This is a genomic window from Mycobacterium sp. SMC-17 (assembly GCF_045310915.1).
GTDB lineage: Bacteria > Actinomycetota > Actinomycetes > Mycobacteriales > Mycobacteriaceae > Mycobacterium.
In genome coordinates, this window is record NZ_JBJIAK010000037.1 from 1 (window position 1) to 56,403 (window position 56,403).

Consider the following 56,403-nt stretch of genomic DNA (forward strand, 5'->3'; position numbering starts at 1 on the left):
AGCGTTCACCATGACTCGTTGATCACAACGCGTGAACCACGCCAGATCCGAAGTCCACCACTCCCCGGGACGCTATCATCAGCGGGATCCGATTCGGCTGCCCGCGCGCGAAGTTCATCGGCTCGTGCGCGCGCTGCTGCGGCCAGCTCTTCTGCGGCGAGTGCTTCGGCCTCCGCCTGGTTGATCAGCCCCGGGTCGACAGGCTGTGCCCGGCCGTCTTCCGCGGCGGTGTCTGTGGCGTTCACCTGCGTCGCGGTATCAGCGCGGCTGAGTAACCGCATGATCCACCTCCGGTTCGCTGCTGATCGTGGGTACTAGTGCCCGTTGGTGCCATTCCCGTTCTGGCCATGATGTTTTCGACGCTAATCCGGTCGAGTTCCGAATGGTGAAGGGTTCCCGCCCAGCGGTTGACGGCCGCCTGGTGCTCGATGAGTCACCAATTTCGTAGTGAGCACAGCGCACCGCTGGCGCCGTTCGATCGGTTGACGACCTGCCCATCGACGGTGAGTGTGCAGCGCAGCGTCTGGCCGGGCTGTGATGGCTGACCGGCTGTGGTGACCGTGACCATCGCCCACTGGTCGGGGTCGTCCAGGGTGGCTTCGTGAACCCAGGGCTTTCCGGGTTCGAGATGTACGTCGTCTCTCGGGCTGAATTCATAAGGGTTGTGGCTGTATTCGGCCCACGTGGGCGGTTGGACATCGCGGTAGTAGATGCCCGCGTTGGTGGCCAGATCGGCCGTGACGGTGTACGTCACGCGGTGCGGCGTCGAGTCGCTGTCTGCGGAAGCGGAATGTGCTGTCGCGGTACCGAAGGCGATCACGAATACGGCGCCCGCCGCTGCTCGGCGTGGTGCTCGATCGATTCGCATCGCAGACTTCCTCCATGGCGGTAGATCCGTAGTCAACGGTGACACACCATCGACCCACGCAGGGTGCGATGACCGCCTGGCGGGATTTTGGCTGTCGCCCAATGCGGAAAGTTGGACAGTAGTAGCTGTACCGATTGTGCGGCAGCATCTTTCGATGAGCCGAAGTGGTCGGACTCGCGCCGTCTGGTGTCCACCGACGGGCGGCAAAGGGGTTCGCCGCAAAGGAGCAGGCCTTGCAGATATCAACGACATCGATCGCTGCGACGGCGGTGACTGTCGGGCTGTTGACGGGGTGGGATTGTGGCATCGCCGACGCCTCGAACGACTGGGGTCTCAATGGCACCTATGTCGCAACGTCCAATGGTGAGTGGGCCAAGACCAACGACATCTATCACGACGAGGCGAGTATCCGCAGCACCTGGACGATCAAGACCGAGTGCAGTTATCCGACCGAATGCGCAGGCACCGTCGCGAGCGACTGGGGATGGAACGCGCCGATCTACATGAAAAGCGGCGTCTGGTACGTCAAGAAGACGGTCGACAACTGGCAGCCATGTGCAGATGGCACTGCAGGGCCGGGACTTCAGGTTTTCAGGTTCTACCCGGCTACCTCAGATGGGGCCGGCGCGGACCCGACATCGTCGACACTGATGGGCGAGGACTCCACCACCGGAGTCAGCGGCTCGTGCGGAAGTAGCAGGGTCCTCTTCATCACGATGCCCTTCAAGCTGGTCAAGACCGCCTGACCCAGGTACCCACTGCGGGGCCGGCCCGCCCTGAGAACGTGCCGGCCCAACGTTGTTCAATCAGGCGGTGAACAGGTCCCGCCACGTCCGTTCTCCGCTCCGCGGAGCCAGATCCTTCTGGCGGTAGACCTTTCCATCCGGACCCGCGTAGCGTCCGGTGGCTGGGTCATACGTGGCGATGGCGACCGACGGGCCCTTCGAAGTCTCGGGAATGAAGGCGCTCGGAGCCACCGGCGTGGGCGCGGCACCATCCGGCGGCGGCGGGGGAGTGTCCGGTGCGGCCTCGCCGGCCGGCGGTTGACCCGTTGTCGGCCTCGGCGTTCCGTCGAGTGGTCCGTAGATCGTGCTGTCATGATCGACCCGAGAATCCGGCGGGATCCCCTGAGCGAGCAGGTTGGGGTCGATCGGATACGGGCCGAGAGCATGCTGGCGCATCGCCAGGGGCTGATAAGGCTTGTCGCTATCGCAGATTTCGACTGTGGGAGCGCGCTTTCCGGGGTTGCCCATACATGGGTAGTTCCGCGCCCCGCGTACACCGATCGGCGAATCCTGCGGCAGCTTGCAGTAGAGCCCGTCGGGGGTGTCGACATCACTGGTGTCTTCCGGTGAGCGCCAGGACGACGGCGGGAGGAAGCCGACGGTGCAGGCCGGCGGATCGCCGATGTTCAGGGTGAAATCGCCCAAAGCCATGCCCGTCGGATTGTTCTTGGGTGCACCGTAAGACTGGGTGGACGACACTGTCGGTGGCAGCAGCACCAACAGTTGTTCGAGCGACGGGTGGTAGGTCACAGCCACCTGCCCGAGGGTTGTCAGGTTGGACAAAAGCAGCGGCAGAGTGGGCTTTACCTGGTTGAACAGGCGGGAGCCCTCGTCCGCGGCGTCCGGCCCGTCTTTGAGAAGCGTCCTGACTTGGGGGTCGTTCTGGACGAGTTGCCGGCTGAGTCCCGCGACGCTGTGGGCCCAGGTCCGGATGGCATCGACGGATTGAGCTTGGCCGTCGAGCAAGGGCCTGCTGTCATCGATGAGCGCTCGAGACTGATCGCTGACGCTGTTGGCGTCGGCGATCAATTTCGACGAGGAATCCAACAGGGACCCGGCGTCGTAACCAGAGCCGTTGAACGCCTTGAATGTTTCGTCGAGCAGCGGGCTGATCTTGTCTTTCGGGATGCTGTCGATGAGCGCACTGGCTTGATCGAGCATCGGTCCGACAGCTTGGGGAATCGATGTTTTCGACGCCGGAATGACCGATCCGTCGTGCAGGTAGGGGCCGGCATCGTTATGGGGTTGCAGGTCGACATATTGCTCACCGACGGCGGACACGCTCAGTACCGCGGCGTGCAGGTCCGCGGGAATCTTCGACGCATTGTCGAGCGACAGGGTGGCGACGGCACCGTCACGGGTGGGCCGGACATCGGTCACCTTGCCGACCTGCACGCCGCGGTAGGTGACATTCGAGAACCGGTACAGGCCACCGGTGGCCGGCAGTTGCAGGCTGACCGTCATGCGCCCGAGCCCCAACAGGGTGGGTGCCTGCAGGTAGACGACCAGCATCACTGCCATACCGATGATCGAGGCGGCCGCGAAGAGGCCGAGCTGAATGCGTACGAAGCGGGTGAGCATCAGTTGCTGCCGCCGTTCGGATTTGTCGGGGCGGCGAGTGCCGGCGCCGGCAGCGTCGCAACAGCTTTCGGCGGCGCGGTCAGCAACGTGCCCAGCGGGTCCTTGGTGTAGTTGGCGTACCAGGGGTCGCCGGGAGCGGGAACCAAAGGGGCTCCTTCCTGTCCCCAGCGGGTGCCCAGCAGCAATCCTCGCTTGAGCCGGGGGATCGTGAAATCGAAGGTGATGAATTCGTTGAGGTAGTCACCGCGAATGCCGCGGTCGATGAAGTTCTGCGGGTAGGGAAACGTTGGCGCAAACGCCAGCACAGTGCCCAGATTCGGTCCGACGTCGGCCAGGGCGCGGAGGGTCGGTTCCAGGTTGCGCAGGTTGGTCACCAAGTCGTCTTGGGTGGCTTTGATCAGTTTGGTGGCTGTATTGCTGAACACGCCGAACTTCTCCAGAGCTGTTGTGATACGGGGCTGCTCTTTGATCAGCACATCCAGCGCGGGCGGGATTCGTTGCAGGGCTTGGGTGATCACATCGCTCTGGCCGGCCATGGTTCCTGCCAGGCGAGTGAGCGCGGTGATGGAGGCATTGATGTCGTCTCGCTGATCGGCGAAGATGCCGACCACATTGTTGAGGCGCGTGAGCAGGTCGCGGACCTGGTCCTGCCTGCCGTTCAATGCGTTGTTGGTCTCGGTGACCAGCTCACCGACCCGGCCGAGTCCGCCGCCGTTGACGAGGACCGATAGCGACGACAACGTCTGTTCCGTCGACGGGTATGTCGACGTCCGGTTCAGCGGCAGGGTGGTGCCTGGGGACAGTTGTCCGGAGGGCGCCTTCCCCGGCGGCGGATCCAGCGCCAGGTGCATGGACCCGAGCAGACTGGTCTGCCCAACGGTCGCTACCGCATTCGCGGGGACCACGGTGCCAGGTTTGACCGACACCTCGACGTCGGCGCGCATGTTGCGCACCGACATTTTCGATACGCTGCCCACGATGACGTCGCCGATCATGACCGGCGAATTCGCCTCCAGGGTACCGACATTGGCGAGTTCGACGTGATAGATCGCGGCGTTGGCCCCGCGTCCCACCGTGCCCGGCAACGGCAACGAGTTCAATCCGTGGAATGCACAACCGGTTACCGACAGCAGGGAGCAGGCCGATAGCGCCGTGAGGCGGGCCAGGGACCGTCGCTTCATCACGGGGTGCCTCCTGGGTTCGGCGCCGCGGGAGCGGCTTCTGCGGGAAGGAGCAGGTCCCGGACTGTGGGTGCTTGTGGCGATGACGCGGCGGCTGGTTGGGGGACCGGCGCGCCGGGGAACAATGCGGGCGCGGGATCGGCCGGTAATCCGTTGGGCGCGTATGCCCCTGGGGGGCCCGGCGGCGCGCCCCACCCGGCGGGAGGGGTGACGTCGTTGGTACCGGTGTAGGCCGACACCGCCGGGGGCTCGGTTGGGGACTCGGCGCGGGAACCGCTTCCGCCGGGGGCGAGTTTGGGGTCGGTGTAAACCAGATTCTCCGGACTCGGTGCCTTGCGGAGATAGACATTCGTCGGCAGTGGTAGGTAATTGAAGTTGATCAGCGACAGGGCTGGGCCGAGATACTGCGCGCACAACTTCGACGATTCGGCTGCCGTGGCATTCTTGACTGCCGCAATCGCTGAGCAGACCACCGACACGGGATCGGCGAAGTTCGACATCGCGAAAGCGCCGACGGCCGTACCACTGTCGGGGTTGTAGATGTTGTAGCCGTTGGCGATGGCGTTGGGCGCCACGTGCAGCACATTTTCCAGCTTGAGTTTGTTGTCGACGAGGTTCTGGGTGACGTTCGTCAACCGCTGCAACTGTTCGACGGTCTGATCGCGGGTACCCGCGACGAAGCGCCGCACCTCGCCGACGGCGGAAGCCAGGTTCGTCAGGGCGGCATCGAGATCGGACCGCGCGCCGTCGACGACGCTCGTGACACTCGCGAGGCGGTTCTGGAACTCGACGATCTGGGTGTTGCTGTCGCGCAGCGCGGTGACGAAGGTCTGCAGATTCTTGATGATCTCGACAATGTTGCCGCTGCCGTGCGCCAATATGCGTCCGATCCCCGAGAGTTGGCTGATCGCTTGGTGCAGTTTCTCGCCGTTGCCATCCATCGCGGTCGCGGCACTGTCGATGAAACGGCTCAGTGAGGTAGCGGCGGATCCGCTGACCGGACCCAAATCGGTGGCCAGCCGCATGAGCTGGTCTTTGACTTGGTCCCATTCCACCGGTACCGCGGTCCGCTCAACGCCGATCCGCGCACCATCGGCCATTGTCGGGCCGGCATCTTCGTACGCGGGCGCCAACTGCACGTAGCGGGCGGCCACCAGGTTCTGCGCCATGATGATGGCTTTCGCGTCTGCCCGGATCGGTACGCCATGATCGATCGAGAGCGTCAGCCGGGCTTGGCTGCCGGCAGGTTCGATGCTGGTGATCGTTCCCACTTTGACGCCGGCGACGCGGACTTCGTCGCCCGGGTAAATCGCGGTGGCGGAGGTGAAGTACGCGGTGATGGTGGTGGGACGGAAAACGGTCTGCCGCACGAGCAGCACGCCGCCGGCGAGCGCCAGCGCCACCAGTAGGGCCGCGGCGACACGTGTCAAGGGTTTGCGATGACGGGTGATCATCAGTGGCCTCCCGGAATACCGTTGTGGGGCCAGGGGAACTCGGCGCGTGGGCCGGCGTTGTCAGGCGGCTGGCCGGCGTTGGTGCCGCGACGGAATCCGAAGGCGTAGTCGAGGAACGGTTGAATGGTCTGTGAGGGGATGAGGTTGCCGACGAAGGCGTTGTAGTACCAGCCGTTGTTCACTGATTCGCCCTGCGTGACTTGATATTTGGCCAGTCCGGCGAGGGCCTTGGCGATGTTGTCGCGGTTCTTTTCAAGAATCGCGGTGACGGAGTTGACTTTCTGCAGCGTGGGCGCGAGAACCTTTTCGTTGTCGTGCACAAGTCCCGACAGCTGCTGAGAAAGCGCCGACGTGTTGGCCAGCAGATCGACGATCGCGTGCCGTCGCTGGTTGAGCACTCCGGTGAGCGCGTTGGCATCGAGCAGCAGGGTGTTCACCTGCGCGCTGCGCTGCGACAGAATGCCGGTTACGTCGGCCGCGTTCTTGAGCAGCGCGGCCAGGGATTCGTTGCGGCTGTTGAGCGTTCGTGACAGGCGCGTGAGCCCGTCGAACGTCGGTCCCAGTTGTGGGGCCATCCGGTCGATGGTTTCCGACAGCGTGTCCAGCGAGTGGGTGAGTGTTGCGGTGTCGGTCTCGGCGGTGTTGGAGGTGAAGTCGCTGACGGCGTCGGTCAGTGAGTACGGAGACCCGGTGCGGGCAAGGGGGATGGTGTCGGCGGCGTGCAGGCTGCCGGTTCCGGCGGGTTCCAGAGTCATCATCCGGGCGCCGAGGACGGTTGCTGTTCTGATGTGGGCGGTGGTCTGTGTGCCCAGCGTGACCGTGCCATCGAGAGTGAACGTCACCAGGGCGTTTCCGCGACTGAGGGTGACGGCGCTTACGGTGCCCTTGGTGACGCCGGAGACCTTGACGTCGTTTCCCGGCGACAGCCCACCGGCGTCGGCGAACACCGCGTGGTACCTGATCGACGTGGCCCACGACCACAGTTTCTGCGGTTGAAGGCCGACAGCGATGACGAGAATGACCAGCACCAAACCGATGAGTCCGGTGCGCATCAGTTGCGATCCGCGGTATTTCAGCATCAGGGCTCCCCGCAGCGTCCGGTGTTCTGCATGATCCAGGGGAAGTACGCGGTGCGGCCTTGCAGATCCGTCACGCGAACGTTCATGCCGCACAGGTACTGGTTGATGAAGCTGCCGTAGGCGCCGAGGCGAACCAATTTCCGGTAGTTGGCGGGCGCCTTCTGCAGCGCGAGATCCATGCGGGCCTTGTCTTTGTCGTTGTCCAGCAATGTGGCCATTCGATTGAGCTGGTTGACCGTTCCTGTGAGAGGCGGCCGGGCCTGTGTCATCAGTTCGGCCAGGGAACCTGTTCCGTTGTCCAGAGCGGTGATGGCATCGCCGATCGGGTCACGTTCCTGGGACAGGCCGGTGATCAGCTGTTGCAGGCGGGTTACGGCGCCGGAGAATTTGTCGCCGTCCTTGGCGACTGTCGCAACGACAGTGTTCAGATTGTCGATCAATTGTTGAACCGTCTGGCCGTTGTCGGCCAGTGCCGTCGTGAATGAAGTCGTTTGAGCCATCAGCGATTCCATGGTCCCGCCTTGGCCCTGCAGAATCTGGATCAGCGAATTGGTCAGCGCGTTGACGTTCTGGGCATTGAGCCCTTGGATGACGGGTTTGAGGCCGCCCAGGAGCAGGTCGAGGTCCAACGCGGGCTCCGTGCGGTCGGCCGAAATCTGCGTGCCGGCCTGTTGGATTTTGGTCGACCCCGGGTTGTCCACGAGCTCCAGGTACCGGTTGCCCACCAGATCGAGGTAACGCACAACGACTTTGGTGCCGGTGGTCAGCACGACGTCGCGGTCGGCGTCGAAACCTACGACCACAGTGTTGTCAGGTCGCAACGCGATGCTGTCGACCGTGCCGACCCGGATGCCCGCGACTCGCACGGAGTCACCGGTTTTCAGGCTGGAGGCGTCGGTGAACACTGCCGAGTAGGTGTTTGTCGAGCCGGTTCGGTATTGCCCGAGGATTGCGAAAAGCGCTGCGGTCACCAGGAGCATCGTGATGCCGAAGGCGCCGAACTTCAGAGCGGTCGAGTTGTGACGCGTCATCCGGGTTGCCCTGTCTGAGCAGTGTTGCGCGGTGGTCCGTCGAGCGGGCCGAACAGAGCTTGCTTGAGGGCATCAGAGTTCAACAGGATCCCTTGATTTCCGTACTGTGCGGGGTTGGCGTCGATGTCGGTGACCACGAACGGTGGCCGCTCCCCGAAGCCCACGTTGGGCAGGCCCATGCATTGCGGACCGCCCGACGCGGCGACCTTCGGCAGGTTGCCCGGATAGCGGTAGCGTTCGGTGCCCAGCAGGAACGAGTCCAGCAGCATGATCCCGGGCAACGGTTGCGGCGGTCCCATCGCGAGCGGCTCCATGCCCTTGAGCGCGCAGGTGAGTGCTTGGTTGTACTGATTGGTCAGGTTGGTCGTGGGTACCAATAGGTGCATGGCGTCGACGACCGCGTTGCTGTTGGTACCGACTACGTCATTGCCGATGTCTGCCAATCCGATGGCGCTCAGCAGTACCGAGTCGAGGTCCTGCTGGCGCTCGACGATGGTGTCGCTGAGCTGAGATGCGTTGCGTGCGGCGTCCATCAGATCGGGGCCGGCGTCGGCATAGGCACTGAGTACCTTTGGAGCAGTGGCGATTTCCTGGCTCATTGCCGGAAGGCTCGGATCGATCTTGGCGAGCATGGCGTCGAAATCGACCAGGGTCTGACCGAGTTTGTCGCCGCGGCCGCCCAGCGCTTGGGCCATGGCGCCGAGTGCTTCGTTGAGTTTCTCGGGTTGGACCTGGGACAGCACATCCACCAAGTGCTCGAAGACCGTGTTGATCTCGACGGTGACGTGGCCGGCGTCGAGAACCTGTCCCGCGTGCAGCGACTGGGCAGATGGTTCGGCCGGCGGCACGAGATCGACGTACTTGGCGCCGAACACCGTGCTGGACACGATCTGCACCCGGGTATTCGCCGGAATCAGTTGGAGGTAGTCCGGATTCATCGCCAGACGAATCGCGGCGCTGCCGTCCGGCCGATTCTCGATGGCGGCCACCTTGCCTACCTGCGCGCCATGGAGTTTCACCTTGGCATCGGGATTCATGATCAGACCCACGCGTGGTGAGAGCACTGTGACGGATGCCGTGGACGTTGCACCGCCGCGGAACAACACAACGGCACCGACGACGAGGGCAGCGGCCAGCCCCATTGCAGCACAGCCGGTGAGCAAACGTACTGAGTCACGTGACATTCGATGCCTACTTAGCCAGAGAGATTGAAGTTGCCGTTGGGCCCGTAGATGGCCAGTGAGATGAGCAGCGTGATGGAGACGACGACGATCAGCGAAGTGCGGACGGCATTGCCGACTGCCACACCCACCCCGGCCGGGCCGCCGCTGGCGAAGAAGCCGTAGTAGGTGTGCAACAGCAGGATTGCGAGCGCCATCAAGACCGCTTCCAGGAACGACCAGAGCAGGTCGATCGGGTTGAGGAACGTGTCGAAGTAGTGGTTGTACAGGCCGCCGGACTGTCCGAGTAGCACCACGGTGGTGAATTGGCTTGCGACGAAGGACAGGATCACCGCGATGGCGTACAGCGGTGTGATCGCGAGCATTCCCGCAGCGATACGGGTGCTGACAAGGTACTCGACAGATCGGATGCCCATGGACTCGAGTGCGTCGATCTCTTCGTTGATCCGCATCGCGCCCAACTGGGCGGTGACGCCGGCGCCGAAGGTGGCCGCCAGGCCGATCCCCGCGACGATGGGTGCCGAGATTCGGACGTTGATGAACGCCGCCAGGAATCCGGTCAGCGCTTCGATGCCGATGTTGCCCAGCGAGCTGTACCCCTGGATCGCCAGGACGCCGCCCGTGGCGAGAGTGAGAAATCCGACAATGACGACGGTGCCGCCGATCATCGCCAACGTGCCTGCGCCCATGCTGATTTCAGCCATGAGCCGGATCACTTCGCGTCGGTAGTGCGCGGCGGCGTAGGGCACCGCGGCAATCGCACGACCGTAGAACAAGATGTGATCGCCGATGCCGGAGGTGATCTTCACGGGCGTCTGAACGGCGCGTGTCAGCCGCGGGTACGTGGACCGAAGCGGCGCTGTGCTGCGGGTCATCGTGTGGTCATCTGGATGCCGATGGCGGTGACCACCACATTGACCACGAACAGCGACATGAACGCGTACACGACGGTCTCGTTGACGGCGTTGCCCACCGCTTTGGCGCCACCACCGGAGATGGTGAGTCCGCGGTAACAGGCCACTACGCCGGCGATGAGGCCGAACAGCGTCGCCTTGATGCAGGAGATGACGACTTCGGGAACACCGGTGAGCAGAGTGATGCCGGCGGCGAAGGCACCGGGGTTGACGTCCTGCACGAATACCGAGAACAGGTATCCGCCGAGGATGCCGATGATGACCACAAGACTGTTGAGGAGCAGTGCGACGAGTCCCGAGGCCAGCATGCGCGGGGTCACCAGCCGCTGCACGGGATTGATCCCGAGCACTTCCATGGCGTCGATCTCTTCCCGGATGGTGCGCGATCCGAGATCGGCGCACATGGCGGTCGCGCCGGCGCCGGCCACGATCAGGACCGTCACCATGGGACCGACCTGTGTGACAGCGCCGAACGCGGCACCGGCTCCGGAGAGATCGGCGGCACCCAGTTCGCGGAGCAAGATGTTCAGAGTGAACGACACCAATACGGTGAACGGGATTGCGACGAGAAGTGTGGGTGCCAGCGACACGCGCGCGACAAACCATGACTGGTCGAGGAATTCGCGCCACTGGACCGGCCTCTGGAACGCGAATTTGGCGGCGTCGGCCGTCATGGCGAACAACCCGCCGACCGCTTGCAACGGACCGGCGAACGATCGCTGCGGCATGACGTACTCCGTTTCTCTACCGGGACCTGCGGGTCAATGTGACCCGGGACACGTCCCACCGAGGAAGATTGGCAGCCGCGCTTCGGGCCCCGCCATCGCGATTCCCTCCTACCGGGATTTCGGGAATGGGCTGCTGCGTTCGGAGTGGATCAACTCTCGGCCCAGAGGTCGGCGGTGTGAGCTGCCGAATTCCCGCTCAGCGGATGCGGCCGTCGGTACGCCACAAGGGGCCAGGCACATTGGGAGTGGCGACTCCCTCGGTGGAGTCGGCGGCAAATCGATTGCGAGACAGCGAGTGCCGCGCTAGTTACGTCGACCGATGACCAACGCGGCGACGCCGGCAAGCGTGAGGATCGTGAGAGCCGTGATGTCGAATGCCGGCCGGCCACCGAGATCCCGGTCGATCACGTGCGAGACGACGTGGAGCGCTTCGAACGCGATGAAGCCGCCGAGCGCCACCTCCACGGGTGACCGCTGCGCCGCGGCCAGCAGCATCGCGACTCCGACACCGATCTGCAGGACGCCGGCGTCATGCAGAAGGTGGCGGTTGTAGGGCTCGAACGGTGCGAGCACCTCGAAGAACGACATCGGTGCGACGAACGCCCAGATGCCGAGGATCAGCGTTATCAGGCCGAGGATCGCGCAGGTCACCAGCACGATCCGCAACGGTGTTCGCGTCGTCATTGCTCGAGATTAGGCGCGCAATGGCCCAGTGTCAGGCGCCACTTTGGCGGTGGTACCGGGTACCACTTACGTCGCGCGAGCAACTGCGGCCGCAATGCTCCGCACGCCGGTGTCGATCTGCGACTCCGTCAGGTTGGCGTAGCCGAGAATCAATCCCGGTGGCGCACAGTCGGGTTCGGTATAGCACCAGGACAGCGGATCGATACGTACCCGCCGGCTCGCGGCCTCGCGGACGATGTCGTCGACGTCGCAGTCGGTGGGCAGGCGCACTGTGAGATGGACGCCGGCGGCGGCGCCGAGCACCTTCGCCTCGGGGAGGTACCGACCGAGCGCTGCCAGTAGTGCGTTGCGTCGGGCAAGATAGCGCCGGCGCATGAGCCGCAGGTGCCGGTCGTAGTCGCCGGAACGGAGCAGTGTTGCGAACGCGAGTTGATCCATGACCGAACTACCGGTGTCGGCAAGACTTTTCGCCGACACCACAGGACCGACAAGGTCCGGCGGTAGGACCATCCAACCGAGCCGCAAGCCGGGGGCCAGTGTTTTGCTCACCGAGCCGAGGTAGACGACGCGGTCGGGGGCCAGGGCATGCAGCGCACCGACGGGTGCGCGGTCGTAACGGTATTCGGCGTCGTAGTCGTCCTCGATGACAATATTGCCCGCGCGGGCCCATTCGAGCAGCGCTGTGCGACGGGCGGGTGACAGGACGACACCGGTCGGAGACTGGTGGGCCGGGGTTGTCAGCACCGCCGATGCCGCGGTGTTGGCGAGCGCGGCGACGTCGAGTCCGTCGTCGTCGACCGGAACGGGCAACGGCTCGATGCCGTGGTGACGGAAAACCATGCGGTGCAACCAGAATCCGGGATTCTCCATCGCAACCGCGCGATCTCCCACCACATGCGCGAGTAATGCGACGGCCTGCGTCGCTCCCGAACACAACACGACACGCTGCGGATCGGCCCGTACCCCGCGGGTGCGTCGTAGGTAGTCCGACACCGCGGTGCGGGCGTCGGGTAGGCCCTTCGATGAAACGTATCCGAGCGACTGAGATTCGATGGACGACAGCCCCTGACGCAGCGCGCGCAACCAACTGTGCCGGGGGAAGCTCGACAGGTCGGGCACTCCGGGTGCGAAGTCTATGTCGAATGTTCGACGGTCCGGGCGTGACGGTTGCGATTCCCCAGTGGCCGTGTCGACTGCGGCAACCGTTGTGCCAGAACCTTGTTGACTCTGCAGGAACCCCTCTGCGACGAGTTGGCTGTACGCGTCGACGACGAGGCGTCGCGACACCTGGAGGTCTGCGGCGAGCACGCGACTGGAAGGCAGACGGGTTTTCGGCGTGAGCCGTCCCGTCCGGATCGCGTCCCGCAGGCCATCGGCCAGCTGGCGATGCAGCGCGCCGGCACCACTGGTCCGGTCCAGCTCGATGAGCAGCTCCGGACCTGAAGTGGTACCCGATTCAATCGAAATATTGGTTCCTAACCTGCGTCCAATAGCGACCTAGCATGAGGCTATACCGCAGGCGCCGTCCGGTGGCGAGGGAATCGAGGAGAAAGCATCGTGAGAATCCTGAAGCGCATCTGGGTACACCTCGTGGTCCTGGCCAAGTCCCGCCAAAACCGTTGGGACCTCCCGGGTTGGCTGATCCGGCGCCCGCTCATCGCAGCAGCGAACGGGCTCTACGAAATGGCGCTGTTGTTCAGCGGCCGGGCGCCGACCGAACTGAAGCTGCTCGCGGGAATCAAAGCCGCGATGTTGACGCACTGTGAATTCTGCATCGACATCTCCGATACCCTCGGCCGGAGTGAGGGGTTCTCGGAGCAGAAACTGATCGCCTTGGTGAACTACCGGGACAGTGATGAGTTCACTCACCTCGAAAAGCTGTGCATTCAATTCGCCGAAGAGATGTCCCGTACGCCCGCGATCATCTCCGAAGGCTTGCGTGAGGAGCTGCTCACGCACCTCAGTAAGGCTCAGTTGATGGAAATCGCTGCCGAAATCGCCTGGGAGAACCAGCGTGGTCGGCTCAACCAGGGTCTGGGCATTCGGCCGATGGACACGGCGGGTGGAACGGTGTGCCTGATCCCGCAGCCCGAGGCGCGAACTGGCACAAACGATTCCGTCGCGTGATGCGCTGGCTGCCAAACGGGCGGGGCTGAGCCCATCACACTCTGGCCCAGGTGATTTCGCGTCGTGACAGTCGAGCGCGACTCGGGGAAGGGCCGGTCTTTTCGTCCGACGGCCGCCCAGCCCGCCCTAGGGCAGTCATCGACGTCACCTCCCATGCGGCCGGGACGCCGAACTCGCGCGCGACACCGTCACGATCGAACGCGCGGAACTGATGTGCACCGAGTCCCATGACCAGCCCTTGAATCGTCATGTGGGCCACCGCCTGTCCGAGGTCGTATCGCGCGAATTCGGAGAACTCCCAGTCCGTGTCTTCGACGAGGACGTGAGCCAGGTTCACGATCAGCAGTGCGGCATCGGGCGCCCAGCGCGCTGAGCTGGGTGCCAGGTGATTCACGATCCGAGAGTGGACGGGGTCGTCACGGCGCCCCACGATGAACATCCACGGCTGGGAGTTCCCCGCCGATGGTGTGAGACGGGCGGCGTCGAGCAGAACGTCGACCTCCGCGTCACTCAGGGTCGCGTCCCGGTCGAACGACACCGGGCTGAACCGCTCCACCAATAGGGGATGAACTCCGTCGGCCGCGCCATTCTCACACTCGGTCACACCAGCATCATGAGCGGAAACACCTTGTTTCACAACCAATGTGGGCGTGTCTCAAACTATTGGTGCCCGCCCGAGCCGTTGGGCGAGATTTCGTCCTGGTATTCCTTGAGGGCGGTGAGTGCTTTGTGCTCGGCGGCGTGTTCGGCGTCGGCGAGGGCGGCTTGTTCGACGGCGGAGTCGGCGAACAGGAAGCTGCCGGTGCCGGGGGATCCGGCGGAGCCGAGCTTGTTCATGCGCTTGGGCAGTGCGGCACCCTGGTATTCCAGCGGGATGGGGTGGCCGTGGTCGTCGACCGGTCCCAGGGGCTGGTGCAGTTCGACGTAGGCGCCGTGCGGCAGTCGCTTGATGATGCCGGTCTCGATGCCGTGCTCGAGGACGGCGCGGTCGCTGCGTTGCAGGCCGACGCACCAGCGGTAGGTCAGGTAGTAGACCACTGCTGGCAGGACGACCATGCCGATGCGGCCGATCCAGGTGGTGGCGTTCAGGGAGATGTCGAACTTGAGCGCGATGATGTCGTTCATCGCGGCCAGGGTCAGCACCATGTAGAACGCGATGGCCATGGCACCGATGGCGGTGCGGACCGGCACGTCACGCGGACGCTGCAGCAGGTTGTGGTTGGCACGATCACCCGTAACCCTGGCCTCGATAAAGGGATACGCGATGAGCAACGTGAAGACCAGACCCATGATCAACGCCACCGCGACCACAGCGGGGATGGTGTGGCCGAAGGGGTAGAACTCCCAGGCCGGCCAGATGCGCGCCAGGCCTTCGGTCCACATCATGTAGAAGTCGGGCTGGCTACCGGCGGACACCTGCGAGGGCTTGTAGGGGCCCAGTTCCCAGATCGGGTTGATCTGCAGCAGACCACCCATGATTCCGAGGACTCCGGTGACCATGGCGAAGAACGCGCCGGATTTGAAGGCGAAGACCGGCATGACGCGCACGCCGACGACGTTCTTCTCGGTGCGGCCGGGGCCGGGGAACTGGGTGTGCTTGCCGAACCACAACAAGATCAGGTGCGTGGCCACAAGGCCCAAAATGATTGCGGGAATGATCAATACGTGGAGCGCGTACATCCGCGGGATGATGGTCTGGCCGGGGAAGTCCCCGCCGAAGAGGGCCCAGTGCATCCAGGTGCCGATGACCGGAATGCCCAGGGTGATCGAGGACAGGGCGGCGCGCAGACCGATACCCGAGAGCAGGTCGTCAGGCAGCGAGTAGCCGAAGTAGCCCTCGAACATGGCCAGGATCAGCAGCAGCGCCCCCGTCACCCAGCTGGCTTCCCGTGGCCGACGGAACGCACCGGTGAAGAACACCCGCGCCATGTGCACCATGATCGACGCGGCGAACATCAGCGCGGCCCAGTGGTGAATCTGACGCACCAGAAGGCCGCCGCGGACCTCGAAGCTGATGTCGAGTGCGGACTCGTAGGCGCGCGACATCTGCACACCGCGCAGCGGCTGGTAGACGCCGTTGTACGTGACTTCAGCCATCGACGGGTCGAAGAACAGCGTCAGGTACACGCCGGTGAGCAGCAGGACCACAAAGCTGTACATGGCGATCTCACCGAGCAGGAAGGACCAGTGCGTCGGGAAGACCTTGTTCAGTTGCCGACGCACCGCCGCGGACGGGTGATACCGCGAGTCGATCGCATTCCCCTGGGCGGCGGCGCGATTCGACGCTGGCATGTGTCGTGGAGTTCGCGTGACCGTACCGGCCTTCATGTCCTGCCTCCTTTGATGAACGCCTTACCTCTGAGATGCATCTGGAGCCCGTTTTGTGACAGGTCCACAATGTGACGTGCATCACAAAGTTGGAGGCGCTACTTCTCGGCGAGCTGCTTGAAGTTGAGTAGCTGCCGTCGGGCCATCACTAGATCCCCCACACTGAGTAGGGGAGCGGCGAGCCGCCACGACTGTGGCGCAGTCACTTTCAGTACCAACCGAGTTCTGTGGTCATCGAGCGGGGTGAGCCGATAGGACATGTGAGCGCCCATGATCTGCGCCGTCAACTGCGCTTGGTGGTCCACCGAGAGCACCTTGCCCAGTGGCCGGCCGGCGCTGGCGGTGAACGGATCGCCGGGCCGGGGGTCGTTCAGGTTGTGCAGCTTGCGTGGTGACTCACGGCCCAGATTGTCGATCCAGTCGTAGGAGTACGGTGCCAGGCGCACTTGAACAAGCCACGGCCACAACCGATCTGGTGTGGTGTTGACAGTGACTCCGCGCCACGCCTCGAGCGATGGGCTGGCGACGTAGCTGTCGCAGTCGTAGCGCGCCATGGTCTCGGCGTCGGTGACGCCCCAGCGGTCACCGATCATCGGGTGACCACCTTGTTCATCAGGTATGGAGCAGCCGTGCGGTGGATGGGGCCGATGGCCCGCCAGATCACCGTCGCAGGCCGCTGCTGTTTGTAGTGCAGTGCGGTGATGAGTTGGCCCGTCGAGGCATCGACTCGTCGGAGGATCAGAGTTCCGTCCATCAGCGGCGATTCGGCCTCCAGGCGAACCGCATCGGGAGTCGACGCCGCGATACGCCAGCCGAGGACATGCTGCGATGAGTCCGTCGGCCCGAGCCGGAATCGCAGTAACGCCTTGTGCGCGAACCGGATTCCCTCGCGGATGGCTGGACCGGATTGCTCGAGAGCCTGCCGTGCCAGCGTTTCGGGCGTACGCGCGTCAGATTCGGCGACGGTGACTTCGAAGATGTCGAGGTAGTCAGCCTGCCGGAGGCTTGGGGGCAGAGCCACGCTTGCCAGGCTCACCTGGCGCGCATGCCCAACTGCCAACTCCGTCGCCATGACTACGAGGCTAGGTACTCATTGGCCGCTTGTCAGGGGCCAGTTTCGTGGCGGAACCGGGTACCACTCGGGCGGGCGCCGCGCGCTGATGACAAGTTCAACGAGCGTCGGGACGGCGAGACGGCAGCGATCGCCGCGTATGGTCCGGTGTGTAGACGCTTTGAGTCGGCAACGTCTTGAGGCACTGCAGAATTCGGAACGCGATGTACCAGGACCTTGGTGGCAGTTCTGTGGTTTTGGGACGGCGATGATCGCGTTGCCGGCTGTTGACGATCAAAACCGCGTCGTCCATCGCTCCTTTACGCAAGGTGTAGAACGACTTTCGGCAATTGTCGCACTCGTCGCAGAATGCCGAGCTCCCCACGGGACGCATCAGGTCACCCGATGGGCTTCACCACGATCAGCCGCACTGTCACCGGTGTCCTGATGTAGGCCCAAAAAGTCCTTGCGGTTCGAACATACGTTCGATACAATTGGGCATGGGAATCACACCGGATCTCAACGCTCTTCTCGAGCGCCTCCGCGACGTGGCCGTCCCCGACGACATGTCCCGGGACGACGCAGTGGCGGCCATGACGTGCGTGATGAAACTGCGCAATATGGCCGATCATCTGGCAGCGATGCTGACCGGGGTGTTGGACCGCTGCGGGGTGGCGGCCGCGCAGGGCCGGACGCCGCGGGAGTTGTTGATGGCGTTGGGGTGTGCGCCATCGGTGGCCGAGCGCTTTATCCGGGTATCGGCAGCCTTGTCGGCGTTGCCCACGCTCGCGGCGCATGCCGCTGATGGGGCGATCTCCGGGGAGCATGTCGATGCGATCGTCAAAGGCATCAACCACATCCGAGCCCGCGCACCCGGTGAGGTAGACGAGGAGACCCGGTTCGGGCAGGTGACCGATCTGTTGGGGCAGTTCTTCTCCGGCGCCACCCCCGCAGACATCGGGGCCCGCGCCCGCCGGTTGGGCAACCGGCATGCGGCCGCCGAAGGTGGCCTGCCGGCGGCCGAGGACCGGTCGGTCAACACCGCCGACCACCGCGTCACCAGCGACGGGCGGGTCCAGATCCGGGCGGACCTGGACGCCGAAGTCGGGGCCAAGTACATCGCGGCGATCGAACAAGGATCGGCGCCGCGGCCCGAACCCGACGGCAGCCCCGACACCCGCACGGCGGGCCGGCGGCGGGCCGACGCGCTGGAAGCGGTGCTGGACATCGCCGCCCGCGGCGGCGACACCGCTTACGCGCCGCGCACGCAGCTACTGGTGACCGTGCCCGCCGACGCCCCGGACCTGGCGGCGTTGGAATTCATCGGGTCGATCAGCACCATGACCCTGGAACGAATCTGCTGCGACACCACCGTCACCACCATGATCGTCGACGGCGAACACGTACCCCTCGATATGGGGCGGGAGAAACGTTTGTTCCCGGCGCACCTGCGCAAAGCGCTGTATTTGCGGGATCAGTGCTGCATCAAATGCGGCGCCCCACCCGGACGCACCCACGCCCACCACATCATCCACTGGACCCACCACGGTCAGACATCACTAGCCAACGGGTGCCTGCTGTGCCCGGCCTGCCACGCCAACGTCCACCACGACGGCTGGGACGTCGTCATGGGACTGGACAAACACCCCTGGCTCATCCCACCCGCGGCCGTCGACCCACACCGAAAACCCATCCCCGCCCACAACCGCCGCACCATGCGCCTCGACACAGCCGCCTAACACCTAAAGCATTGCGCACCTTGACAACTCAACAGTGTTCGGGGCCGGGTGTCGGCCCGCAGCCGGCCGCGGCGGCCCGGCCGTTGGTCAGCCACTCACCGCAGGAACTGACCCGCGTGGTTGGCCAGGTCGAGCACCGGCTGCGGGACGGCGCCCAGCGCCAGCGTCACAAAGGCGGTGAGCCCGATCATCGCGGTGCTCAGACTGCCCGACTGAACTTGCGGGCCGTCCTCGACCGCATCAGTGAAGAACATCAGGACGATCACGCGGACGTAGAAGTACGCGGCGACGGCGCTGACGATCACACCGATGACGACAAGCGATGCGGCACCACCTTCGGCTGCGGCTTTGAAGACGGCGAACTTGCTGACGAATCCACTGGTCAGGGGAATGCCGGCGAAAGCAAGCAAGAACAACGCGAACACGACACCGAAGAATGGATGCCGGCGTCCGAGTCCGGCCCACCGCCGCAGGTCATCTTCCTCGTCCCCGTCGGCGCGGCGCACCACACTCACGACCGCGAATGCGCCGAGCGTGCTGAAACCGTAGGCGAACAGGTAGAACAACGACGCCGACAGTCCGTTGTCGTTGAGCGCGATCACGCCGGTGAGGATGAAGCCGGTATGTGCCACCGAGGAGTACGCCAGCATGCGCTTGACGTAGTTCTGCGCGATGGCGATCACCGTGCCCACCGCCATGGACAGCACCGCGATGATCGACAGCACCGGCCGCCAATCATTGGCCAGCGCCGGCAGCGCCACGTAGCAGACCCGCAGCAGCGCGCCGAAGGCGGCGATCTTGGTGGCCGACGCCATGAAGGCCGTGACTGGTGTGGGTGCCCCTTGATAGACGTCGGGCACCCACGAATGGAACGGCACCGCACCGACTTTGAACAACAGGCCCACGCACAGGAGCGCGATGCCGATGAGCCCGAGGGAGGCCGGGCCGCGGCCGGCAGCGACGCCCGAGAGGCTCAGGCTGCCGGAGTAGCCGTAGAGCATCGCGACACCGAAGAGGAAGAACGCCGACGAAAATGCCCCCAGCAGAAAGTACTTCAGTGACGCTTCCTGCGACAGCAGCCGATTCCGGCGGGCCAGACCGCACATCAGGTACAGCGGCAGGGACAGCACCTCGAGCGCGACGAACATCGTCAGCAGATCATCGGACGCGCCGAACAGCATCATGCCGCCGAGCGCGAACATCGCCAGCGGGAACACCTCGGTCTGGGCGACACCGGTCTTGAGGGCGATCTGCTCGGCGGCGCTACCGGGCACTGTCGCGGCCTGCGGGGTGAACGCGGCCAGCCCACTGCCGTCCGAAACCCGTTGTGCCATCAGCAAGGTGGCCAACAGGCTGACCCCCAGCAGAGTGCCCTGCAGGAAGAGCGCCGGGCGGTCGATGGCGATGGCCCCGAGGACTGCAGGCCGGCCGATCGCCGAACCCAGGTGCAGCGCTTGGGAAACCACGGCCACCAGGGCCACCGCCTGGCCACCGATACTCAACACCACTTGGGCGCGGTACCGCGCCGGGCGCGGTGCGAAGGCTTCCACGAGCACACCTGCCAGCGCGATGCCGAACACGATCAGCATCGGCGACAGCAGGCCGTACTCGACGGACGGCGCGGGGATGGGCGTCACCGGGCGACCCCCTGGGCGGTACTCGACGAGGTATGTCCGACAGCCGGATTGATGACGTCCAACGCGGGCTTGGGGTAGACGCCGAGCACCAGCAGCAGGGCGACCAACGGCACGACCACGGCCAGTTCCCGCGGTACGAGGTCGCGCAGCTTGTCATTGCCGTCGGCGACGGGGCCCGTCATCATCCGCTGATACATCCACAGGATGTAGAGCGCGGAGAGCACCAGGGCCGTGGCCGCGACGGCGGTGACGGCCGGGTAGTGGATGAATGTGCCGACCAGAACCAGGAATTCGCTGATGAACGGTGCCAGGCCGGGCAGCGACAGCGTCGCGAGTCCGGCGATCAGGAACGTGCCGGCCAGTATCGGTGCGACGGTCTGCACACCGCCGTAGTCGGCGATGGCGCGAGACCCGCGGCGGGACACCAGGAATCCGGCGATCAGGAACAGCGCGGCGGTCGAGATGCCGTGGTTGACCATGTACAGCGCGGCGCCGGACTGCGCCTGCTCGGTCATCGCGAAGATGCCCAGAATGATGAAGCCGAAGTGCGAGATCGAGGTGTACGAGATCAGGCGCATGACGTCCGTCTGTCCGATGGCGACGATGGCCCCGTAGACGATGCCGATAACGGCCAGCGCAATGATCAAGGGCCGGAATGTCGCTGCGGACGACGGGAACAGCTGCAGGCAGTACCGGAGCATGCCGAATGTGCCCACCTTGTCGACGACAGCCATCATCAGGACAGCCGTGGCCGGCGTGGCGTGCACCGCCGCGTCGGGCAGCCAACGGTGCAGGGGCCACAGAGGTGCCTTGACTGCGAACGCGAACATGAACCCACCGAACAGCGCATTGGCTATCCCCGGGCTGATGTTGAGGGTGCCGTAGCGCACAGCGTCCGCGACGGCACGGAAGTCGAAGGAGCCGTGGTTGAAAGCGGGACTGTTGGCGGTGGCAACGTACAGTCCGATGACCGCGGCCAGCATGATCAGGCCGCCGAACAGGTTGTACAGCAGGAACTTCACCGCTGCTTTGGACGCGGCGGGCCGGTCCGCGCCGAAACCGCCGATGAGGAAGTACATCGGGATCAGCATGGCTTCGAAGAACACGTAGAACAGCAGGATGTCCAGTGACACCAGGGAGATCAGCACCATCGATTCGACGGCGAGGATCAGCGCGAAGTAGGCGTGGGTCGACTTGGCCTGCGCGCCGGCATCATTCGAGTCGCCGTCATTCCAGCCGGCGATGATCAGCAGCGGTACCAGGACAGCGGTCAGTGCGACCAAGACCAGGGCCACGCCGTCGACCCCGAGGATGTAGCCGGTGCCGAACGACGGTATCCACGGGTGGTTCTCGACGAACTGGTAGCGCGCCCCGGCCGGGTCGAAGCGCAGCGCCAGCACCAGCGCGATGACGAGCACCACCAGCGACACCGCCAGGGCCCCCCAGCGGGCGAAAGCCCGTGCGCCGGCGGGCAACAGGATCACTGCCGCACCGCCTGCCATCGGGACGGCCCACAACGCTGTCAGCCACCACATTCCGGTCACCACACCCTCACCGTGAGAATGGCGGCCGCAATCAATGCCGCTCCGGCCAACATGGACAGCGCATACGACCGGGCAAACCCGTTCTGCCAGCGTCGAAGATCCTGCGACCCGGTGCGGACCAGCGCGGCGAGCTCACGGGTGACGCCGTCGACCGCGACGTCATCGAAGTCGACAAGGTTCTCGGTGAGCCGCCGGCCCGGCACCATCAGCGCCCGCTCGTTGAACGCATCGCCGTACAGATCGTTGCGCGCGGCGACCGTCAACCCGGAGACGTTGACCGGGGCGCTGATCGGGACGGGTTGGCGCGCATACATCCGGTAGGCGATCGCGACGCCGACGCCGACCACCGCGAGCGTGACGACCGTGAGCAGCCAAGCGGGCACCGTATGCTCGGGCTCGTGGAAGCCGACGACCGGTTCGAGCCAGTGCTCCAACTTCCCACCGACGGCCAGCAGCGCGCCCGCGCCGATCGACCCGGCGGCCAACACCACCATCGGCCAGCCCATGACCGACGGCGACTCGTGGGGATGCGCCTCGGCGCGCCAGCGCTTTTCGCCGAAGAACGTCATCAGCATGACGCGGGTCATGTAGAACGCCGTGATGCCCGCACCCAGCAGGGCGGCGCCGCCGAACAGCAGCCCCTTGGCGCCGCCGGCCGCGAACGCGGTCTCGATGATGGGGTCTTTCGAGAAGAACCCGGACAGCGGCGGGATACCGATGATCGCGAGGTAACCCATGCCGAACGTGGCGAACGTGACGGGCATCGCGGTGCGCAGCCCGCCGTAGCGGCGCATGTCGGTCTCGTCGTCCATGGCGTGCATCACCGAACCGGCACCGAGGAACAGTCCGGCCTTGAAGAAACCGTGCGCCAGCAGATGCAGGATCGCGAGCGCGTAGCCGGCGGGTCCGAGACCCGCGGCCAGCATCATGTAGCCGATCTGGCTCATGGTCGACGCCGCGAGGGCCTTCTTGATGTCGTCTTTGGCGCAGCCGATCACCGCGCCGAACAACAGCGTGACGGCGCCGACGACGGCGACCGCCAACCGGGCGTCGGCGGACTGGTTGAAGATCGGAGCCGACCGCACCACCAGGTACACGCCGGCCGTGACCATGGTGGCCGCGTGGATCAGCGCCGACACGGGGGTCGGGCCCTCCATCGCATCGCCGAGCCACGACTGCAGCGGTACCTGAGCGGACTTGCCGCAGGCCGCCAGCAGCAACAGCAGACCGATGAGGGTGACGGTGGTCGCGGCGAGATGTGGCGCCTGCGCGAAAACACCCGTGTACGAGAGGGTTCCGGTGTGCGCGAACATCGCCGCCAGGGCCAGCGCCAGCCCGATGTCACCGACCCGGTTGACGACGAACGCCTTCTTGGCGGCCGCCGCCGCCGACGGTTTGTGCGACCAGAACCCGATCAGCAGGTACGACGCCAGGCCGACGCCTTCCCACCCCACGTACAGACCGAGATAGTTGTCGGCCAGCACCAGCAGCAGCATGGCCGCGACGAACAGGTTGAGATAGGCGAAAAAGCGCCGCCGGGCCGGGTCGTGCGCCATGTAGCCGATCGAATAGATGTGGATCAGCGCGCCGACTCCGGTGATGAGCAGGACGAAGCACACTGACAGCTGGTCCAGACGCAAGCCGAAATCGACCTGCAGTTGGGCCACCGGAACCCAGGAGAACAGCGTCTCGTGCACCAACCGGACGTCGTTGTCGCGACCGGACATTGCCGCGAACTGGGTGGCGCCGACGAGGAAGGCGCCGACCACCGTGGCGCAGCCGAGCAGATGCCCCCACGCGTCGGTGGCCTTGCCGCCGAGCAGCAGTATCGCCGCGCCGGCCAGCGGCAGCGCGATCAGCAACCACACCGATGTCGTCATGGTCACTGCTTCAGCAGGTTCGCGGCGTCGACCGACGCCGATCGCCGGGTCCGGAATATGGTCATGATGATCGCCAGTCCCACCACCACCTCACATGCCGCCACGACCATGGTGAAGAACGCCACCACCTGACCGTCGAGCTCGCCGTGCATCCGGGAGAACGTGACGAACGCCAGATTGGCTGCGTTGAGCATCAATTCGACGCACATGAACATGACGATGGCGTTGCGGCGCACCAGCACACCGGCCGCGCCGATGGTGAACAGCAGCGCCGAGAGATACAGGTAATTGGTGGGATTCATGAGGCGTTCCCATCGTCGAGGGACACACTGCGCCGCGGCAGGATGGCGCTGACGGACATGTCGGCGTCCGAGCCGTCGGGCAGCTTCGCCGGGATGTCGACGGCGTTGTGCCGCGCGTACACCCCGGGGTTGGGCCGTGGTGTCGGGTGCCCGCCGCCGGCGAACCGTTCGATTGCCAGCTCGCGCTGGGTCTTTCGACGCTCGAAGCGTTCGCGGTGGGTCAGCACCATGGCACCCAGCGCCGCGGTGATGAGCAGCGCGCTGGTGACCTCGAAGGCCCACAGGTAGCGCGTGAAGATCAGCACCGCCAGGCCCTGGACGTTGCCGGCCCGGTTGGCGTGCTCCAGCCCGACGAAGTTGGCCCCGAGACTGCCGATCCCGGCGATCACCGCGATGCCGAATCCGATGCCGGCCACCATGGCGGCAACGCGTTGTCCCCGAATGGTTTCGATCAGCGAGTCCGCCGAATCGACACCGATGAGCATGAGGACGAACAGGAACAGCATCATGACCGCACCGGTGTAGACCACCACCTGCACGACACCGAGGAACACCGCGTCCTGGGCGATGTAGAGCACCGCCAGGCTGATCATGGTGCTGGCCAGGAACATTGCCGAGTACACCGCTTTGGGGGCGGCCACCATGGCGATGGCGCCGAGCACCGACACGGTACCGAGCACCCAGAACGTCACGGCCTCTCCGGTCACTTGGCCGCCTCGCGCCGCTTCAGGCCGTCCGCGGTGATATTGCCGCGGTAGTAGTCCTCGTCGGTGCTGCCCTCGGCCATGGCGTGCGGTGGCGCGGTCATGTCGGGTTTCAGCGGCGCCAGGAGCTTGTCCTTGCCGTAGATCAGGTCGGACCGGTTGTCGTCGGCCATCTCGTAGTCGTTGGTCATGGTCAGCGCCCGCGTCGGGCAGGCCTCGATGCAGAGCCCGCAGCCGATGCACCGCAGATAGTTGATCTGGTACACCCGGCCGTACCGCTCGCCGGGCGAGAACCGTTGTTCCTCGGTGTTGTCGGCGCCCTCGACATAGATCGCGTCCGCGGGGCAGGCCCACGCGCACAGTTCGCAACCGATGCACTTCTCGAGGCCGTCGTCGTACCGGTTGAGCTGATGCCGGCCGTGATAGCGCGGAGCGACCGGACCGGGCTCCTCGGGATACTGCTCGGTGACCGGTTTCTTGAACATGGTCCCGAAGGTGACGCCGAAACCGGCAATCGCGTCGATGAACTTGGGCCTACCGGGCATGGTGAACCTCCTTGGCCGGGATGGGCGGCACCGGGAACGCGCCGGGCTGCGGTTCGACGGCCGGGGCCCGCGTGCGAGCCGACTTGCGCCGCACCGTGTTCCACAACGCACCGGCGATGGCCACCACGGCGATGGCGCCGGCGAAGGCCAGCACGACGGGCCAGCTGTCGTGCCCCTGCAGACGCAGCGTCCGCACGATGCTGACGATCATGATCCACGCCAGCGAGATCGGGATGAGCACCTTCCAGCCCAGCGCCATGAACTGGTCGTACCGCAGGCGCGGGAGCGTGGCCCGGAGCCACATGAACAAGAACAGGAACGCCCACACCTTGCCGACGAACCACAGCAGCGGCCACCAGCCGGTGTTGGCGCCGGGGATGAGGCTCAGGGGCCAGGGCGCCTGCCAACCACCGAGGAACAGGGTGGTGGCCAGTGCGGAAACCGTTGTCATGTTGACGTATTCCGCGAGCATGAACATCGCGAACTTCAGTGACGAGTACTCGGTGTGGAATCCGCCGACCAGCTCGCCTTCGGCCTCGGGCAGATCGAACGGCGCCCGGTTCGTTTCGCCGACCATCGACACCACGTAGATCAGGAACGACGGCAGCAGCAGGAAGACGTACCAGCGGCCCTGTTGTGACGCGACGATCTGCGACGTCGACATGGTGCCCGCGTACAGGAACACCGCGGCGAACGACAGCGCCATCGCGATCTCGTACGAGATGACCTGCGCGCTGGACCGCAGCCCGCCGAGCAGGGGATAGGTCGAGCCGGAAGCCCAGCCCGCCAACACGATTCCGTAGACCCCGATCGAGGTGACCGCAAGGACGTACAACACCGCGACCGGCAGGTCGGTCAACTGCAGCGGCGTCTCGTGCCCGAAGACGTGGACCAGCGGCCCCATCGGGATGACGGCGAACGCCATGATCGCCGGGATCACCGAGATGATCGGCGCCAGCAGGTAGATCGGCTTGTCCACCCCGGCCGGGACCAGCCCTTCTTTGAGGGCGAGCTTGATGCCATCGGCGAGGCTCTGCAGTAACCCGAACGGCCCCACCCGGTTCGGCCCGATGCGCATCTGCATCCAGCTCAGGACTCGTCGTTCGAGCAGGATCGCGACGAGCACCGTCAGCACCAGGAACACAAAAATGCCAAGGGCTTTGGCGAGGACCAGCCACCACGGGTCCAGGCCGAACGAGGAGAGGTCGGGATAGTTCACGTTGCCGCCCCGCTGATCGAGACGACCGCGCCGGGGGCGACGCCGAGCGTGGCATGGACGGGCGAACCCGGCGAGTTCAGCGGCAGCCACACCACGCCGGTCGGCATGTCGGTGATCTCGAGCGGCAGGGTGATGCTGCCGCGATCGGTACTGACGGTGAGGGTTTCGGACGCGCCGACGCTCGCGGCCGTGTCGGGCGACAAGCGGGCCACCGCCGGACGCGCCGTGGCGGCCAGATGGGGTTCGCCGTCCTGCAGCCGGCCGGCGTCCAGCAGCATCCGCCAGCCGGCAAGAACCGCCTGACCGGGACCGGGCACGGGGTTCGGGGGCGCGGTGAATTCCGGTGCGGCGGGCCGTGGTCCGGTCCAGCACCCCAGTCGGTTCATCTCGTTGCGCACGGTCGCGACATCGCGCAGACCCAGATCGATGCAGTGCTCGTCGGCGAGCGCGGCCAGCACCCCCATGTCCGCTCGCGTGGCGGGCGGCAGCGCCGCGCCGAATGCGCGATGTCGGCCTTCCCAGTTCACGAAGCTGCCGGCTTTCTCGACGACGGGTGCCACCGGGAACACCACGTGCGCGAGATCGGTGACGGCGCTGCGACGTACTTCCATGCTCACCACGAACTTCGCGGCGCCGAGCGACTGCTGCGCCAGTGCTGGGTCGGGTAGATCGGCCAGCTCGACACCGGCGACCAGGACAGCCTCGAGCTCGCCGTCGGCTGCGGCGGCGAGGATCCCGGTGGTGTCGCGGCCCGGAGCGTCGGGCAGTTCGTCGACGTGCCAGGCGACGGCAACTTCCGTGCGTGACGGCACATCGGTCACCAAACGACCGCCGGGCAACAGATTCGGGGCCGCACCGGCTTCCAGTGCACCGCGCTCGCCGGCCCGCCGTGGTACCCAGCCGACGGCCGCGCCGGTCCGCTCGGCCAACCGGGCCACAGCGGAGAACCCGCCTGGGATACCGGCCAGCCGCTCACCGGTGAGGATGACCGAACCGGGCGGCAACACCTCGACGGCGTCGAGGGCGCGGGGTTCGCGGCCGGGTGCGGCGGAGATGAGGGTGCCGCCCATCTTCGCCAGACCGCGGCTCGCGAACGGCGCCACCGCAACAACTTTCAGACCGTGCTTGCGGAAGGCCTTGCGCAGCCGCAGGTAGATGATCGGCGATTCGTCTTCCGGCTCGAACGCGACGAGCAGCACGACGGGCGCCTGCTCCAGGTCGGCGTACGTCACCCGCATCGGCTGACCCGCGACGGACGCCGCCAGGAACTGGGCTTCCTCGTCGCTGTGCACCCGGTTGCGGAAGTCGATGTCGTTGGTGCCCAGCACAATCCGCGCGTACTTGGCATACGCATAGGCGTCTTCGGTCGTGAGTCGTCCGCCGACCAGCACGCCGGTCCGGGCCCCGGCCGCCGACAGGCCGCGCACCGCGACGGCGACGGCCTCGGGCCACGACGCCGGGCGCTGGGTGCCGTCGGCCTCGCGGATCAAGGGTGTGGTGATCCGGTCACCCTGCGTGGCGTAGGTGAAGGCCCACCGGCCCTTGTCGCAGTTCCACTCTTCGTTCACCTCGGGATCGTCACCGGCCAAGCGGCGCAACACCGTTCCGCGGCGATGATCGGTGCGCTGCGCACAGCCCGAGGCGCAGTGTTCGCAGACGCTGGGGGAGGAGACCAGGTCGAAAGGCCGGGCCCGGAACCGGTACGCAGTCCCGGTCAGCGCGCCGACGGGACAGATCTGCACGGTGTTGCCGGAGAAGTAGGAGTCGAACGGGTCATCGCCCCCGATACCGACCTGCTGCAGTGCGCCACGTTCCAGCAGTTCGATGAACGGGTCGCCGGCGACCTGATTCGAGAACCGCGTGCAGCGCGCGCACAGCACGCAGCGTTCCCGGTCGAGCAGGACCTGCGCCGACAGGTTGATGGGTTTGGGGAAGGTGCGCTTGACGTCCTCGAAGCGAGAATCGGCGCGGCCGTTGGACATCGCCTGGTTCTGCAGTGGGCATTCGCCGCCCTTGTCGCAGACGGGGCAGTCCAGCGGATGGTTGATCAGCAGCAGTTCCATCACGCCGTGTTGTGCCTTGTCGGCGGCCTCCGACGTCACCTGGGTACGCACGACCATGTCCGGGGTGACCGTGGTGGTGCACGACGCCAATGGTTTCCGCTGACCCTCCACCTCGACGAGGCACTGCCGGCAGGCGCCCACCGGGTCGAGCAGGGGGTGGTCGCAGAACCGGGGAATCTGCACCCCGATGAGCTCGGCCGCACGAATCACCAACGTGCCCTTGGGCACACTGATCTGCTGGTCGTCGATGGTCAGCGCCACCATCTCGACCGCGGCCGCGTCCTTCGCCGGCTCGGTGACCGTCATGCGCCCGCTCCTTCCGTGGCGAAGAGCGTGGCGGCGTGCGGGTCGAAGGGGCAGCCGCCATTCAGGTGCGCGACGTACTCGTCGCGGAAGTATTTGAGCGAGGACATGATCGGGCTCGCCGCGCCGTCGCCGAGGGCACAGAACGACTTGCCGAGGATGGCGTCGGAGATGTCGAGCAGTTTGTCCAGGTCGGCGGCGTGGGCCTGTCCGTTCTCCAGCCGGGCATAGATCTGTGCCAGCCAGTAGGTGCCCTCGCGGCACGGCGTGCACTTGCCGCAGGACTCGTGCGCGTAGAACTGGGTCCACCGGCGGACGGCCCGCACCACGCAGGTCGTCTCGTCGAAAATCTGCAGTGCCTTGGTGCCCAGCATCGAGCCGGCCCCGGCCATGCCTTCGTAGTCCAGCGGGACGTCCAGGTGTTCGGATGTGAGCATCGGCGTCGACGATCCGCCCGGCGTCCAGAACTTCAACTGGTGCCCGGCCCGCACCCCGCCGGCGTATTCCAGCAGTTCGCGCAGCGAAATCCCCAGGGGTGCCTCGTATTGTCCCGGCCGGGTGACGTGACCCGACAGCGAGTAGAGCGTGAAGCCGGGCGACTTCTCCGACCCCATGGACCGGAACCAGTCGACCCCGCCGCGGATCACCGACGGGACACTGGCGATCGACTCGACGTTGTTGACCACGGTCGGGCAGGCGTACAACCCGGCGACCGCGGGGAACGGCGGACGCAACCGGGGCTGGCCGCGCCGGCCCTCCAGCGAGTCGAGCAGCGCGGTCTCCTCGCCGCAGATGTACGCACCCGCCCCGGCGTGCACCACCAGATCCAGGTCGTAGCCGGTGCCGGCGATGTTGGTGCCGAGATAGCCGTTCGCGTAGGCCTCGGCGACCGCACCCTGCAGCCGGCGCAGCACCGGAACCACCTCACCGCGCACGTAGATGAATGCGTGGCGGGCGCCGATGGCGTACGACGCGATGATCGCGCCTTCCACCAGCGCGTGCGGCGAGGCCAGCATCAGCGGAATGTCCTTGCACGTCCCGGGTTCGGATTCGTCCGCGTTGACGACCAGATAGTGCGGACGGCCGTCGTCGGGGGAGATGAACGACCATTTGGTCCCCGTAGGGAAACCCGCGCCACCGCGTCCGCGCAGTCCGGAATCCTTGACCAGCGCAATGACTTCGGCGGGTTGCATCCGCAACACCGCCCGCAGCGCCTGGTAGCCGCCCTGCCGGACGTAGCTCTGCAGCGTCCACGACTGCGGCTCATCCCAGTGTCTGCTCAGCACCGGCGCGAGTGTCATTGCGGCGCCTCCATCCCGCGCTCCTGCGCGACGCGCAACCCGGCGAGGGTGGCCGCGCCCGGTTCGGAGTCGTTGCTGCCGGGGCGTTCATCGGGGAAGCCGGCGAGGATGCGTGCGGTGTCCTTGAAGGTGCACAGGGGCGCGCCCCGGGTCGGGGTGACCGGCTCACCGGTCCGCAATGAGTCGACGAGATCACGTGCGGAACCGGGTGTTTGGTTGTCGAAGAACTCCCAGTTCACCATGACCACGGGTGCGTAGTCGCAGGCGGCGTTGCATTCGATGTGCTCCAGCGTGACCCGGCCGTCGGCAGTGGTCTCGCCGGCGCCGAGACCCAGGTGGTCCTCCAGTGATTCGAGGATGGCGTCGCCGCCCATGATGGCGCACAGCGTGTTGGTGCACACCCCGACGAGGTACTCGCCTGTCGGGGTGCGGCGGTACATCGAGTAGAACGTCGCGACCGCGGTGACCTCGGCAGTGCTGAGGTCCAATTGCGCAGCGCAGAAAGCGATTCCGGCAGGGGTGAGGTAGCCGTCCTCGGATTGGACGAGATGCAGCAGCGGCAGCAGCGCGGAGCGGGCACTGGGGTAGCGGGCGATGATCGTCGCGGCGTCGGCGGCCAGGCGCTCGGTCACGTCAGGCGAATACGACTGCGGCCCTTGGCTGATCGGTGGGCCGGGCTCGTCCGGACGCGGCCCGAGACGCAGTTCGATAGCGGTCACCTGTCCACGCCTCCCATCACCGGATCGATCGATGCCACCGCGGCGATGGCGTCAGCGACCATGGAGCCCTCGCACATCACCGACACCGCTTGCAGATTGGTGAACGAGGGGTCGCGGTAGTGCACCCGGTAGGGCCGGGTGCCACCGTCGGACACCATGTGCACACCCAGCTCGCCGCGCGGCGATTCGACGGCGACGTACACCTGCCCGGCGGGCACCCGGATGCCTTCGGTCACGATCTTGAAGTGGTGGATCAGGGCCTCCATCGACGAGCCCATGATCTTGGCGATGTGTTCCTTCGAATTGCCCAGGCCGTCGGGGCCGAGCTTCAGGTCCGCGGGCCAGGCCAGCTTCTTGTCGGTGATCATCACCGGCCCGGTGACCTTGCCGAGCCTCTCGACACACTGCTCGACGATCTTGATGGACTCGTGCATCTCGCGGACCCGAATGATGTAGCGGCCGTAGGCATCACACTGGTCGTCGGTGATGACGTCGAAGTCATACGACTCGTATCCGCAGTACGGCTGCGCCTTTCGCAGATCGTGCGGCAGCCCCGTCGAACGCAGCACCGGTCCGGTGATGCCCAGCGCCATGCACCCGGTCAGATCCAGGTAGCCGACCCCCTGCGTGCGGGCCTTCCAGATGTAGTTCTCGTTGAGCAGATTCTCCATGTCGCGTAACCGCTTGGGCAGCAGCTTCAGCAGTTCCCGCAGTTGCGGCAGGGCCTCGTCGGGCAGGTCGGCGGCCAGGCCGCCGGGGCGGATGTAGGCGTGGTTCATGCGGAGCCCGGTGATGGTCTCGAAGATCGACAGCACCAGTTCGCGTTCCCGGAAGCCGAAGAACATGGCCGACATGGAACCCAGCTCCATACCGCCGGTCGCCAGCGCGACCAGGTGTGACGAGATGCGGTTGAGTTCCATCAGCAGCACCCGGATGATGCTCGCGCGCTCGGGAATGGCGTCGGTGACGCCGAGCAGCTTCTCGACGCCGAGGCAGTACGCCGTCTCGTTGAAGAAAGGCGACAGGTAGTCCATGCGGGTCACGAAGGTGACGCCCTGCGTCCAGGTCCGGTATTCGAGATTCTTCTCGATTCCGGTGTGCAGGTAGCCGATTCCGCACCGGGCCTCGGTGATGGTCTCGCCGTCGATCTCGAGGATCAGGCGCAGCACGCCGTGGGTGGACGGATGCTGCGGGCCCATGTTGACCACGATGCGCTCGCCGGCCACCGCGCTCTCCCGCGCCGCGGCCACGACGTCGGCCCAGTCTTGACCGCCGACGGTGACCACGCGTTCGCGGCCATCGGGTTCGTTGTCCTGAGTCATCAGTTGTAGGCCCGCCGTTCGTCCGGGGGCGGGATCTTCGCACCGTGGTACTCGACCGGGATTCCGCCGAGCGGGTAGTCCTTGCGCTGCGGGTGGCCCACCCAGTCATCGGGCATCTCGATCCGGGTCAGGGCGGGGTGGCCGTCGAAGATGATGCCGAAGAAGTCGTAGGTCTCCCGCTCGTGCCAGTCGGTCGTCGGGTACACCGAATACAGCGACGGCACATGCGGATCGGCGTCCGGGGCGCTCACCTCGACGCGGATGCGGCGGTTGTGGGTGATGGACATCAGCGGGTAGACGGCGTGCAACTCGCGACCGGTGTCGTCGGGGTAGTGCACCCCGGACACGCCCAGACACAGCTCGAATCGCAGCTGGTCGCGCAGTGCCTGGGCCACCGCGACCAGGTGTTCGCGGCGCACCTCGAGGGTCAGTTCGTCGCGGAAGACCACGACGCGCTCGATCGCGGCGCCGAACTCGTCGGGACCGAGGGTCGCCGCCAACGTGTCGACGACGTCGTCGAAGTAACCGCCGTAGGGCCGGGGTGAGCTGCCGGGCAGCGCCACCTCCCGGACCAACCGGCCGTAGCCCGACGTGTCGCCGCTGCCGCGCACACCGAACATGCCGCGCCGCGTCCCGATCACCTCGGGTCCCGTCTGGTCCGGCGCGTCCGTCATGACCGCAGCAGTCCCTTCAGCTCGATGGTGGGGCGGGCCTGCAGGGCGGCTTCCTCGGCCGCGGCGATCGCCTCAGCCCGGTTCACGCCCAGCGGCATCTCCTGAATCTTGGCGTGCAGCTTGAGGATTGCGTTGAGCAGCATCTCGGGCCGCGGCGGGCAGCCGGGTAGGTAGATGTCGACGGGCACGATGTGGTCGACGCCCTGCACCACCGCGTAGTTGTTGAACATGCCGCCGGAGGAAGCGCACACGCCCATGGCCAGCACCCATTTGGGTTCGGCCATCTGGTCGTACACCTGACGCAGCACCGGCGCCATCTTCTGGCTCACGCGGCCCGCGACGATCATCAGGTCGGCCTGGCGCGGCGTCGCAGAGAACCGCTCCATGCCGAAGCGCGCGATGTCGAAGCGCGGGCCCGCGGTGGCCATCATCTCGATGGCGCAGCAGGCCAGGCCGAACGTGGCGGGCCACAGCGACCCCTTGCGTACGTAGCCTGCGACCTTCTCGACAGTGGACAGCAGGATGCCGCCGGGCAGGCGTTCTTCGAGTCCCATGGGTCTGCCCTCAGTCCCAGCTCAGTCCGCCGCGTCGCCAGATGTATGCGTAGGCGACGAACACCGTCAGCATGAACAGCAACATCTCCACCACGGCGAATACCCCGAGCGATTCGAAGGAAACGGCCCAGGGATACAGGAAGACGATCTCGATGTCGAAGACGATGAACAGCATGGCGGTCAGGTAGTACTTGACCGGGAACCGCTGCCCGGTGGTCTCATGCCCGGGGGAGCCTGGGGCCATCGGCTCGATGCCGCATTCGTAGGCCTCCAGCTTGGCCCGGTTGTACCGGCGGGGGCCGATGACCAGCGCGATTCCGACCGAACCCACCGCGAACGCCGCGGCGATCGCGCCGAGTACCAGGATGGGGATGTAGACGTTCATGCGTTCGTCATGCCCTGTGTGGCTCCCTCGTCGAGCTGTCGATGTGAGCTGGCCCACAGCTTAGCTCGGTTAACGGAACGGCCGCCGCATTTTGGCTAGGATCATGATCAGTTCCTGACGTTCCCGCGTCTCATCGCCGCTGACGCGAAGAGTGAACGGCCACAGGCCATTTCGTGCTGGTTAACGCACGGTTTCACCGCTGTGGAGACAGCACCGCCACCACGGCCTCGCCGAGCCGGATCGGGTCGATCGGATGGGGCACTGCAGCCTCCGCGCGCGACCAGGAGGCCAGCCAGGCGTCGTCCGGGCGGCCGGTGAGCACCACGATCGGCGGGCAGTTCGCGACCTCGTCCTTGAGTTGCTTGGCGAGCCCCATCCCGCCGGCGGGTGTGGCCTCGCCGTCCAGGATCGCCAAGTCGATCCCGCCCGCGTCGACGGAACTCACCACGACGGGCGCCGTCGCCACGTCGAGATACGTCAGGTCGGGCAGGTCCGGGTGGATGCGCCGTCCCAGCGCCGTGCGCACCTGGTCACGGGTGTTCGGATTGTCGCTGTACACCAGGATCTTGAGCGCGGAGTCGGCCACGTGCTCAGGCTACGACAGTACGGCGATCAGGTAGGCCGGGTTCGGCTACTCGTCGGCATAGCCCGGATGGGCCACGTCCAGCCGATGCCGCACGAGCGCCCGCAGCACGGGCTCGAGTTCGGGGCCACGGTCGTCGAACTCCCCGTCGCGTATCGCGCGCGCCAGGGCCTGCTCGTCGTCGAATCCCAGCAGCCCCGGTTCTGCGCCGTCCTGAGACAGCTCGCGTTCGACGATCCGCAGCGCGTTCGCGGCCACGCGGGCATGGAAGTTCACCGCGCCATCGGTGGCCGCGCGTACCTCGGTCTCCAGGAACTCGGCCACGGCGGCGACCAGTTCAGCGGCGGTGGGACGGTAATGGCTCATCGGGCCGCCACGAGGTTGAGCAGGTCCCATTCGGTTTCACACACCCGCCGGCCGATGGTCGCCAACTCCACCGACCTGGCCTGTCCGGACAGGTGGCGCTGCGCCTGATACCGGCAGATGATGCCCCAGCGCAAGGTGGCGGACACCAGCCACCAGTGAAAGGCCTTGCGGTCCAGAGTGATTCCGCTGGAGTGCTCATAGGCGGTCAGGAAGTCCTCGATGCGGCCCAGGCCGCCGGCGTCCAGCGTCCGCGGCGCCCCGAAGCGCCAGGCCCGAATGCAGAACCAGGCCAGGTCCTCGGCGCGCGAGCCCAGATGGGTGAGCTCCCAATCCAGCACTGCCGCCAGCCGGCTGCCGTCGACGATCAGGTTGCCCATCCGGAAGTCGCCGTGCACCAACACCGCACCGCCGGTGTCCGCCGGCTGGTTGCGCGCCAACCAGCGGAAGGCCCACTCGAAAGTGGCTGTGGTGTCACCGATCTCGTCGAGTTCGCGCCGCCATGAACTCAGTTGGTCTTCGCTCGACAGCCCGATGCCGGTGGGGTCGGCGCGGTGGATCGCCGCCAGCGCTGCGGCGCATTGCCCGAGAAGGGTGGTCCGGCCGTCGTCGTCGAGTGCGCGCTGGATCTTGCGGACGATGGTCTCCCCGGGTACGAAATCGCACACCAGGAACGGACTGCCGAGGGCCTCCGGTGAGTTGCTGGCCGCCAGCACCCGGGGCACGGGCGCGCCCGTGGCCGCGGCCCGGGACAGCGCGGCGGCCTCGAGCTCCATGCCGGCGTGGATTTCGTCGGGCGGTCCGACCCGCAGGATCAATGGGCGGGCGTCGGCCGCGGTGGTCGCCGCGAACGCCCACGTCGCGCGGCTGGCACCGCCGGTGAGTTCCCGCAGGTTCTCGACGCTGACCTCGCCGAGCTCCGGTTCGAGCACCGCGGCGAGCGCTCGGGCCAATTCCGGCGCGTCGATCACTTGCGCCCGAACTTCAGCATCCGCTGCGCCACCCGGCGAATCTGAATCTCTTCCGCCCCTTCGGTGATCCGGTAGCGGCGGTGGTGCCGGTAGATGTGCTCGAACGGCTCGTGCCGGCTGTAGCCGACGCCACCGTGGATCTGCATGGCTCGGTCGGCCGCCTCGCATACCAGTCTGTTGGCGCGGTAATTGGCCATCGACACCTTGTCGGAAACCTCCATGTGGTGATCCCGATCGAGGTGCCAGGCGGCGTAATACACCAGCAGCCGGACCATCTGGGCCTCGGTCTGCAGCTCGGCCAGCGGCCACTGCACGGCCTGGTTCACCGCCAGGGGCTTACCGAAGACGACGCGCTCGCCGGCGTACTGCGCGGCCCGGTCGATGCAGTACTGCGCGGCGCCCAGACTGCTGGCGGCCTGACGGATGCGGTTCTCGTGCAGGAACGTCTGGCCGACCTCCAAGCCGTGGTCCACCTCGCCGAGCACCGCATCAGCCGGCACCCGAACATCGTTCAGTTCGACCTCGCCGTGGTCGCTCGGCATGTTGAACGTCCACCAGTAGTACGGCACGGTGAAACCGGGGGTGTCGGTGGGCACGAGGAACGCGGTGATACCGACCGCCTGCCCGGGATCCCCCGACGTGCGGGCGAAGATCAGGTCGTGGGTGGCGCGGTGCACTCCGGTGTTCCAGCGCTTGCGGCCGTTGATGATCCACCCGTCACCGTCCCGGACCGCCGTGGTCTCGAGCCAGGTGGCGTCGCTGCCGTGGTCGGGTTCGGTGAGCCCGAACGCCATCGACCGTTCACCGGTGATCATGGCCTCGACCCATTCGGCTTGCTGCGCCGGGGTGCCGAACCGGCTCATCATGATGACCTGCGGGAAGTTGCCGACGATCGATGACTCGTCCTGCAGGTCGTTGTGCAGGCCGAGGCCCTTGTGCGCCAGGTGTTCCCGGATGACGGCCATGTCCAGATTGGTGCCGTCGCGGCCACCGAACTCGCTGGGCAGGCCGTAGCGCAGCCATCCGGCTGCGTCGGCACGGCGGCGCATCTCGTCGAGCAGATCCTCCCATTCCCGGGTGGGCACACCGCCGTTCTCGAGGTCCGTACGGGCGAATTCCCGGCGCCGGTCGAAGTACTGCAGGTTCTCTCGTTCCAGCGGTTTGATCTCCGCCTCGATGAAGGCATCCATCTCTGCCAGCAGGCCCGGAAGGTGTTCCGGTAGAGCGAAATCCACGGTGATCTCTTTCGTCGGTCAGAAGCCGTACAGGGTTTTCTTCCAGATGGTCGACAGGGTGGTGATGGCGTCCTCGTCGCTGATCTGCAGCCCGGAGTCCGGGTTGCCGACCACCACGACGGTGAAGTTCTCGAACAGCAGCGAAATCGCCGCGGCGATGTGTTCGGGATCGAGGCGCTGCCCGGGGTGGATGCCCTGCGCATGGCCTTGCTCCGTGGCGTGGCGGACCGAATCGGCGACCAGGTCCATCCCGAAGCGCCGGAACTCGTTCTGTACCTTGGCGAAGCGCGGCTGCGTGGCGCCCAGCTGGGCGACCGCGATCATGATGCCGATGTTCTGCTTGAAGAGGTTCCAGTACCCCGTCACCACGGTGGTGAAGTACTCGGTGTCCTCGGGGGACTCCGGCAGCGGCACACTCATCCCCGACGGGGTGACGATGTCGTGCAGGAAAGACTCGGCCAGCTCGGCCAGCAGGTCCTCCTTGTCGTCGAAATAGCGGTAGAACACCGCCGACGACTTTCCGGCAGCCGACGTGATGTCGGCCAGCGTGGTGCCGTGAAAGCCCCGCTCGGCGAACAGCTTCCGGGCGGCGAGTTCGATGGCCTCGCGGGTCTGTCGGCCCTTGGCGGTCAAATTTGCGGTGGGCATGCTCAGCCCAGCAGCCGGTCGCCGGCGCGCAGCAGGGCGCTGGGCAGCTCATGGCCCACAACACGCTGCGCCACCATGGCCGCGTCGATCGCCAGGTCCAGGTCGATGCCGGTGTCGATGTCGCTGTCCCGCAACAGGTAGACCAGGTCTTCGGTCGCGATGTTGCCGGTCGCGCCGGGTGCGAACGGGCAGCCGCCCAGGCCGCCCACCGACGCGTCGAGTCGCGTCACACCGGCCTGCACGGCGGCGTAGGCGCTGGCCAGGCCGGAGCCCCGCGTGTTGTGGAAGTGCGCGCCGAGCGGCAGGTCTCCGATGACCGGGCGGACGCGGCTGATCAGGTCGCTGACACGCCGCGGGGTGGTGGTGCCGATGGTGTCGGCGATGGCCACCCGATCCGCCCCGAATTCCATTGCTGCCGCGGCGATATCGACCACCCGGCCCGGGTCGGTCGGTCCGTCGAAGGGGCAGTCCCAGGCGGTGGCGATGATGACTTCGGCGCTGGCGCCGCTGTCGTGGGCCAGGCCGACGATGTCGGAGATCAGGGCCGTCGAATCGGCCGTCGAGCGCCCGACGTTCGCCCGGCTGTGCCCGTCCGCGGCGGACACCACGTATTCCAGCGACCGCATGCCGGCCGCCAGCGCACGGCCGGCGCCGCCGGCCCCCGCCACGAGCGCGGAGAACTCGACGTTGGGAAAAGCGTCCAGCGCCGCGGCCAATTCGGCGGCATCGGCCAGTGCGGGCACCTTGGACGGTGAGACGAATGCGGTGGCCTCGACCTCCTGCACACCGGTGGCAACGATGGCCTCGAGCAGTTCGAGCTTGGCGGACAACGGAATCGGGTCTTCGAGTTGCAGGCCGTCGCGCAGGCAGACCTCGCGGACGGTCACGTGGGCCGGCAGGTCGGTCACAACACACCCTCCTCGCGCAGTGCCGACAACTGCCCGGCATCGAGACCGAGGAGACGGCCGAACACCTCCGCGTTGTCCTGGCCTGGCCGCGCCGAGCCACCGTTGCGGATGGTGCCGGGCGTGTCCGAGAGCACCGGGACGACGCCGGGACCCTTCACATTGCGTTGCACCCGTTCGTCCCAGTGGTCGGCAATCATGTTGCGTGCCTGCAGTTGTGGGTCTTGTACCACCTCGGCGACAGTGTTGATGGGCCCACTGATCACGCCGGCCTCCGACAGGGTGGCGATGATGTCGTGGGGCTCCCGCTGCGCTGCCCAGTCGCCGATGATCTTGTCGAGTTCGTCCTGGTTGCGGCCACGCGCCAGATGGTCGGCGAACCGTTCGTCGGTCGCCAGTTCGGGCCGGTCCATGGCCTGACAGAGCCGCCGGAACACCGTGTCCTGATTGGCCGCGATCACCACCCAGCTGCCGTTCGCGCTCTGGTAGATGTTCGACGGCGCGATACCTTCGAGCCGGGTGCCCGACGGTCCGCGCACCACGCCGCCGATGTCGTAGTCCGGAATGGTGGATTCCTGGATGGCCAAACAACTTTCGGTGAGTGCCGTATCCACGACCTGGCCCTCGCCGGTGACACTGCGCCGGTACAGTGCGGCGAGCGCGCCTTGCGCGGCGAACATGCCGGCGAGGCTGTCGCCCAGCGACAACGCGAGTCGCGGCGGGGGACCGCCGGGGAAACCGTTCATGTGCCGCAGCCCGCTCGCCGCCTCGGCGACCGACGCGTAGCCGGCCTTCCCGGCGTCGGGACCCGTCTGGCCGTAGCCCGACACCCGCACCAGGATGATGCCCCGATTGCGTTCGCGCAGAACGTCGTAACCCAGGTTCCATTTCTCGAGCGTGCCGGGCCGGAAATTCTCCACGATCACATCGGACTGCTCGACGAGGTCGAGGAACAGCTCCCGGCCGCGCGCGGTGCGCAGGTCGAGCGTCACCGCTTTCTTGTTGCGCGCGTGGACCGTCCAGAAGAACCGGTGGCCGTCGAGCTCGGCCTGGCCCCAGGTCCGGAGCGGATCGGGGGCCGACGGCAACTCGATCTTGAGGACCTCGGCGCCCATGTCGCCGAGCAGCCGGCCGGCGAACGGACCGGAGATCAAGGTGCCGAGTTCGAGCACCCGGATGCCGTCCAGAGCACCCGTCGTCACAGCGAAAACCCCCGCTGGTGCAGCCAGTCCGTGCAGATGCCGACGGCCTGCCGCAGCGTGCCGCGCTGATCCGGTCCGGAGTAGTAGTGGTTGGCGCCGGGAATCTCGTGCATCTCCTTGTCCGGATGCCCGATCGCCTCGTAGAGCCGCCGCGTGTGGCTGGGCGTGCAGGCGTCGTCGGCGAGGTTGCCGATCACCAGTGTCGGCACCGCGATGTCCGGACCCGCCTTCACGGCGTCACCGTTGGCGTCGTCGTAACTCCACTGCGACAGCCAGCTGCGCAACGTACAGAATCGGGCCAGGCCGACGGGGCTCATGTTCACCACTCGAGGATCCCCCAGATAGCACTGTCCCGGGGTGCGTTCGTTGGGATCGACCGTCGGGTCGAGCCAGCGCGGGTCGGCCATGGTGCCGTGCACGACGAACGCGAACTCGTCATCGGGCCGCCCCGCCGCCTTGAGCTCGGCGAGCTTTTCCTTGACCCACTTGGTGATTCGCCGGTTCCGGGCGATCTGTGCCTCGTGGTACCGCTGCAGGAACTCGGGGGAGTACGGCGGTTGGTTGGGGTTGTCCGGGTTGTAGAGATCGAGTTCGGGATCGCGCTTCGACGGGTCGTTCTCATCGAGGATCGAGGCGTCCATCCACTCGGTCATGGTGCCGTGGCGGCTGATGTGGGCGGCCAGCAGCATGAGACCGTCCGCCGGGATCAGGCCCAGCTTCGTCAGGTCCGGCCCGTCCCCGGAGGGACTGGCCGTCACCGTCGGGTGCTGCGCCTGCTGCTGGTAGAAGACCGACAGCGAGCCGCCGCCGCTCCACCCGGCGAGGACCACCTTCGCGTAGCCCAGCCGGTTCTTGGCATCCTTGATGCACTCACCGAGATCCTCGACCACCTTCTCCATCAGCAATGCCGAGTCGGTGCCGCGGAAGCGGCTGTTGCAGTAGATGACGTGGTGGCCGGCGCGCGCCAGTGCGTTGATCATCGGCAGGTAGGCGCCGCCCCCGATGGGGTGCATGAACACCAGCACCGTGTCACTCGGCTTGGCTTTCGGCTTCAGCAGGTAGCTTTCCAGCACCACCAACTCCGCCACGCCGCCGTACACATCGCGCACTGCCGAGTTGTTCTGGTACGCAACCAGATACGGGATGCGGTCGTAGTCGTGCTTGACGGGTGCTTCGGCGGTTGTCATCAGTGCTCTCTCTTCTTCGCGCAAGCGCTCATCAGTGCTGCCCCAGATCATTGGCAAGGATTTCGGCGGAGGGTGTGAGACGTCGGCGCGTATCGATGGCGATCACCGACCAGTCGACGCGGTCGTACTGGTCGAACTTGCGGCGGGCGCGCTCCCGCGCCGCTTCCGGTGCGCCGTGGTGAACACCTTGGGGCGCATGGGAGATCAGGCCCGGCGGCATCGGGATGCCGTACAGCGAGCCGGAGTGGAAGAACGCGATCTCGTCGTAGTCGACGTTGCGGTGGTACCAGGGGGTGCGCTCGGTACCCGGCACGCTCTCGGCCGGCTTGGGTAGGAAGTTCATCACGTAGACGCCGGTCGCCTGCATGAACAGGTGCACGGTCGGCGGCAGGTGCACGCTCTCGGACGTGATGACGGTGTAGTCCTCGATGTTGAAGGTGAACGGGAAGTTGTCGCCCCGCCAGCCCTCCACATCGAGCGGATTGTGTTGGTAGATGAGCGAGGTGGTCCCAACCCCATCGACCGGGGCGTGGTACATCCGCACCTCGTACTCTCCGTCTTTTTGCGGGCCGTCGCCAGTTTCAAGCGGCTCGGGTTCGGGGATGGTGACCTGCGCCGGGTCGAACGGGAAGTGTCGTCCCAAGGTCCCGGCCGGCGGCACCCGGAAGTCATCGGTGGCCTGGATCATGAGCCACGTCGACTCGTCATCCGGCACCTGCCGGAACGTGCACGCCTTCGGGATGTAGACCCAGTCGCCCTCGCGGTACCGCAGCGGCCCGAATTCGGTCTCCAGCAGCCCGGAACCCTTGTGTACGAACAGGAGTAGATCACCGTCGACGTAGCGGACGAAGAACGGCATCTCGGTGCTCCGCCGGCTCAGCAGCACCTGGCAGTCGGCGTTGGAGAACATCAGCAGGGGAGCGCCCGCCGCGTCGGTCGCATCCGAGGGCTTCAATTCGGAGGACAGCACGTCTGTGGGCCGGAGCGGGCCGACGGTGCGGTATGCGGTGGGGTCGTTGCGCCGGTACATGTTCGCGGTACGCCCGACGAAGCCGCCGCGCCCGAGTTCGTCGTCCTTGAGCCCATCGAGGTCGGCGTGCACTCGCTTGGGAGTTTTGCCTTTGCGCAGGTGGACGAATGATTCCATGCTTGCTCCTGTACGTGGCCCTGGAACTAAAAATAACGTTAGTTTTACTTATGGACCGATGTCAATGACCCGACGGAGATTGGCGCGGCCTAACCGTCCAGGTCGACGCGCACGGTCAGCAGGTTGGTGCCGAACGTGCGTACCCCGAAGCTGTTGAACTGCGGCAATTCGCGAAGTCGCGCGGCCGCGTCATCGTCGGGTACCAGGTGCGCAGTCCCGCTGTGCCATCTGCCATGCAACCGCACCCGAACCCGGGGATCAGCCTGGATGTTGCGGATGTACTGGGACTTCTCACCGAATTCCGAGACGAACCAGAACTGCCCGTCGACGATCTTGCCGCCCAGCGGAGTGCGACGGGGTTCACCGGACTTGCGCCCTGTGGTCTCGAGTAGCGTCTGAAACGGCAACCGCCGCATGACGGGATTGGCGATCCGCTTCTGGAAGAAGTTGGTGAAAGCGGGCTGTGGGTTTGGCATCTGGCTATTTCACACCCTCGTGTTCATCAGATCATCGACGTCCGCGGGATCTTCATCCCGAGCGTGAGTGCGCCGGCCAGTTCCCGGCTGGTGTCGTAATCGAAGACGACGTGCCCGGCCAACACGTCGACGTCGCGCTTGAACCGCTGCATCGGGCTGGCCAGGAAATGGATGCTGGCTCCGCCGGCGCCCATCAGGTCACCGATCACCGCCCGCGATTCGGCCACGATGTGCGCGGCCGTCAGCCGGGCCTGTGCGCGCACCGGCTTCTCCACGGGATCGCCGGCGACGACGATCTCCTCGATCTCCCCGACGGTGTCGGCGAGCAGTGCGCGCAGTGACCGCAACCGCACCTGTGCTCCGGCCAAGTGCGCCTGGGCGATTGGCTTGTCCTTCTGCATGACGCCCTCGTACGGCAGCACCCGCTCGGCCAGCCGTTGCGCGTAGTTCTCGGTGACCCTCTCGGCGCTGCCCAGGGCGGGCATGGCGGCGAGCAGGGCCAGCGCCGGCACCATCGGCCAGCGGTAGGTGGCGCTGTCATGCAGTCCGGCGCCGGGCGCGGTGCCGGCGTAGATGTCGGTCACCTTGACCAGTCGGTGCTCGGGCACGAAGACGTCCGTGGCGACGACGTCGTTGGATCCGGTGGCTCGCATGCCGTCGGTGTGCCAGACGTCCTCGACGGTGATGGCACTGATCGGCAGGAGCGCCAGGGCGGGGTAGATGCCGTCATCGGGCCCGCAGAGCGCGGCGACGATGATCCAGTTGCCGTGCATCACCCCGGTGGCCCAGGACCAGCGCCCGGACAGTCGGATGCCGCCGTCGACCGGCAGTCCTCTGCCGGTGGGGGCCAGCGGTGCGGGCGCCAGGAAGGGGCGGCTCTCGAACGCCTCCTGCTGGGCCTGCTCGCCGAACAGCGCCAGCATCCAGTTGTGCAGCGTGAGGAAGCCGATGGTCCAGGCGCTCGAGGTGCAGCCGTGGGCAAGTCGGCGTACCGGGTCGAGGATGTCGGGGAACGGCGCCTGCTGTCCGCCGAAACGCGCGGGCACCAGAAGTTCGGTGAACCCGGACGCGATCAGGTCGCGCACGGTGTCGTCCGGAAGGCGCCGGAGTTTTTCGGCCTCGGCGGCGCGTTCGCCGAGCGCGGTCACGAAGCCATCGGTTATGCCGGCCTGCGTACTCAACATGAGCGGACCGTACCATACCTTTTGGTATGGAGATCAGGTCGCGAGCATCAGGTCGAGGAATCGTTCGCTGCGGGCGGCCAACCGCGGATGGGGGGAGTCGCCGGAGAGGTGTAGGAACCCGATGCCGACCGCGAAGGTGGCGTCGGCCCGCAGCTCCGCCTCGTCGCCGTCGAAGCCGTAATCCTCGAACGCGCGCCGAACCGCGGCGAGAATGCGCCGATCCGCGGCGCGCACACTCTCGGCGACCGCCTCATCCGAGCGCGCCCACTCCCGCATGGCCCGCTCCAGCGTCCAGTGCCGGGGGCTGACCAGCGAGTTCATCATCTGGATCAGTCGGTCCCGCGGCGGCAGGGCGCCGATTTCGTCGATCTGGCTGCGGTCGGCGTCACGGAGCTCGCCCCAGCCCTGGACGAGGGCGGTCCGGTAGGCGGCGATGTTGGCGAAATGCCAGTAGAAGCTGCCTTTCGTGACGTTCAACCGGGCGCACAGGCGATCGATCTTCAGCGCCTTCAGGCCCTCTTCCGCCAGGATCGCGTAACCGGCCGCGCGCCAGTCGTCGATACCCAACCGGCTGCCCGGCCGGGTGTCCGCCAGGTCGTCGACGTCGTTCCGATCGCTCGTCACAAACGGCAGCCTACGGCCGGATGAACGGCTCCCAGCAGAGCCGCCGGGTGATAGCTGAACGATACGAAGTCCGCAACAACCTGGTCTCAAGCGCGATTCGGGGGTTCCTCGGCGTGTCGGGTGCGTGTTTTACTGCCCACAGACAACTGAATCATTCGGTGTGTTCAGTTCCCGTACCAGGCTGAGCTCACCGCACGCGGCTGCGGGAATCGCGGCCGTGCCACCAACGCCATCCGATCGCGTGGAGTGGGCACTTTACCCGGTACCCGACACTGAAATGGGATTGTGAATGTTCGTTGACAAGATTCGCGGCCGTTGGGCACGCAGGGTCGCCGGCGCCGTCTCGGCCGCCGTCCTGCTCCCCGGTCTTATCGGACTTGCCGGCCAGACAGCGACCGCCGGCGCGTTCTCGCGCCCCGGCCTGCCGGTCGAATACCTCCAGGTCCCGTCACCTGCCATGGGACGCGACATCAAGGTCCAGTTCCAGAGCGGTGGTAACGGGTCGCCCGCGGTGTACCTGCTCGACGGCCTGCGTGCGCAGGACGACTACAACGGCTGGGACATCAACACCGCCGCCTTCGAGTGGTACCTCAACTCCGGTCTGTCGATCGTCATGCCGGTCGGCGGCCAGTCCAGCTTCTACAGCGACTGGTACAAGCCGGCGTGTGGCAAGGCGGGCTGCTCCACCTACAAGTGGGAGACCTTCCTGACCCAGGAGCTGCCGCAGTGGCTGGCGGCCAACCGCGAGGTCAAGTCGACCGGGATGGCGGCAGTCGGTCTGTCGATGGCTGGTTCGTCCGCGATGACCCTGGCCATCTGGCACCCCGAGCAGTTCATCTACGCCGGTTCGATGTCGGGCTTCCTGAACCCGTCCGAGGGCTGGTGGCCGTTCCTGATCAACGTCTCGATGGGTGACGCCGGCGGTTACAAGGCCGACGACATGTGGGGCTCGACGGGCGACCCGAACAACGCCTGGCAGCGCAACGACCCGATGGTCAACATCGGCAAGCTGGTTGCCAACAACACCCGCCTGTGGGTCTACTGCGGTAACGGCAACCCGAGCGAGCTCGGCGGCGACAACGTGCCGGCCAAGTTCCTCGAGGGCCTGACCATCCGCACCAACCGCACCTTCCAGGACAACTACCTGGCCGCGGGCGGCAACAACGCGGTGTTCAACTTCCCCGACAGCGGCACCCACGACTGGGGCTACTGGGGCCAGCAGCTGCAGGCCATGAAGCCTGACCTGCAGCGCGTGCTGGGCGCGAACGCCTCCTCGTAACCACGACAGCAAAAGGCCCCGGGAGCAATCCCGGGGCCTTTTGCTTGTCACGGTGCCGGCGGAGCGCCCGTCACTTGAGCTGTGCCGACGACAGGCCCAGCAGGCGTCGCGCCACAACGAGCTGCTGAATCTGCTGCGTGCCCTCGAAGATGTCGAGAATCTTCGAGTCGCGGGCCCACTTCTCGAGCAGGGTCTGCTCGGAATAGCCAGTGGTACCGGCCAATTCGACGGCCTTGAGGGTCACGTCGGTGCCCATGCGCCCGGCCTTGGCCTTGCTCATGGACGCTTCCTTGGAGTTCGGAATCTTGTTGTCGGCCTGCCAGGCGGCGCGCAGCGACAGCAGGTACGCGGCCTCCCAGTCGGACTCCATCCGCAGGAACTCGGCGGCCGGTGCGCTCTGGGCGTGGGCCGGCTTGTCGTACGAGATCTCGATGCCCGCGTCGGTCAGGATCGCCCGCAGCTCCTCCAGGGCGGCACGGCCCACGCCGATCGCCATGGCGGCCACCATCGGACGGGTGTTGTCGAAGGTCTCCATGACCCCGCCAAAGCCCTTGTCCACCTTGACCTCCGGATCACCGAGCAGGTAATCCTTCGGGACCCGGCAGTTGTCGAAGCGGATGACCGCGGTGTCGGAGGCCTTGATGCCCAGCTTGTGTTCCAGGCGCTCGACGATGACGCCGGGGTGCTCGCGCGGCACGACGAACGACTTGATGGCGGCCCGGCCGAGCGACTTGTCGACCGTGGCCCACACCACGATGTGGGTGGCGCGCGAACCGGCGGTGACGAAGATCTTCTCGCCGTTGATGACGTACTCGTCACCGTCGAGCACGGCGGTGGTCGTGACCGCCGCGGAGTCGGAACCGAAGCTCGGCTCGGTGATGGCCATGGCGGCCCACACCTTGCCCCACTTGGACAGCTGTTCCTTGGTGGCGACCGCGGAGATGGCGGCATTGCCCAGGCCCTGGTAGGGCACGGTCAGCAGCAGGGCGACGTCGCCCCAGCTGACCTCGAGCGCGTTCAGCAGCGCAGACATGTTGGCGCCGTTGACGTTTGCGTGCTTGCTCTTGGACTCGTTCGCCGAGAAGCCGGCGCCGGCCACCGAGACGGTGTTCGACTCCTGCACGCCCTCGAACAGGCTGGCAAGGGTGTCGAGTTCCGACGGGTAGGCGTGCTCGGCGAGGTCGTACTTACGGGAGATGGGGCGGAGCATCTCGGCGGCGCCCTGATGTCCCTTTTCCGCGACAGCCTTCAGCTTGCGGGGCAGTTCCAAATTGATTGCCATGATTGGTCTTTCGGGTGAGTGGGAAGAGTTCTGCGATTCGGGCGACTACAGGACGACAACACCCTCGGCGACGCCGAGTGCCCGCAGATCGCGGTACCAGCGCTCAACCGGGTGTTCCTTGGTGTAGCCGTGGCCACCGAGCAGCTGCACGCCGTCGAGGCCGATCTGCATGCCCTTGTCGGCGGCGAACCGCTTGGCCAGCGCGCCTTCCCGCAGGAAGGTCATGCCCTGCTCGGCACGCGACGCACCGCGCCAGACGATCAGGCGCAGGCCGTCCAGTTCGATGGCGATGTTGGCGCACATGAAGGCCACCGCCTGGCGGTTGGCGATCGGCTCACCGAACGCCTGGCGCTCCTTGACGTAGGGCACCACGTAGTCGAGCACCGCGTGCGAGGTGCCGACTGCCAGTGCGGCCCAACCCAATCGGGACAGCGCGATGGCTTCGGAGTAGTCGTTGTCGGTCGCTTCGTCCTCGCCGAGGCGGTTGGCGAGCGGGACTGCGACGTTGTTCAGCTCGATCTTGCCCAGGGCCGCGGCACGGATGCCCATGCTCGGGTCGGCCGTGATCGACAGTCCCTCGGAGCTGGACTCGACGATGAACAGCGCCGGCTTGCCGTCGAGCTGCGCACCGATGATGAACAGCTCGGCGTCGGCAGCGGCCGGAACCAGCGACTTGACGCCGTTGAGGCGGTAACCGCTGGGGGTGCGGACCGCAGTGGTCCGCAGCGCGGTCGGGTCGAACAGCGCGTGCGGCTCGGCGATCGCGACGCACGCCTGCGGGACGTTCTCACCGGCGAACGACGGGAGATACGTGGCCTGCTGACCGGCGCTGCCCCAACGGGTCAGGGCCGACGCCACGCCGCCGGGCGCCAGGATCGGCAGGGCCAGACCCATGTCGCCGTACGCCAGGGCCTCGGCGACCAGTGCCGTGGTGACGGTGTTCTGAGAGGCGGCGATGCCGTCGAACTCCTCGGGCACGTTGATGGCGGTGATGCCGAGTTCGGCGGACTTGGCGATCAGGTCGGCCGGGTAGGTCGCGGCGGCGTCGGCGTCATGTGCGGCCGGCCGCAGGATCTCCTCGGAGAACTCGCGGACGGTCTCCACGATCATCTGCTGGTCTTCGTCCGGGTTCAGGTCGAAGTAGTCCGAGCCGCCCGGCTTCAGGCGGGTCGGGGCGCCGTTGATCCCGGGAATGCGCTTGAACGTCCGGCCCGCGGCGCCGGCGGTGGAGAACGCCGTCTTGATGCCGTACTTCAGGCCGCGGTTCATTGGATCCCGCAGGTTGTACTTGTCCAGGAACTCCTGGCCGACAAAAGGCGTGATCAGCGCCAGACCGATGTCGGTCGCTGTCCGCTTGTGTCGCTGGAGTCCGATGGCGCTCTCCGGGCCCTTGCGCACAGGGCGCTGGGCGGAGCCGGCTTTTGTGCCGTTCTGAGGAAGGGTGTTGGTCATTTCGACAGCCTCGCGTCGTTGGGGCAGTGCGCTATGACCGTATCTTACTCCGGAGTAAGGTACGACGCTCGTGTTATCAACTTCACATTCGAGGACTCGGTGGCTGATGCACGAAAACCCGCGCTGAACGCGGGTTTTCGGGCACAGATTCCGTAATCAGGAGAGGGCGGCGAGCACTTTTTCGTGCAATAGACCGTTGGTCGCGACCGCGCTGCCGCCGTGCGGCCCGGGTGTGCCGGCCAGGTTGGTGAACGACCCGCCGGCCTCCCGGATGACGACGTCCAGCGCCGCCAGATCCCAGAGCTTGACCTCCGGTTCGACGGCGATGTCGACCGCGCCCTCGGCCAGAAGGCAGTAGGACCAGAAGTCGCCGTAGGCCCGCACCCGCCACACCGCATCGGTCAGTGCGACGAACGCGTCGCGCCGGTCTTCCCAACCGGTGGTCAAATCCGAGTAGGACAGGCTCGCCGCGTCCAGTGCGTCGACACCCGATACCGAGATGGGCCGCGTCTGCCCGCCGAATGAACTGAACGCACCTGCGCCGGTACCGGCCCACCACCGGCGGCCGAGAGCCGGCGCGCTGACGACGCCGACGACCGGCACTCCGTCCTCGAGGAGGGCGATCAACGTCGCCCACACCGGCACGCCGCGGACGAAGTTCTTGGTGCCGTCGATCGGGTCGATGACCCACTGCCGGCCTGCGAAAACCGCTGTGCCCCCGTATTCTTCGCCCAACAGGGCGTCGTCCGGCCGGGCCGCGGCCAACGTCTCGCGCAGCACCCGTTCCACGGACTGGTCGGCATCGGTCACCGGCGTCAGGTCCGGCTTGGTCTCGATGCGCAGGTCCAGCGCGCCGAAGCGATCGAGCGTCACGGCATCGGCCTGATCGGCCAGTTTCAGGGCAAGGTTGATGTCGTCTGCGACGCTGCTCATGCGCAATCCGCCTTCGCTACTTGCTGGGGAGTCATGGGTGCAGTCCTACCATGAGTATGTGTGGGAATTCGTCGTGCTCATTGTCTTGCTCGGAGCGCTCGTACTGCTGGCCGCCCCATGGCTTCGGCGGACGCGGAGCGGGGAGAGCGGGACGCTGCTGATCACCGGCGTCAGTCCGCGCCCCGATGCCGCGGGGGAGCAGTTCGTCACCGTCGCCGGCGTCATCAACGGTCCCAGCGTGAATGAGCACGAGGTCTACGGCCGGATCGCGATCGACGTGGCCGAGTGGCCCGCGGTGGGCCAGCTGGTGCCCGTCGTCTACTCGCCCAAGAATCCCGACAACTGGAACTTCGCGCCGCACGCGCCTCAGCCGTAGTCGTCCGGCTGGTCACGGTCCCACTCTCGCCGCTATGCGGTTTGCTCAGCATAGTCGGAATTTTCCCGCAAATCGGTTAGTTCGAGCATTTTGCTGTGCTAATAGATGCATGGTGCGATCACGCAGCTATCGCATCGAGCTTGCTAGCCGCGCTCGCGTGCAGTGCTCGGATTCGACCGTGAAGGGGACAACACACACATGCCCAAGTCTCAGATGTCGTCGACCGCTAGGGCCACCAGAATGATCGGAGCCGGCCTGGCAGCAGGCGGATTGATGCTGCTGGCGCCGGCCGGCGTGGCATCAGCGGACGGCGGGCCGCTCGACGGGCTGGGCAGCGCGGTGGGCGGTGAGCTCGGTTTCACGCAGCACTTCGCCACCCACAACATCGGCGGACTCGCCGGCATCGCCGCGATCAACGCCGGCGGCCTTCAGGCCGGCGTTGGTTCGCTGAGCTCCGGCGTCCTGTCGGGGTCGACGGCCACGTCGTCGCTTCTCAATTCAGGGGGCAATCTGACGACGTTCGCGGTGCAGGGCATCCTGCGTCCCGGTCACTAGGCGGCCGATCGAGCACCGATTGCAGGGAGCGCACCGCTGGTCAGCCGTGCGCGACCCGCAGCATGTGGGCCACATCTGTCAGCTTCACCCGCGGCCGGTTCTGGCCTTCGCCGGCCGACCGTTCGTGCGCGTCGATCAGGCGCCAATGGTCGTTGGTCACCAACGCGGGCTGCCGCGACAGGAACCAGGCCTCCAGATCCTCGGTGTGCGTGGACCCGAAGTCGGCCAGCTCGGCGCCGCAGATGTCCGCGATCAGGGTGTTGACGGTGTCCTGCGAGTCCTTCTTGTTGCTGCCGATCACACCCGACGGCCCGCGCTTGATCCAGCCGACGACGTACTCGTTTCGGCTGCCCTCGACCCGGCCGTCGGTGTGCGGGATGGTCGCCGCACGCTCGTCGAACGGCAGGCCCGCGGTCGGGACGCCGCGGTAACCCACGGCACGCACCACCAGCTGCGCCGGCAGTTCTTCGCGATGACCGCTGTCCTTCGCGACGATCCGGCCGCCTTCGTCGACCAAGTCGTTGTGGCCCAACACGATCGACTCGACACGATCGGTGCCCTTGATCTCGATCGGCGACGTCTGGAACTTGAACACGATGCGGCGCTCGCGCCCGAGGGCCCCGCGTTCGGCGTAGCCGCGCAGAATCTTGATGTTCTGCCGCACGGTCTTGCCTGCCGCCTCCAGGTCGGCGTCGGTGATGCCGTCGACATCGGCCGGATCCACGATCACGTCGACGTCGGCCATGGCTGCCAAATCACCGAGCTCACGCAGTTCCAGCGTCGTGAACGGAGCCTGCAGTGGGCCACGCCGGCCGATGATCACGACCTCGCGGACGCCGCGGGCACCGAGGGCCGTCAGCGCGTGGTCGGCGATGTCGGTGGCCGCCAGCTCGCCGGGATCGCTGACGAGGATGCGGGCCACGTCCAGCGCCACGTTGCCGTTGCCGACGACCACGGCCCGGTCCTGCGTGACGTCGGGGTTCATGGCCGCGAAATGCGGATGCGCGTTGTACCAGCCGACGAAATCGACGGCGGCCACGCTGCCTTCCAGTTCCTCACCGGGGATGCCGAGCGGCCGGTCGGACTGGGCGCCGATGGCGTAGATGACGGCGTCGTACCGCTCCGAGAGCTCGGTGGCCTGCACGTGCTCACCGACGGTGATGTTGCCGAAGAAGCGGAACCGCGGGTCGTCGGCGATCTTGTCGAACTGCGCCGTCACCGTCTTGATCTTCGGGTGGTCCGGAGCCACGCCGGAGCGCACCAGACCCCAGGGGGTGGGCAGCATCTCGAGCATGTCGATGCGCACGTCGACCGGATCATCGGCGGCGGCCTTGGCATCGGCGAATTTCAACAGTGACGCGGCAGCGAAAAACCCTGACGGGCCGGATCCGACAACCGCCACATGGTAAGGGCGCATATGTATGGTTTGCCTTCTTGTTCTGCTCAGTGCGCGCAAGGGGCTGTCGCGACGCGGCCGAGCGGGCCTACAGGGCGATGCTAAACCGGTCTAAGCGATCAGGGCTCGCAATGTGAAAGTCCGTCTCACTGGTCGGTACCCTCATCCTTTGTGGACCTCGACCGTCAAGCCGACATTGCCGCCCTCGACAGCACCCTGACCACTGTGGAGCGGGTGCTCGACGTCGAAGGTCTGCGCGCGCGAATCGCCAAACTCGAAGACGAGGCGTCTGACCCCAAGCTGTGGGACGACCAGGCCAACGCCCAGAAGGTGACCAGCAGCCTGTCGCACGCACAGGGTGAGCTGCGCCGGGTCGAGGAGCTGCGCGGTCGGGTCGAGGACCTGCCCGTGCTCTACGAGCTGGCCGAGGAGGAAGAAGGCGCGGCCAAGACCGACGCCATCGCCGACGCCGACGCCGAACTGGCCAAGTTGCGTGAGGACATCGAGGCGCTCGAGGTTCGAACGCTGCTGTCGGGGGAATACGACGAGCGGGAAGCTGTCGTCACCATCCGCTCCGGCGCCGGTGGCGTCGACGCTGCCGACTGGGCCGAGATGTTGATGCGCATGTACATCCGCTGGGCCGAGAAGCACGGGTATCCGGTCGAGGTTTTCGACACGTCGTACGCGGAGGAGGCGGGCATCAAGAGCGCGACGTTCGCGGTGCACACCCCGTTCGCCTACGGCACGCTGTCGGTGGAGCAGGGCACCCACCGTCTCGTGCGGATCAGCCCCTTCGACAACCAGAGTCGCCGTCAGACGTCGTTCGCCGACGTCGAGGTGCTGCCGGTCGTCGAGACCGCCGACTCCATCGACATCCCCGAAGGCGACGTCCGGGTCGACGTCTACCGGTCCAGCGGCCCGGGCGGTCAGTCCGTCAACACCACCGACTCGGCGGTCCGGCTCACGCACATCCCGACGGGCATCGTCGTGACCTGTCAGAACGAGAAATCGCAGCTGCAGAACAAGGTTTCCGCGATGCGAGTGCTCAGCGCCAAGCTGCTGGAACGCAAGCGCCAGGAAGAGCGCGCCGAGATGGACGCGTTGAAGGGCGACGGCGGCAGCTCCTGGGGCAACCAGATGCGCTCGTACGTGCTGCACCCCTACCAGATGGTGAAAGACCTGCGCACCGAGTTCGAGGTCGGTAATCCGGCCGCGGTGCTCGACGGCGACATCGACGGCTTCCTCGAAGCCGGGATCCGCTGGCGCAACCGAAAAGAAGATGACTAACTTTTTCTCTCTCCAAGCCGCGAGCCAACCGCAATCGCTCGGTTGGTGGGCGCAGCAATGGCATGACTTCTGGCGCGGCTCGATCGGCGAGTGGATCATCACCCGCGGGCTGCGGATCGTCATGCTCGTCATCGCGGCGATGCTCATCGCGCGGTTCGTCGGCTGGCTGACGCACCGCGTCACCGCCCGCATCGACGAGCGTTTTCAGGAGAGCGACGCGCTGGTCCGGTCGGAGACCACCAAGCACCGGCAGGCCGTCGCCTCGGTGATCTCGTGGGTGACGATTGCGCTGGTGTCGGTGGTCGTGTTGGTCGACGTCATCGAAATCCTCGGCATCCCCATCGGTTCGCTGGTCGCGCCCGCCGCCGTGCTGGGCGCCGCGCTCGGCTTCGGTGCGCAGCGCATCGTGCAGGACCTGCTGGCCGGGTTCTTCATCATCACCGAGAAGCAGTACGGGTTCGGTGACCTGGTGTCGCTCACCGTCACCGGCATCGCGGTGCCGGCCGAGGGCACCGTCGAGGACGTGACGCTGCGCGTCACCAAGCTGCGCTCCAGCGACGGCGAGGTGTACACGATTCCCAACGGCCAGATCGCCAAGACCGTCAACCTGTCGAAGGACTGGGCGCGTGCGGTCGTGGACATCCCGGTGCCCACGACAGCGGACCTCGGCAAGGTCAACGACGTGTTGGGCCGGGTGTGCGAACGCGCGATGGAGGACCGCCAGCTGCGCACGCTGCTGCTCGACAAGCCCCAGCTGATGGGTGTGGAGAGCATCGAGCTGGACACCGTGAACCTGCGGATGGTGGCGCGGACGCTGCCCGGCAAGCAGTTCGAGGTCGGCCGGCGACTGCGCGTGATGGTCGTCTCCGCGTTCGGACGGGCCGGCATCGAGAGTCCTGCCGACCACGAGCCCGAAGTGGAGGCCATGGTGCATCCCGCCACGGTCGGCGGCGCCGCGGAACAGACCCAGGGTCCGGGGGACGAGCAGTGATGAACGCCCTCTCCCGTATCGCCGTCAAACGCGCCGACCGCTCCTGGCCCACCTACATCCTGGGCCGGGTCCGGACGTCCACGGTCGGCCTGATCGTGGCGTTCTTCGTGGCGTACTGGCTGCACCAGACCTACGCGCCACCGCCACCGCCGCCCCCGCAACAGCCCGCGGTGGTGCCGCCGGGCTTCGTGCCCAACCCCGAGTACACCTGGGTGCCGCGTACCGACGTGAACACCCGACCGAAGACGACGTACCGGCCGACGCCGACGGAGACCACCGAGACGCCGACGACCACCACGACCACGACCTCGAGCACGCCGACCACGACCACGACGACGGCGCCGCCCACCACGACGGTCATCACGCCGGCGCCGGGCCTGCCGCCCGTCACGCTGCCGTTGTTGCCCGGCATGGCCCCGGCACCGACGCCGGCACCCGCGCCGTCCCCGCCACCGGGACCGCTCCCGGCCGCGGCACCGGCGGATGGCCCGGTCACGACCACGATCATTTCGCCCGGCGCGGCACCCGCGCCGAGCTAGCGGCATCAGCCTCAGCCGTCACACCTGAGCGTCCGACTACACTGGCGTGCCGTGATGATCACCCTCGACCACGTGAGCAAGAACTACAAGTCTTCGGCACGCCCAGCCCTGGACAACGTGTCGCTCAAGATTGACAAGGGTGAGTTCGTCTTTCTCATCGGTCCGTCCGGTTCCGGGAAGTCGACGTTCATGCGTCTGCTGCTCGGTGCCGAGGTGCCGACCTCGGGCGACATCCGCGTCTCGAAGTTCCACGTCAACAAGCTGCCCAGCCGGCACATCCCGAGCCTGCGCCAGGTCCTCGGCTGCGTGTTCCAGGATTTCCGGCTGCTGCAGCAGAAGACGGTGTTCGAGAACGTGGCGTTCGCGCTGGAGGTGATCGGCAAGCGCCCGGACACCATCAACCGCATCGTGCCCGATGTGCTGGAGATGGTGGGCTTGTCGGGCAAGGCCAACCGGCTGCCCGGCGAGTTGTCCGGTGGCGAACAGCAGCGGGTCGCGATCGCCCGGGCCTTCGTCAACCGGCCGCTGGTGCTCCTTGCGGACGAACCCACCGGCAACTTGGACCCCGAGACGAGCAACGACATCATGGACCTGCTGGAGCGGATCAACCGCACCGGTACGACGGTCGTGATGGCCACCCACGACCATCACATCGTCGACTCGATGCGTCAGCGCGTCATCGAACTCGAACTCGGCCGCCTCATCCGTGATGAGCAGAGCGGCGTCTACGGAATGGATCGCTAAGTGCGCTTCGGCTTTCTCGTCAATGAAGTCCTGACTGGATTTCGTCGCAACGTCACCATGACGGTCGCCATGATCCTGACGACCGCCATCTCCATCGGCCTGTTCGGCGGTGGTCTGCTGATCGTCCGCCTGGCCGACCAGTCCAAGCAGATCTATCTGGACCGCGTGGAGAGCCAGGTCTTCCTGACCGACGACGTCTCGTCGAACGACCCCAACTGCGACGCCGACCCGTGCAAGTCGCTGCGCAAGCTGATCGACGACCGCAAGGACGTCAAGTCGGTGCGGTACATGAACCGGGACCAGGCGTACGACGACGCCGTCCGGCGCATCCCGGCGTTCAAGGACTACGCGAGCAAGAAGGCGTTCCCGGCGTCGTTCGTCGTCAAGCTCGACAATCCCGAGCAGCACAAGGGATTCGAGGACGCGCTGCGCGGCCGTCCGGGCGTGCGCCAGGTGACCGATCAAAAGGAACTGGTCGACCGGCTGTTCGGCATCCTCGACGGCATCAGTGCGACAGCCTTCGCGGTGGCGCTCGTGCAGGCCATCGCCGCGACCTTGTTGATCGCCAACACGGTGTTGATCGCCGCACGCACCCGCAGCACCGAGATCAGCATCATGAGGCTGGTGGGCGCCACCCGGTGGTACACCCAATTGCCGTTCTTCGTCGAAGCGTTGATCGCCGCGTTGGTCGGTGTGGTGCTTGCCGTGGTCGGGTTGATCATCGTGCGGGCGATGTTCCTCGAGGACGTGCTCAACCAGTTCTATCAAGCCGGCCTGATCGCCAAGGTCGACTACGCCGACGTCCTCGTGTTCTGCGCGCCGTGGATGCTGCTGCTGGGGCTCGGCATGGCGGGCCTCACCGCGTACGTCACGCTGCGCGCGTACATCCGGCGGTAGCGATGGCAAAGAAGAAGGACGACAAGGACAAGTCGGGTAACAACTCCGTCGTCGCGACCAACCGCAAAGCGCGACACAACTATTCGATCATCGATACCTACGAGGCGGGGATCGCGCTGGTCGGCACCGAGGTGAAGAGCCTTCGCGAGGGCCTGGCATCGCTGGCCGACGCGTTCGCCACCGTCGATGACGGCGAGGTGTGGCTGCGCAACCTGCACATCGCCGAGTACCACCACGGCACCTGGACCAACCACGCGCCGCGAC

Annotated in this window: 56 protein-coding genes and 2 pseudogenes (1 of these 58 only partly in view); 12 read left to right on the top strand and 46 right to left on the bottom strand. The window is 66.2% G+C overall.

Annotated elements, in window-relative coordinates:
• Positions 1–433 precede the first annotated feature (433 nt).
• Complete coding sequence (locus ACJH7A_RS21115; RefSeq protein WP_244872832.1) at positions 434–868, bottom strand: hypothetical protein; 435 nt, start codon at positions 866–868, stop codon at positions 434–436.
• Between the two features lie 269 nt (positions 869–1,137).
• Here ACJH7A_RS21115 and ACJH7A_RS21120 point away from each other — a divergent pair, with 269 nt between their 5' ends.
• Positions 1,138–1,614: a hypothetical protein gene (locus ACJH7A_RS21120; RefSeq protein WP_212814726.1), complete on the top strand. Its 477-nt coding sequence runs from the start codon at positions 1,138–1,140 to the stop codon at positions 1,612–1,614.
• 60 nt (positions 1,615–1,674) lie between these two features.
• On the opposite strand, the gene ACJH7A_RS21125 is transcribed toward ACJH7A_RS21120, so the two are convergent.
• From ACJH7A_RS21125 to ACJH7A_RS21175, 11 genes and pseudogenes are all read right to left on the bottom strand, one after another.
• On the bottom strand, positions 1,675–3,234 hold the full coding sequence (locus ACJH7A_RS21125; protein ID WP_212806424.1) for an MCE family protein: 1,560 nt from the start codon (positions 3,232–3,234) through the stop codon (positions 1,675–1,677).
• Positions 3,234–4,418: an MCE family protein gene (locus ACJH7A_RS21130; RefSeq protein WP_318984237.1), complete on the bottom strand. Its 1,185-nt coding sequence runs from the start codon at positions 4,416–4,418 to the stop codon at positions 3,234–3,236. Before ACJH7A_RS21130 ends, ACJH7A_RS21125 begins: the two co-directional genes overlap by 1 nt.
• Positions 4,415–5,869: an MCE family protein gene (locus tag ACJH7A_RS21135; protein ID WP_212806422.1), complete on the bottom strand. Its 1,455-nt coding sequence runs from the start codon at positions 5,867–5,869 to the stop codon at positions 4,415–4,417. The genes ACJH7A_RS21130 and ACJH7A_RS21135 overlap by 4 nt, the downstream gene beginning before the upstream one ends.
• On the bottom strand, positions 5,869–6,948 hold the full coding sequence (locus ACJH7A_RS21140) for an MCE family protein (RefSeq protein ID WP_212806421.1): 1,080 nt from the start codon (positions 6,946–6,948) through the stop codon (positions 5,869–5,871). The genes ACJH7A_RS21135 and ACJH7A_RS21140 overlap by 1 nt, the downstream gene beginning before the upstream one ends.
• The gene (locus ACJH7A_RS21145; protein ID WP_212806420.1) at positions 6,948–7,979 is read right to left on the bottom strand and encodes an MCE family protein; all 1,032 of its coding nucleotides are present in this window, start codon (positions 7,977–7,979) and stop codon (positions 6,948–6,950) included. The genes ACJH7A_RS21140 and ACJH7A_RS21145 overlap by 1 nt, the downstream gene beginning before the upstream one ends.
• The gene (locus ACJH7A_RS21150; protein ID WP_212806419.1) at positions 7,976–9,163 is read right to left on the bottom strand and encodes an MCE family protein; all 1,188 of its coding nucleotides are present in this window, start codon (positions 9,161–9,163) and stop codon (positions 7,976–7,978) included. The genes ACJH7A_RS21145 and ACJH7A_RS21150 overlap by 4 nt, the downstream gene beginning before the upstream one ends.
• An 11-nt stretch (positions 9,164–9,174) precedes the next feature.
• Entirely contained in the window at positions 9,175–10,035 is an 861-nt protein-coding gene (locus ACJH7A_RS21155) for an ABC transporter permease (RefSeq protein WP_212806418.1), read from the bottom strand.
• Entirely contained in the window at positions 10,032–10,802 is a 771-nt protein-coding gene (locus ACJH7A_RS21160; RefSeq protein WP_212806417.1) for an ABC transporter permease, read from the bottom strand. The genes ACJH7A_RS21155 and ACJH7A_RS21160 overlap by 4 nt, the downstream gene beginning before the upstream one ends.
• 303 nt (positions 10,803–11,105) lie before the next feature.
• Complete coding sequence (locus ACJH7A_RS21165) at positions 11,106–11,486, bottom strand: hypothetical protein (RefSeq protein ID WP_212806416.1); 381 nt, start codon at positions 11,484–11,486, stop codon at positions 11,106–11,108.
• A 66-nt stretch (positions 11,487–11,552) separates the two neighbouring features.
• Positions 11,553–12,605: a PLP-dependent aminotransferase family protein gene (locus ACJH7A_RS21170; protein WP_244872833.1), complete on the bottom strand. Its 1,053-nt coding sequence runs from the start codon at positions 12,603–12,605 to the stop codon at positions 11,553–11,555.
• 141 nt (positions 12,606–12,746) lie between these two features.
• Positions 12,747–12,977, bottom strand: a pseudogene (locus ACJH7A_RS21175) (GntR family transcriptional regulator); the annotation flags it as partial.
• 99 nt (positions 12,978–13,076) lie between these two features.
• Here ACJH7A_RS21175 and ACJH7A_RS21180 point away from each other — a divergent pair.
• A complete protein-coding gene (locus ACJH7A_RS21180) occupies positions 13,077–13,613 on the top strand; it encodes a carboxymuconolactone decarboxylase family protein (protein ID WP_244872834.1) in 537 nt (178 codons plus the stop codon).
• A 34-nt stretch (positions 13,614–13,647) separates the two neighbouring features.
• Here the strand turns inward: ACJH7A_RS21180 and ACJH7A_RS21185 are convergent, their stop codons facing one another.
• The 4 genes from ACJH7A_RS21185 to ACJH7A_RS21200 all read right to left on the bottom strand — a co-directional run bounded on the left by ACJH7A_RS21185 (position 13,648) and on the right by ACJH7A_RS21200 (position 16,962).
• Positions 13,648–14,217, bottom strand: a complete 570-nt coding sequence (locus tag ACJH7A_RS21185) for a nitroreductase family protein (RefSeq protein WP_212806414.1) — start codon at positions 14,215–14,217, stop codon at positions 13,648–13,650.
• 56 nt (positions 14,218–14,273) lie between these two features.
• Entirely contained in the window at positions 14,274–15,905 is a 1,632-nt protein-coding gene (locus ACJH7A_RS21190) for a cytochrome bc complex cytochrome b subunit (protein ID WP_212806413.1), read from the bottom strand.
• 134 nt (positions 15,906–16,039) lie between these two features.
• Positions 16,040–16,534 carry a polyketide cyclase gene (locus ACJH7A_RS21195; RefSeq protein ID WP_212806412.1) on the bottom strand — a complete coding sequence of 165 codons (495 nt, stop codon included), beginning with the start codon at positions 16,532–16,534 and terminating at the stop codon, positions 16,040–16,042.
• Positions 16,531–16,962, bottom strand: coding sequence for a hypothetical protein (locus tag ACJH7A_RS21200; RefSeq protein ID WP_406802651.1), 432 nt, complete (start codon positions 16,960–16,962; stop codon positions 16,531–16,533). Before ACJH7A_RS21200 ends, ACJH7A_RS21195 begins: the two co-directional genes overlap by 4 nt.
• Positions 16,963–17,492: 530 nt before the next feature.
• Between ACJH7A_RS21200 and ACJH7A_RS21205 the strand changes: the two genes are divergently transcribed.
• The gene (locus tag ACJH7A_RS21205; protein ID WP_212806410.1) at positions 17,493–18,731 is read left to right on the top strand and encodes an HNH endonuclease signature motif containing protein; all 1,239 of its coding nucleotides are present in this window, start codon (positions 17,493–17,495) and stop codon (positions 18,729–18,731) included.
• A gap of 95 nt (positions 18,732–18,826) precedes the next feature.
• Here the strand turns inward: ACJH7A_RS21205 and nuoN are convergent, their stop codons facing one another.
• The 26 genes and pseudogenes from nuoN to ACJH7A_RS21335 form a co-directional block, all read right to left on the bottom strand.
• Positions 18,827–20,359: an NADH-quinone oxidoreductase subunit NuoN gene (nuoN, locus tag ACJH7A_RS21210; RefSeq protein ID WP_212814728.1), complete on the bottom strand. Its 1,533-nt coding sequence runs from the start codon at positions 20,357–20,359 to the stop codon at positions 18,827–18,829.
• Positions 20,360–20,364: 5 nt separating this feature from the next.
• A complete protein-coding gene (locus tag ACJH7A_RS21215) occupies positions 20,365–21,903 on the bottom strand; it encodes an NADH-quinone oxidoreductase subunit M (protein WP_212814729.1) in 1,539 nt (512 codons plus the stop codon).
• Positions 21,904–21,908: 5 nt separating this feature from the next.
• The gene (gene nuoL / locus ACJH7A_RS21220) at positions 21,909–23,792 is read right to left on the bottom strand and encodes an NADH-quinone oxidoreductase subunit L (RefSeq protein ID WP_346416837.1); all 1,884 of its coding nucleotides are present in this window, start codon (positions 23,790–23,792) and stop codon (positions 21,909–21,911) included.
• A gap of 2 nt (positions 23,793–23,794) precedes the next feature.
• Positions 23,795–24,094, bottom strand: a complete 300-nt coding sequence (nuoK, locus tag ACJH7A_RS21225) for an NADH-quinone oxidoreductase subunit NuoK (RefSeq protein WP_061002954.1) — start codon at positions 24,092–24,094, stop codon at positions 23,795–23,797.
• The gene (locus ACJH7A_RS21230; RefSeq protein WP_346416836.1) at positions 24,091–24,801 is read right to left on the bottom strand and encodes an NADH-quinone oxidoreductase subunit J; all 711 of its coding nucleotides are present in this window, start codon (positions 24,799–24,801) and stop codon (positions 24,091–24,093) included. Before ACJH7A_RS21230 ends, nuoK begins: the two co-directional genes overlap by 4 nt.
• Positions 24,784–25,343: pseudogene (gene nuoI, locus ACJH7A_RS21235) on the bottom strand (NADH-quinone oxidoreductase subunit NuoI); the annotation flags it as partial. The gene ACJH7A_RS21230 and the pseudogene nuoI, both read right to left, overlap by 18 nt.
• A complete protein-coding gene (nuoH, locus tag ACJH7A_RS21240) occupies positions 25,333–26,562 on the bottom strand; it encodes an NADH-quinone oxidoreductase subunit NuoH (protein ID WP_346416835.1) in 1,230 nt (409 codons plus the stop codon). The gene nuoH and the pseudogene nuoI, both read right to left, overlap by 11 nt.
• Positions 26,559–28,931, bottom strand: coding sequence for an NADH-quinone oxidoreductase subunit G (locus ACJH7A_RS21245; protein WP_346416834.1), 2,373 nt, complete (start codon positions 28,929–28,931; stop codon positions 26,559–26,561). The genes nuoH and ACJH7A_RS21245 overlap by 4 nt, the downstream gene beginning before the upstream one ends.
• Entirely contained in the window at positions 28,928–30,229 is a 1,302-nt protein-coding gene (gene nuoF, locus ACJH7A_RS21250) for an NADH-quinone oxidoreductase subunit NuoF (protein WP_346416833.1), read from the bottom strand. Before nuoF ends, ACJH7A_RS21245 begins: the two co-directional genes overlap by 4 nt.
• Positions 30,226–30,948, bottom strand: a complete 723-nt coding sequence (gene nuoE / locus ACJH7A_RS21255) for an NADH-quinone oxidoreductase subunit NuoE (RefSeq protein ID WP_212813603.1) — start codon at positions 30,946–30,948, stop codon at positions 30,226–30,228. Before nuoE ends, nuoF begins: the two co-directional genes overlap by 4 nt.
• On the bottom strand, positions 30,945–32,270 hold the full coding sequence (gene nuoD / locus ACJH7A_RS21260) for an NADH dehydrogenase (quinone) subunit D (RefSeq protein WP_212813605.1): 1,326 nt from the start codon (positions 32,268–32,270) through the stop codon (positions 30,945–30,947). Before nuoD ends, nuoE begins: the two co-directional genes overlap by 4 nt.
• Complete coding sequence (locus ACJH7A_RS21265) at positions 32,270–32,944, bottom strand: NADH-quinone oxidoreductase subunit C (protein WP_212813607.1); 675 nt, start codon at positions 32,942–32,944, stop codon at positions 32,270–32,272. Before ACJH7A_RS21265 ends, nuoD begins: the two co-directional genes overlap by 1 nt.
• Positions 32,941–33,498: an NADH-quinone oxidoreductase subunit B family protein gene (locus ACJH7A_RS21270; protein ID WP_029119553.1), complete on the bottom strand. Its 558-nt coding sequence runs from the start codon at positions 33,496–33,498 to the stop codon at positions 32,941–32,943. Before ACJH7A_RS21270 ends, ACJH7A_RS21265 begins: the two co-directional genes overlap by 4 nt.
• A 10-nt stretch (positions 33,499–33,508) precedes the next feature.
• Positions 33,509–33,883 (bottom strand): NADH-quinone oxidoreductase subunit A, encoded by a 375-nt coding sequence (locus ACJH7A_RS21275; protein ID WP_043400785.1) that lies wholly within the window; start codon positions 33,881–33,883, stop codon positions 33,509–33,511.
• Positions 33,884–34,076: 193 nt separating this feature from the next.
• Complete coding sequence (locus tag ACJH7A_RS21280) at positions 34,077–34,469, bottom strand: response regulator transcription factor (protein ID WP_135357290.1); 393 nt, start codon at positions 34,467–34,469, stop codon at positions 34,077–34,079.
• Positions 34,470–34,514: 45 nt separating this feature from the next.
• Complete coding sequence (locus tag ACJH7A_RS21285; protein WP_244872836.1) at positions 34,515–34,832, bottom strand: DUF6285 domain-containing protein; 318 nt, start codon at positions 34,830–34,832, stop codon at positions 34,515–34,517.
• Positions 34,829–35,800 (bottom strand): phosphotransferase family protein, encoded by a 972-nt coding sequence (locus ACJH7A_RS21290; RefSeq protein ID WP_244872837.1) that lies wholly within the window; start codon positions 35,798–35,800, stop codon positions 34,829–34,831. The genes ACJH7A_RS21285 and ACJH7A_RS21290 overlap by 4 nt, the downstream gene beginning before the upstream one ends.
• Positions 35,797–37,035: an acyl-CoA dehydrogenase family protein gene (locus ACJH7A_RS21295; protein ID WP_212813609.1), complete on the bottom strand. Its 1,239-nt coding sequence runs from the start codon at positions 37,033–37,035 to the stop codon at positions 35,797–35,799. The genes ACJH7A_RS21290 and ACJH7A_RS21295 overlap by 4 nt, the downstream gene beginning before the upstream one ends.
• Before the next feature lie 18 nt (positions 37,036–37,053).
• Positions 37,054–37,683, bottom strand: a complete 630-nt coding sequence (locus ACJH7A_RS21300; RefSeq protein WP_212813611.1) for a TetR/AcrR family transcriptional regulator — start codon at positions 37,681–37,683, stop codon at positions 37,054–37,056.
• A 2-nt stretch (positions 37,684–37,685) separates the two neighbouring features.
• Positions 37,686–38,591, bottom strand: a complete 906-nt coding sequence (locus ACJH7A_RS21305; RefSeq protein WP_212813613.1) for a hydroxymethylglutaryl-CoA lyase — start codon at positions 38,589–38,591, stop codon at positions 37,686–37,688.
• Complete coding sequence (locus ACJH7A_RS21310; protein ID WP_212813615.1) at positions 38,588–39,790, bottom strand: CaiB/BaiF CoA-transferase family protein; 1,203 nt, start codon at positions 39,788–39,790, stop codon at positions 38,588–38,590. Before ACJH7A_RS21310 ends, ACJH7A_RS21305 begins: the two co-directional genes overlap by 4 nt.
• Positions 39,787–40,977: a S9 family peptidase gene (locus ACJH7A_RS21315; protein WP_212813617.1), complete on the bottom strand. Its 1,191-nt coding sequence runs from the start codon at positions 40,975–40,977 to the stop codon at positions 39,787–39,789. The genes ACJH7A_RS21310 and ACJH7A_RS21315 overlap by 4 nt, the downstream gene beginning before the upstream one ends.
• A gap of 31 nt (positions 40,978–41,008) precedes the next feature.
• Positions 41,009–42,124, bottom strand: coding sequence for a homogentisate 1,2-dioxygenase (locus ACJH7A_RS21320; protein WP_212813618.1), 1,116 nt, complete (start codon positions 42,122–42,124; stop codon positions 41,009–41,011).
• Positions 42,125–42,213: 89 nt separating this feature from the next.
• Positions 42,214–42,600 (bottom strand): nitroreductase/quinone reductase family protein, encoded by a 387-nt coding sequence (locus ACJH7A_RS21325; RefSeq protein WP_212813621.1) that lies wholly within the window; start codon positions 42,598–42,600, stop codon positions 42,214–42,216.
• Positions 42,601–42,626: 26 nt separating this feature from the next.
• Complete coding sequence (locus ACJH7A_RS21330; protein ID WP_212813623.1) at positions 42,627–43,784, bottom strand: acyl-CoA dehydrogenase family protein; 1,158 nt, start codon at positions 43,782–43,784, stop codon at positions 42,627–42,629.
• A gap of 33 nt (positions 43,785–43,817) precedes the next feature.
• On the bottom strand, positions 43,818–44,408 hold the full coding sequence (locus tag ACJH7A_RS21335) for a TetR/AcrR family transcriptional regulator (RefSeq protein ID WP_212813625.1): 591 nt from the start codon (positions 44,406–44,408) through the stop codon (positions 43,818–43,820).
• A gap of 289 nt (positions 44,409–44,697) precedes the next feature.
• On the opposite strand from ACJH7A_RS21335, the gene ACJH7A_RS21340 reads away from it, so the two are divergent.
• Positions 44,698–45,687 (top strand): esterase family protein, encoded by a 990-nt coding sequence (locus tag ACJH7A_RS21340; protein WP_212813627.1) that lies wholly within the window; start codon positions 44,698–44,700, stop codon positions 45,685–45,687.
• A 70-nt stretch (positions 45,688–45,757) separates the two neighbouring features.
• Here ACJH7A_RS21340 and ACJH7A_RS21345 read toward each other — a convergent pair whose 3' ends face one another.
• From ACJH7A_RS21345 to hisN, 3 genes are all read right to left on the bottom strand, one after another.
• Positions 45,758–46,969: an acyl-CoA dehydrogenase family protein gene (locus ACJH7A_RS21345; RefSeq protein ID WP_020102696.1), complete on the bottom strand. Its 1,212-nt coding sequence runs from the start codon at positions 46,967–46,969 to the stop codon at positions 45,758–45,760.
• A 45-nt stretch (positions 46,970–47,014) separates the two neighbouring features.
• The gene (locus tag ACJH7A_RS21350) at positions 47,015–48,421 is read right to left on the bottom strand and encodes an acyl-CoA dehydrogenase family protein (RefSeq protein WP_212813629.1); all 1,407 of its coding nucleotides are present in this window, start codon (positions 48,419–48,421) and stop codon (positions 47,015–47,017) included.
• 156 nt (positions 48,422–48,577) lie between these two features.
• Positions 48,578–49,354 (bottom strand): histidinol-phosphatase, encoded by a 777-nt coding sequence (gene hisN / locus ACJH7A_RS21355; protein WP_406802652.1) that lies wholly within the window; start codon positions 49,352–49,354, stop codon positions 48,578–48,580.
• A gap of 58 nt (positions 49,355–49,412) precedes the next feature.
• Between hisN and ACJH7A_RS21360 the strand changes: the two genes are divergently transcribed.
• Both ACJH7A_RS21360 and ACJH7A_RS21365 read left to right on the top strand, forming a co-directional pair.
• On the top strand, positions 49,413–49,730 hold the full coding sequence (locus ACJH7A_RS21360; RefSeq protein ID WP_226522199.1) for a hypothetical protein: 318 nt from the start codon (positions 49,413–49,415) through the stop codon (positions 49,728–49,730).
• Positions 49,731–49,970: 240 nt separating this feature from the next.
• Positions 49,971–50,285 carry a hypothetical protein gene (locus tag ACJH7A_RS21365; protein WP_226518973.1) on the top strand — a complete coding sequence of 105 codons (315 nt, stop codon included), beginning with the start codon at positions 49,971–49,973 and terminating at the stop codon, positions 50,283–50,285.
• A 40-nt stretch (positions 50,286–50,325) separates the two neighbouring features.
• On the opposite strand, the gene ACJH7A_RS21370 is transcribed toward ACJH7A_RS21365, so the two are convergent.
• Positions 50,326–51,702 carry an FAD-dependent oxidoreductase gene (locus ACJH7A_RS21370; RefSeq protein ID WP_212813635.1) on the bottom strand — a complete coding sequence of 459 codons (1,377 nt, stop codon included), beginning with the start codon at positions 51,700–51,702 and terminating at the stop codon, positions 50,326–50,328.
• Positions 51,703–51,852: 150 nt separating this feature from the next.
• Between ACJH7A_RS21370 and prfB the strand changes: the two genes are divergently transcribed.
• The 6 genes in view from prfB to smpB are tightly spaced (at most 54 nt apart) and all read left to right on the top strand, a layout consistent with a single transcriptional unit that may run on beyond the window.
• A complete protein-coding gene (gene prfB / locus ACJH7A_RS21375) occupies positions 51,853–52,968 on the top strand; it encodes a peptide chain release factor 2 (RefSeq protein ID WP_053855950.1) in 1,116 nt (371 codons plus the stop codon).
• A complete protein-coding gene (locus tag ACJH7A_RS21380; RefSeq protein WP_212813637.1) occupies positions 52,961–53,959 on the top strand; it encodes a mechanosensitive ion channel family protein in 999 nt (332 codons plus the stop codon). The genes prfB and ACJH7A_RS21380 overlap by 8 nt, the downstream gene beginning before the upstream one ends.
• Positions 53,959–54,498: a hypothetical protein gene (locus ACJH7A_RS21385; protein ID WP_212813639.1), complete on the top strand. Its 540-nt coding sequence runs from the start codon at positions 53,959–53,961 to the stop codon at positions 54,496–54,498. The genes ACJH7A_RS21380 and ACJH7A_RS21385 overlap by 1 nt, the downstream gene beginning before the upstream one ends.
• A gap of 54 nt (positions 54,499–54,552) precedes the next feature.
• Positions 54,553–55,242, top strand: a complete 690-nt coding sequence (gene ftsE, locus ACJH7A_RS21390) for a cell division ATP-binding protein FtsE (RefSeq protein WP_020102687.1) — start codon at positions 54,553–54,555, stop codon at positions 55,240–55,242.
• Positions 55,243–56,139, top strand: a complete 897-nt coding sequence (ftsX, locus tag ACJH7A_RS21395) for a permease-like cell division protein FtsX (protein WP_212813641.1) — start codon at positions 55,243–55,245, stop codon at positions 56,137–56,139. It begins immediately after the preceding gene.
• A gap of 2 nt (positions 56,140–56,141) precedes the next feature.
• Positions 56,142–56,403, top strand: the 5' portion of a protein-coding gene (smpB, locus tag ACJH7A_RS21400; protein WP_020102685.1) for an SsrA-binding protein SmpB. It continues 236 nt past the right edge of the window; only the first 262 of its 498 coding nucleotides appear in the window; it begins with the start codon at positions 56,142–56,144; its stop codon lies off the right edge, out of view.

What these genes read in the sequence shown, in the direction of transcription:
- ACJH7A_RS21115 (WP_244872832.1), bottom strand. Translation starts at nt 868, where the DNA reads ATGCGAATCGATCGAGCACCACGCCGAGCAGCGGCGGGCGCCGTATTC.
- ACJH7A_RS21125 (WP_212806424.1), bottom strand. Translation starts at nt 3,234, where the DNA reads ATGCTCACCCGCTTCGTACGCATTCAGCTCGGCCTCTTCGCGGCCGCC.
- ACJH7A_RS21135 (WP_212806422.1), bottom strand. Translation starts at nt 5,869, where the DNA reads ATGATCACCCGTCATCGCAAACCCTTGACACGTGTCGCCGCGGCCCTA.
- ACJH7A_RS21140 (WP_212806421.1), bottom strand. Translation starts at nt 6,948, where the DNA reads ATGCTGAAATACCGCGGATCGCAACTGATGCGCACCGGACTCATCGGT.
- ACJH7A_RS21145 (WP_212806420.1), bottom strand. Translation starts at nt 7,979, where the DNA reads ATGACGCGTCACAACTCGACCGCTCTGAAGTTCGGCGCCTTCGGCATC.
- ACJH7A_RS21150 (WP_212806419.1), bottom strand. Translation starts at nt 9,163, where the DNA reads ATGTCACGTGACTCAGTACGTTTGCTCACCGGCTGTGCTGCAATGGGG.
- ACJH7A_RS21155 (WP_212806418.1), bottom strand. Translation starts at nt 10,035, where the DNA reads ATGACCCGCAGCACAGCGCCGCTTCGGTCCACGTACCCGCGGCTGACA.
- ACJH7A_RS21160 (WP_212806417.1), bottom strand. Translation starts at nt 10,802, where the DNA reads ATGCCGCAGCGATCGTTCGCCGGTCCGTTGCAAGCGGTCGGCGGGTTG.
- ACJH7A_RS21165 (WP_212806416.1), bottom strand. Translation starts at nt 11,486, where the DNA reads ATGACGACGCGAACACCGTTGCGGATCGTGCTGGTGACCTGCGCGATC.
- ACJH7A_RS21190 (WP_212806413.1), bottom strand. Translation starts at nt 15,905, where the DNA reads ATGCCAGCGTCGAATCGCGCCGCCGCCCAGGGGAATGCGATCGACTCG.
- ACJH7A_RS21195 (WP_212806412.1), bottom strand. Translation starts at nt 16,534, where the DNA reads ATGATCGGTGACCGCTGGGGCGTCACCGACGCCGAGACCATGGCGCGC.
- ACJH7A_RS21205 (WP_212806410.1), top strand. Translation starts at nt 17,493, where the DNA reads ATGGGAATCACACCGGATCTCAACGCTCTTCTCGAGCGCCTCCGCGAC.
- ACJH7A_RS21215 (WP_212814729.1), bottom strand. Translation starts at nt 21,903, where the DNA reads ATGTGGTGGCTGACAGCGTTGTGGGCCGTCCCGATGGCAGGCGGTGCG.
- nuoL (WP_346416837.1), bottom strand. Translation starts at nt 23,792, where the DNA reads ATGACGACATCGGTGTGGTTGCTGATCGCGCTGCCGCTGGCCGGCGCG.
- nuoK (WP_061002954.1), bottom strand. Translation starts at nt 24,094, where the DNA reads ATGAATCCCACCAATTACCTGTATCTCTCGGCGCTGCTGTTCACCATC.
- ACJH7A_RS21245 (WP_346416834.1), bottom strand. Translation starts at nt 28,931, where the DNA reads ATGACGGTCACCGAGCCGGCGAAGGACGCGGCCGCGGTCGAGATGGTG.
- nuoF (WP_346416833.1), bottom strand. Translation starts at nt 30,229, where the DNA reads ATGACACTCGCGCCGGTGCTGAGCAGACACTGGGATGAGCCGCAGTCG.
- nuoD (WP_212813605.1), bottom strand. Translation starts at nt 32,270, where the DNA reads ATGACTCAGGACAACGAACCCGATGGCCGCGAACGCGTGGTCACCGTC.
- ACJH7A_RS21265 (WP_212813607.1), bottom strand. Translation starts at nt 32,944, where the DNA reads ATGACGGACGCGCCGGACCAGACGGGACCCGAGGTGATCGGGACGCGG.
- ACJH7A_RS21270 (WP_029119553.1), bottom strand. Translation starts at nt 33,498, where the DNA reads ATGGGACTCGAAGAACGCCTGCCCGGCGGCATCCTGCTGTCCACTGTC.
- ACJH7A_RS21275 (WP_043400785.1), bottom strand. Translation starts at nt 33,883, where the DNA reads ATGAACGTCTACATCCCCATCCTGGTACTCGGCGCGATCGCCGCGGCG.
- ACJH7A_RS21285 (WP_244872836.1), bottom strand. Translation starts at nt 34,832, where the DNA reads ATGAGCCATTACCGTCCCACCGCCGCTGAACTGGTCGCCGCCGTGGCC.
- ACJH7A_RS21300 (WP_212813611.1), bottom strand. Translation starts at nt 37,683, where the DNA reads ATGCCCACCGCAAATTTGACCGCCAAGGGCCGACAGACCCGCGAGGCC.
- ACJH7A_RS21315 (WP_212813617.1), bottom strand. Translation starts at nt 40,977, where the DNA reads ATGACAACCGCCGAAGCACCCGTCAAGCACGACTACGACCGCATCCCG.
- ACJH7A_RS21320 (WP_212813618.1), bottom strand. Translation starts at nt 42,124, where the DNA reads ATGGAATCATTCGTCCACCTGCGCAAAGGCAAAACTCCCAAGCGAGTG.
- ACJH7A_RS21325 (WP_212813621.1), bottom strand. Translation starts at nt 42,600, where the DNA reads ATGCCAAACCCACAGCCCGCTTTCACCAACTTCTTCCAGAAGCGGATC.
- ACJH7A_RS21330 (WP_212813623.1), bottom strand. Translation starts at nt 43,784, where the DNA reads ATGTTGAGTACGCAGGCCGGCATAACCGATGGCTTCGTGACCGCGCTC.
- ACJH7A_RS21340 (WP_212813627.1), top strand. Translation starts at nt 44,698, where the DNA reads ATGTTCGTTGACAAGATTCGCGGCCGTTGGGCACGCAGGGTCGCCGGC.
- ACJH7A_RS21345 (WP_020102696.1), bottom strand. Translation starts at nt 46,969, where the DNA reads ATGGCAATCAATTTGGAACTGCCCCGCAAGCTGAAGGCTGTCGCGGAA.
- ACJH7A_RS21350 (WP_212813629.1), bottom strand. Translation starts at nt 48,421, where the DNA reads ATGACCAACACCCTTCCTCAGAACGGCACAAAAGCCGGCTCCGCCCAG.
- hisN (WP_406802652.1), bottom strand. Translation starts at nt 49,354, where the DNA reads ATGAGCAGCGTCGCAGACGACATCAACCTTGCCCTGAAACTGGCCGAT.
- ACJH7A_RS21365 (WP_226518973.1), top strand. Translation starts at nt 49,971, where the DNA reads ATGATCGGAGCCGGCCTGGCAGCAGGCGGATTGATGCTGCTGGCGCCG.
- ACJH7A_RS21370 (WP_212813635.1), bottom strand. Translation starts at nt 51,702, where the DNA reads ATGCGCCCTTACCATGTGGCGGTTGTCGGATCCGGCCCGTCAGGGTTT.
- ACJH7A_RS21380 (WP_212813637.1), top strand. Translation starts at nt 52,961, where the DNA reads ATGACTAACTTTTTCTCTCTCCAAGCCGCGAGCCAACCGCAATCGCTC.
- ACJH7A_RS21385 (WP_212813639.1), top strand. Translation starts at nt 53,959, where the DNA reads ATGAACGCCCTCTCCCGTATCGCCGTCAAACGCGCCGACCGCTCCTGG.
- ftsE (WP_020102687.1), top strand. Translation starts at nt 54,553, where the DNA reads ATGATCACCCTCGACCACGTGAGCAAGAACTACAAGTCTTCGGCACGC.